The 56859-nt window shown below is 49.2% G+C and carries 60 protein-coding genes, 1 tRNA gene and 2 pseudogenes (2 of these 63 running past the window's edge); 22 read left to right on the forward strand and 41 right to left on the reverse strand.

From position 1 onward, the window contains the following. The 3 genes and pseudogenes from RS889_RS05525 to gloB all read right to left on the reverse strand — a co-directional run. Positions 1–77 (reverse strand): annotated as a pseudogene (locus tag RS889_RS05525) (transposase domain-containing protein); its annotated part reaches 373 nt to the left of the window's first position; the annotation flags it as partial. A gap of 97 nt (positions 78–174) precedes the next feature. After that, positions 175–1542, reverse strand: a complete 1368-nt coding sequence (mltD, locus tag RS889_RS05530; protein ID WP_315709717.1) for a murein transglycosylase D — start codon at positions 1540–1542, stop codon at positions 175–177. Between the two features lie 70 nt (positions 1543–1612). Beyond that, a complete protein-coding gene (gloB, locus tag RS889_RS05535; protein WP_315709718.1) occupies positions 1613–2368 on the reverse strand; it encodes a hydroxyacylglutathione hydrolase in 756 nt (251 codons plus the stop codon). A 43-nt stretch (positions 2369–2411) separates the two neighbouring features. On the opposite strand from gloB, the gene RS889_RS05540 reads away from it, so the two are divergent. Next, complete coding sequence (locus RS889_RS05540; RefSeq protein ID WP_315709719.1) at positions 2412–3125, forward strand: methyltransferase domain-containing protein; 714 nt, start codon at positions 2412–2414, stop codon at positions 3123–3125. Between the two features lie 7 nt (positions 3126–3132). Here RS889_RS05540 and rnhA read toward each other — a convergent pair. Continuing rightward, positions 3133–3706 (reverse strand): annotated as a pseudogene (gene rnhA, locus RS889_RS05545) (ribonuclease HI). On the opposite strand from rnhA, the gene dnaQ reads away from it, so the two are divergent. Next, positions 3660–4394, forward strand: coding sequence for a DNA polymerase III subunit epsilon (gene dnaQ / locus RS889_RS05550; RefSeq protein WP_290180194.1), 735 nt, complete (start codon positions 3660–3662; stop codon positions 4392–4394). The pseudogene rnhA and the gene dnaQ sit on opposite strands and share 47 nt — an antisense overlap. A 128-nt stretch (positions 4395–4522) precedes the next feature. Beyond that, positions 4523–4599, forward strand: a tRNA-Asp gene (locus tag RS889_RS05555). 169 nt (positions 4600–4768) lie between these two features. On the opposite strand, the gene RS889_RS05560 is transcribed toward RS889_RS05555, so the two are convergent. The 13 genes from RS889_RS05560 to RS889_RS05615 form a co-directional block, all read right to left on the reverse strand. Further along, on the reverse strand, positions 4769–4969 hold the full coding sequence (locus tag RS889_RS05560) for a hypothetical protein (RefSeq protein WP_315709720.1): 201 nt from the start codon (positions 4967–4969) through the stop codon (positions 4769–4771). Next, positions 4938–5099: a hypothetical protein gene (locus tag RS889_RS23755; RefSeq protein WP_425475136.1), complete on the reverse strand. Its 162-nt coding sequence runs from the start codon at positions 5097–5099 to the stop codon at positions 4938–4940. Before RS889_RS23755 ends, RS889_RS05560 begins: the two co-directional genes overlap by 32 nt. Positions 5100–5271: 172 nt before the next feature. Next, a complete protein-coding gene (locus RS889_RS05565; RefSeq protein ID WP_315709722.1) occupies positions 5272–6012 on the reverse strand; it encodes a sulfite exporter TauE/SafE family protein in 741 nt (246 codons plus the stop codon). A 9-nt stretch (positions 6013–6021) separates the two neighbouring features. Further along, the gene (locus tag RS889_RS05570; RefSeq protein WP_315709723.1) at positions 6022–6645 is read right to left on the reverse strand and encodes an FmdE family protein; all 624 of its coding nucleotides are present in this window, start codon (positions 6643–6645) and stop codon (positions 6022–6024) included. A gap of 237 nt (positions 6646–6882) precedes the next feature. Next, positions 6883–7092: a protein-tyrosine phosphatase family protein gene (locus RS889_RS05575; protein ID WP_425475137.1), complete on the reverse strand. Its 210-nt coding sequence runs from the start codon at positions 7090–7092 to the stop codon at positions 6883–6885. Between the two features lie 69 nt (positions 7093–7161). Further along, complete coding sequence (locus tag RS889_RS05580) at positions 7162–7317, reverse strand: protein-tyrosine phosphatase family protein (RefSeq protein ID WP_315709725.1); 156 nt, start codon at positions 7315–7317, stop codon at positions 7162–7164. A 213-nt stretch (positions 7318–7530) separates the two neighbouring features. Further along, positions 7531–8040, reverse strand: a complete 510-nt coding sequence (locus tag RS889_RS05585) for an arsenate reductase ArsC (protein ID WP_315709726.1) — start codon at positions 8038–8040, stop codon at positions 7531–7533. Positions 8041–8113: 73 nt separating this feature from the next. After that, positions 8114–8542 carry a glutaredoxin-dependent arsenate reductase gene (arsC, locus tag RS889_RS05590; protein ID WP_315709728.1) on the reverse strand — a complete coding sequence of 143 codons (429 nt, stop codon included), beginning with the start codon at positions 8540–8542 and terminating at the stop codon, positions 8114–8116. 57 nt (positions 8543–8599) lie between these two features. Continuing rightward, positions 8600–9889, reverse strand: a complete 1290-nt coding sequence (locus tag RS889_RS05595; protein WP_315709730.1) for an arsenic transporter — start codon at positions 9887–9889, stop codon at positions 8600–8602. Positions 9890–9929: 40 nt separating this feature from the next. Continuing rightward, positions 9930–11696, reverse strand: coding sequence for an arsenical pump-driving ATPase (arsA, locus tag RS889_RS05600; protein ID WP_315710926.1), 1767 nt, complete (start codon positions 11694–11696; stop codon positions 9930–9932). 23 nt (positions 11697–11719) lie between these two features. After that, positions 11720–12085 (reverse strand): arsenite efflux transporter metallochaperone ArsD, encoded by a 366-nt coding sequence (arsD, locus tag RS889_RS05605; RefSeq protein WP_315709732.1) that lies wholly within the window; start codon positions 12083–12085, stop codon positions 11720–11722. Between the two features lie 22 nt (positions 12086–12107). Next, positions 12108–12587, reverse strand: a complete 480-nt coding sequence (locus tag RS889_RS05610) for an arsenate reductase ArsC (RefSeq protein ID WP_315709733.1) — start codon at positions 12585–12587, stop codon at positions 12108–12110. 57 nt (positions 12588–12644) lie between these two features. Continuing rightward, positions 12645–12998 carry a metalloregulator ArsR/SmtB family transcription factor gene (locus RS889_RS05615; protein ID WP_315709734.1) on the reverse strand — a complete coding sequence of 118 codons (354 nt, stop codon included), beginning with the start codon at positions 12996–12998 and terminating at the stop codon, positions 12645–12647. A gap of 118 nt (positions 12999–13116) precedes the next feature. Between RS889_RS05615 and RS889_RS05620 the strand changes: the two genes are divergently transcribed. Next, on the forward strand, positions 13117–13299 hold the full coding sequence (locus tag RS889_RS05620; protein WP_315709735.1) for a hypothetical protein: 183 nt from the start codon (positions 13117–13119) through the stop codon (positions 13297–13299). 298 nt (positions 13300–13597) lie between these two features. On the opposite strand, the gene speD is transcribed toward RS889_RS05620, so the two are convergent. The 6 genes from speD to RS889_RS05650 form a co-directional block, all read right to left on the reverse strand. Then, positions 13598–14392, reverse strand: a complete 795-nt coding sequence (speD, locus tag RS889_RS05625) for an adenosylmethionine decarboxylase (protein WP_021017004.1) — start codon at positions 14390–14392, stop codon at positions 13598–13600. A gap of 30 nt (positions 14393–14422) precedes the next feature. Continuing rightward, positions 14423–15286: a polyamine aminopropyltransferase gene (gene speE / locus RS889_RS05630; protein WP_315709737.1), complete on the reverse strand. Its 864-nt coding sequence runs from the start codon at positions 15284–15286 to the stop codon at positions 14423–14425. 109 nt (positions 15287–15395) lie between these two features. Continuing rightward, positions 15396–15743 carry a YacC family pilotin-like protein gene (locus tag RS889_RS05635; RefSeq protein ID WP_021017002.1) on the reverse strand — a complete coding sequence of 116 codons (348 nt, stop codon included), beginning with the start codon at positions 15741–15743 and terminating at the stop codon, positions 15396–15398. A gap of 156 nt (positions 15744–15899) precedes the next feature. Beyond that, entirely contained in the window at positions 15900–16292 is a 393-nt protein-coding gene (locus tag RS889_RS05640) for a DUF6515 family protein (protein ID WP_315709738.1), read from the reverse strand. A 51-nt stretch (positions 16293–16343) separates the two neighbouring features. Then, positions 16344–16673 carry a hypothetical protein gene (locus RS889_RS05645; RefSeq protein WP_315709739.1) on the reverse strand — a complete coding sequence of 110 codons (330 nt, stop codon included), beginning with the start codon at positions 16671–16673 and terminating at the stop codon, positions 16344–16346. A gap of 166 nt (positions 16674–16839) precedes the next feature. Next, the gene (locus tag RS889_RS05650) at positions 16840–17268 is read right to left on the reverse strand and encodes a GNAT family N-acetyltransferase (RefSeq protein ID WP_315709740.1); all 429 of its coding nucleotides are present in this window, start codon (positions 17266–17268) and stop codon (positions 16840–16842) included. Positions 17269–17418: 150 nt separating this feature from the next. On the opposite strand from RS889_RS05650, the gene hpt reads away from it, so the two are divergent. Further along, entirely contained in the window at positions 17419–17946 is a 528-nt protein-coding gene (gene hpt / locus RS889_RS05655) for a hypoxanthine phosphoribosyltransferase (protein ID WP_037382262.1), read from the forward strand. 91 nt (positions 17947–18037) lie between these two features. Here the strand turns inward: hpt and can are convergent, their stop codons facing one another. After that, on the reverse strand, positions 18038–18679 hold the full coding sequence (can, locus tag RS889_RS05660; RefSeq protein ID WP_021016997.1) for a carbonate dehydratase: 642 nt from the start codon (positions 18677–18679) through the stop codon (positions 18038–18040). 113 nt (positions 18680–18792) lie between these two features. On the opposite strand from can, the gene RS889_RS05665 reads away from it, so the two are divergent. Both RS889_RS05665 and RS889_RS05670 read left to right on the forward strand, forming a co-directional pair. Beyond that, entirely contained in the window at positions 18793–19716 is a 924-nt protein-coding gene (locus RS889_RS05665; protein ID WP_021016996.1) for an ABC transporter ATP-binding protein, read from the forward strand. Beyond that, a complete protein-coding gene (locus RS889_RS05670; RefSeq protein ID WP_021016995.1) occupies positions 19713–20483 on the forward strand; it encodes an ABC transporter permease in 771 nt (256 codons plus the stop codon). Before RS889_RS05665 ends, RS889_RS05670 begins: the two co-directional genes overlap by 4 nt. 48 nt (positions 20484–20531) lie before the next feature. Here the strand turns inward: RS889_RS05670 and panD are convergent, their stop codons facing one another. From panD to thpR, 9 genes are all read right to left on the reverse strand, one after another. Further along, the gene (panD, locus tag RS889_RS05675) at positions 20532–20912 is read right to left on the reverse strand and encodes an aspartate 1-decarboxylase (protein WP_315709741.1); all 381 of its coding nucleotides are present in this window, start codon (positions 20910–20912) and stop codon (positions 20532–20534) included. A 25-nt stretch (positions 20913–20937) separates the two neighbouring features. Next, positions 20938–21792: a pantoate--beta-alanine ligase gene (gene panC, locus RS889_RS05680; protein ID WP_315709743.1), complete on the reverse strand. Its 855-nt coding sequence runs from the start codon at positions 21790–21792 to the stop codon at positions 20938–20940. 15 nt (positions 21793–21807) lie between these two features. Then, positions 21808–22602: a 3-methyl-2-oxobutanoate hydroxymethyltransferase gene (gene panB / locus RS889_RS05685; RefSeq protein ID WP_315709744.1), complete on the reverse strand. Its 795-nt coding sequence runs from the start codon at positions 22600–22602 to the stop codon at positions 21808–21810. Between the two features lie 105 nt (positions 22603–22707). Then, positions 22708–23205 carry a 2-amino-4-hydroxy-6-hydroxymethyldihydropteridine diphosphokinase gene (gene folK, locus RS889_RS05690; RefSeq protein WP_021016991.1) on the reverse strand — a complete coding sequence of 166 codons (498 nt, stop codon included), beginning with the start codon at positions 23203–23205 and terminating at the stop codon, positions 22708–22710. Next, positions 23205–24605 carry a polynucleotide adenylyltransferase PcnB gene (pcnB, locus tag RS889_RS05695; RefSeq protein WP_315710928.1) on the reverse strand — a complete coding sequence of 467 codons (1401 nt, stop codon included), beginning with the start codon at positions 24603–24605 and terminating at the stop codon, positions 23205–23207. The genes folK and pcnB overlap by 1 nt, the downstream gene beginning before the upstream one ends. Positions 24606–24671: 66 nt before the next feature. Beyond that, a complete protein-coding gene (gene gluQRS / locus RS889_RS05700) occupies positions 24672–25580 on the reverse strand; it encodes a tRNA glutamyl-Q(34) synthetase GluQRS (protein WP_315709745.1) in 909 nt (302 codons plus the stop codon). A gap of 66 nt (positions 25581–25646) precedes the next feature. Continuing rightward, complete coding sequence (dksA, locus tag RS889_RS05705; protein WP_021016988.1) at positions 25647–26102, reverse strand: RNA polymerase-binding protein DksA; 456 nt, start codon at positions 26100–26102, stop codon at positions 25647–25649. Positions 26103–26273: 171 nt separating this feature from the next. Next, positions 26274–26996, reverse strand: a complete 723-nt coding sequence (gene sfsA, locus RS889_RS05710) for a DNA/RNA nuclease SfsA (protein WP_315709746.1) — start codon at positions 26994–26996, stop codon at positions 26274–26276. A gap of 13 nt (positions 26997–27009) precedes the next feature. Continuing rightward, positions 27010–27540, reverse strand: coding sequence for an RNA 2',3'-cyclic phosphodiesterase (gene thpR, locus RS889_RS05715; protein ID WP_021016986.1), 531 nt, complete (start codon positions 27538–27540; stop codon positions 27010–27012). A gap of 73 nt (positions 27541–27613) precedes the next feature. Between thpR and hrpB the strand changes: the two genes are divergently transcribed. Together hrpB and mrcB are read left to right on the forward strand one after the other, a co-directional pair. Further along, positions 27614–30058, forward strand: coding sequence for an ATP-dependent helicase HrpB (hrpB, locus tag RS889_RS05720; protein ID WP_315709748.1), 2445 nt, complete (start codon positions 27614–27616; stop codon positions 30056–30058). Between the two features lie 103 nt (positions 30059–30161). Further along, positions 30162–32666: a bifunctional glycosyl transferase/transpeptidase gene (gene mrcB, locus RS889_RS05725; protein ID WP_315709749.1), complete on the forward strand. Its 2505-nt coding sequence runs from the start codon at positions 30162–30164 to the stop codon at positions 32664–32666. A gap of 119 nt (positions 32667–32785) precedes the next feature. On the opposite strand, the gene hemL is transcribed toward mrcB, so the two are convergent. Further along, positions 32786–34066: a glutamate-1-semialdehyde 2,1-aminomutase gene (hemL, locus tag RS889_RS05730; protein WP_290180177.1), complete on the reverse strand. Its 1281-nt coding sequence runs from the start codon at positions 34064–34066 to the stop codon at positions 32786–32788. 199 nt (positions 34067–34265) lie between these two features. Between hemL and clcA the strand changes: the two genes are divergently transcribed. The 3 genes from clcA (at position 34266) to ltrA (ending at position 38010) form a co-directional block, all read left to right on the forward strand. Then, positions 34266–35678, forward strand: a complete 1413-nt coding sequence (gene clcA, locus RS889_RS05735; protein WP_021016982.1) for a H(+)/Cl(-) exchange transporter ClcA — start codon at positions 34266–34268, stop codon at positions 35676–35678. Between the two features lie 79 nt (positions 35679–35757). Beyond that, positions 35758–36108 (forward strand): iron-sulfur cluster insertion protein ErpA, encoded by a 351-nt coding sequence (gene erpA / locus RS889_RS05740; RefSeq protein WP_021016981.1) that lies wholly within the window; start codon positions 35758–35760, stop codon positions 36106–36108. 591 nt (positions 36109–36699) lie between these two features. After that, entirely contained in the window at positions 36700–38010 is a 1311-nt protein-coding gene (gene ltrA, locus RS889_RS05745; RefSeq protein ID WP_315709035.1) for a group II intron reverse transcriptase/maturase, read from the forward strand. A 68-nt stretch (positions 38011–38078) separates the two neighbouring features. Here the strand turns inward: ltrA and btuF are convergent, their stop codons facing one another. Together btuF and mtnN are read right to left on the reverse strand one after the other, a co-directional pair. Continuing rightward, positions 38079–38885 (reverse strand): vitamin B12 ABC transporter substrate-binding protein BtuF, encoded by an 807-nt coding sequence (gene btuF, locus RS889_RS05750; RefSeq protein ID WP_315710929.1) that lies wholly within the window; start codon positions 38883–38885, stop codon positions 38079–38081. Between the two features lie 122 nt (positions 38886–39007). Then, complete coding sequence (gene mtnN, locus RS889_RS05755) at positions 39008–39709, reverse strand: 5'-methylthioadenosine/S-adenosylhomocysteine nucleosidase (RefSeq protein WP_021016979.1); 702 nt, start codon at positions 39707–39709, stop codon at positions 39008–39010. A gap of 147 nt (positions 39710–39856) precedes the next feature. On the opposite strand from mtnN, the gene dgt reads away from it, so the two are divergent. The 7 genes from dgt to RS889_RS05790 all read left to right on the forward strand — a co-directional run bounded on the left by dgt (position 39857) and on the right by RS889_RS05790 (position 48381). Next, positions 39857–41353, forward strand: coding sequence for a dGTPase (gene dgt / locus RS889_RS05760; RefSeq protein ID WP_315709751.1), 1497 nt, complete (start codon positions 39857–39859; stop codon positions 41351–41353). Between the two features lie 168 nt (positions 41354–41521). After that, positions 41522–42955: a serine endoprotease DegP gene (degP, locus tag RS889_RS05765; RefSeq protein ID WP_021016977.1), complete on the forward strand. Its 1434-nt coding sequence runs from the start codon at positions 41522–41524 to the stop codon at positions 42953–42955. 169 nt (positions 42956–43124) lie between these two features. Beyond that, positions 43125–44282 (forward strand): CdaR family transcriptional regulator, encoded by a 1158-nt coding sequence (locus tag RS889_RS05770; protein ID WP_315709754.1) that lies wholly within the window; start codon positions 43125–43127, stop codon positions 44280–44282. A gap of 305 nt (positions 44283–44587) precedes the next feature. After that, the gene (locus RS889_RS05775; protein ID WP_021016975.1) at positions 44588–45598 is read left to right on the forward strand and encodes a sulfate ABC transporter substrate-binding protein; all 1011 of its coding nucleotides are present in this window, start codon (positions 44588–44590) and stop codon (positions 45596–45598) included. 96 nt (positions 45599–45694) lie between these two features. Further along, a complete protein-coding gene (gene cysT, locus RS889_RS05780; RefSeq protein WP_021016974.1) occupies positions 45695–46507 on the forward strand; it encodes a sulfate ABC transporter permease subunit CysT in 813 nt (270 codons plus the stop codon). Between the two features lie 10 nt (positions 46508–46517). Then, on the forward strand, positions 46518–47399 hold the full coding sequence (cysW, locus tag RS889_RS05785; RefSeq protein WP_290180169.1) for a sulfate ABC transporter permease subunit CysW: 882 nt from the start codon (positions 46518–46520) through the stop codon (positions 47397–47399). Next, the gene (locus RS889_RS05790) at positions 47389–48381 is read left to right on the forward strand and encodes a sulfate/molybdate ABC transporter ATP-binding protein (RefSeq protein WP_315709755.1); all 993 of its coding nucleotides are present in this window, start codon (positions 47389–47391) and stop codon (positions 48379–48381) included. The genes cysW and RS889_RS05790 overlap by 11 nt, the downstream gene beginning before the upstream one ends. 180 nt (positions 48382–48561) lie before the next feature. On the opposite strand, the gene RS889_RS05795 is transcribed toward RS889_RS05790, so the two are convergent. Further along, a complete protein-coding gene (locus RS889_RS05795; protein WP_021016971.1) occupies positions 48562–48741 on the reverse strand; it encodes a hypothetical protein in 180 nt (59 codons plus the stop codon). A gap of 372 nt (positions 48742–49113) precedes the next feature. On the opposite strand from RS889_RS05795, the gene RS889_RS05800 reads away from it, so the two are divergent. Beyond that, the gene (locus RS889_RS05800; protein ID WP_290180164.1) at positions 49114–50211 is read left to right on the forward strand and encodes a glycerol dehydrogenase; all 1098 of its coding nucleotides are present in this window, start codon (positions 49114–49116) and stop codon (positions 50209–50211) included. 79 nt (positions 50212–50290) lie between these two features. Here RS889_RS05800 and RS889_RS05805 read toward each other — a convergent pair whose 3' ends face one another. From RS889_RS05805 to RS889_RS05820, 4 genes are all read right to left on the reverse strand, one after another. Beyond that, the gene (locus RS889_RS05805) at positions 50291–51568 is read right to left on the reverse strand and encodes a DUF445 domain-containing protein (RefSeq protein WP_315709756.1); all 1278 of its coding nucleotides are present in this window, start codon (positions 51566–51568) and stop codon (positions 50291–50293) included. A 182-nt stretch (positions 51569–51750) separates the two neighbouring features. Continuing rightward, the gene (locus RS889_RS05810; protein WP_315709757.1) at positions 51751–52566 is read right to left on the reverse strand and encodes a carbohydrate ABC transporter permease; all 816 of its coding nucleotides are present in this window, start codon (positions 52564–52566) and stop codon (positions 51751–51753) included. Further along, positions 52566–53438 carry a carbohydrate ABC transporter permease gene (locus RS889_RS05815; RefSeq protein ID WP_021016967.1) on the reverse strand — a complete coding sequence of 291 codons (873 nt, stop codon included), beginning with the start codon at positions 53436–53438 and terminating at the stop codon, positions 52566–52568. Before RS889_RS05815 ends, RS889_RS05810 begins: the two co-directional genes overlap by 1 nt. 107 nt (positions 53439–53545) lie before the next feature. Beyond that, a complete protein-coding gene (locus tag RS889_RS05820) occupies positions 53546–54874 on the reverse strand; it encodes an extracellular solute-binding protein (protein ID WP_425475138.1) in 1329 nt (442 codons plus the stop codon). A 598-nt stretch (positions 54875–55472) separates the two neighbouring features. On the opposite strand from RS889_RS05820, the gene RS889_RS05825 reads away from it, so the two are divergent. Then, complete coding sequence (locus RS889_RS05825) at positions 55473–56075, forward strand: GNAT family N-acetyltransferase (protein WP_315709761.1); 603 nt, start codon at positions 55473–55475, stop codon at positions 56073–56075. Positions 56076–56086: 11 nt separating this feature from the next. Further along, positions 56087–56859 carry the 5' portion of an ABC transporter ATP-binding protein gene (locus tag RS889_RS05830; RefSeq protein ID WP_021016964.1) on the forward strand. 313 nt of this gene lie beyond the right edge of the window, so 773 of the gene's 1086 nt are visible here — the first part of the coding sequence; its start codon is at positions 56087–56089; its stop codon lies off the right edge, out of view.

Consider the following 56859-nt stretch of genomic DNA (forward strand, 5'->3'; position numbering starts at 1 on the left):
CAGAGGGGACGGGTAGCGTCGTAGCAGGAAACAAGGTCGAGAGCCTGAGCAATGCGCATAAAAAAATCCGAAAACAAGGAACGTTTCCGGATTCTCACACAGCCATTGGATCGTTCAACTTATCCTTAATTGATCGTCGTTACACCAAAGATGGTCTTTTGTGGCAACCAAGTATCAGGAGTCTGGTGATGATTTGTTGCTGACATAAAGTGTCAGTCGATCACCGGGTTGAAGATTGGTGTTTTTATTAATGACTGTGTTCCAGCGCATAACATCTGCAATATCTACGCCATGGCGTTTAGCAATACTGGTAAGCGAGTCACCTTTGCGAACACGATAGACGATAGAACGATTTTTACTTGCCTCAGAAACTTTGGCAATCTGCAACGTTTGGCCTGCCTTTAGCATACTTCCGCGTAAATCATTCCAGTTTCGCAGATCTTTCGTACTGACATTCAATCTTTTAGCGATGGTGGATAAGGTATCGCCTGAGCGAACTTTATACTCTACATCGCGGATTGCCTGAGCGACCTGTGCCGGTTGCATTGCCGAAATATCATTTTCAGCCAGTGAGTCTTTCAACTGCTCGGCATGAGACTTTGGTACCATAATGTAATGCGGACCGTTAGGTGCAGTGACATTTTTCCTGTACCCCGCATTATAAGTTTTCAGCTTGCTTACGGACAGCCCTGCCAATTCGGCAGCTTGTGTCAGTTCCATCTGTTGGCCCAAATCCACCCGTGCTAATGCTCGGTTTTCATTGGCTTTAGGCAGAGTAACACCATACTTTTTACTGTGTTTAAATATGTCGCTCAAGGCCAACATCTTTGGAATATATATGGACGTTTCACGAGGTAACGCTAACGCCCAGTAGTCTGTTGGAAGACCTTTCGCTTTATTTCTCTTTATCGCCTGCATAACACGGCCTTCGCCACTGTTATAAGCGGCGATGGTTAACAACCAATCACCGTCAAACATGCGGTTCAGGCGCTGCATCATGTCTAAGGCAGCGGTTGTGGATGCGACAACATCACGACGTCCGTCATACCACTGGTTTTGTTTCAAACCATAATTACGTCCCGTGCCAGGAATAATCTGCCATAGTCCTACAGCATTGGCAGAAGATCTGGCATTTGGGTTAAAAGCGCTCTCCACTATGGGTAGTAGTACCAGTTCCATCGGCATATTACGTTCTTTAATCTGCCCGACTATCCAGTACATGTACGGCTCTGCCCGTAATGTTACATCGTGGAGATAGCTCTTATTCTTTAAGTAACGCCTTTTTTGCTCGCGGATCCGGGCATTATCCGGAACCTTCATCTTCAGCTCGGTACTAATGAAGTTCCACAAATCTTTTTGCGCCAAGGTGTTATCATCCAACCATAGCGCTTGGGTCTCTCGACCATCTGTGTATTGTCCTGCTTCATCTTGACTTGCTGAAGACAAACTCTGTCCATGCTGTTTGGGTTGCGATGTGTCATAAGACGTACCCTGGCAACCCGCCAACAAGACTGAGGCGATGATTATCGCTTTAGCCTTCATATGTGTGTCAATAGTTGTCTAAAAGATAGGCGATCATACTTTGATTGGTCGTCCAGCACAATAAAAACCTTCAATAGTGGTCTTTCAAGTCACGTAATTGCGCAAAAATCTGCCAATCCTCGGTGATATCTGTATTAATTGACAATTTTCTTTGTAAATCAATGTCATGATAACGTAAAAAAAGATTAATTGTGCGTTCTAACTTTAATGTAGTGGGGACAGTTGAGTGTCCTTTTCCCCTTGCTTGCCTGACTTTAACGAGATAATCCTTAATAGCGATGTCTTCAGGCCATAGCTGATGAGCAAACTCTAGATTTGACAAGGTATATTCATGAGCACAACAAATCAGAGTGTCATCGGGTAAAAGCATTATTTTATTAATAGATTCAAACATCTGCTTAGGCGTACCTTCAAATATACGTCCACATCCCGCTGAAAATAACGTATCACCACAGAACAGATATGGATGGGTGTAATACGCAACATGGCCCAATGTGTGACCTGGGACGGAAAAAACAGAAAAATTCGAACCTAACGCTGAAATTGTGTCGCCTGACTGAATTGTATGTGTTATCCCGCACTGCTCAGTTTCCTGAGGTCCATAAATAATTATTTCAGGATATCGCTTCGCCAACTGTTTTACCCCGCCTACATGGTCATTATGGTGGTGGGTCAATAGAATGGCTTTAGGAGATAACTGATATTTTGCAAGTGCCTCAATAACAGGGGAAGCTTCTCCTGGATCAACAATGGCGCACTGCTTTTCTTTGTTGCTTAATAACCAAATGTAGTTGTCCCTAAATGCAGGAACACTGATAAGATTCATGGCACATCCTCTTTTGCTGTTAGCCTGAGGAAGATACTAGAATATGAAGCCAGCACAAACATCTCATGCAATTATAGCTCCGGACTCATGGGACGCTATCCCATGGGGAGATTACTATCGTGAAGCGCTGGATATGGCGCTAGTGCCATGGTGGCCAAGGCTGTTCGGTTTTCATTTGCTGAAGATAGGTCAGCTTAGTACGGCGATAGAAAGCAACGACTGTACTATTCCTCATCAGGTCAATGTGACGATGAATAATACGTCGGCACATGTTATTGCCACGCCGAGTCAACTCCCGTTTGTCGAAAAGTCGGTAGATGCCTGTTTATTGGCGCATATCCTTGAATACTCTTCAGATCCGCACAGTGTTCTGCGAGAAGTCGATCGTATATTGATTAATGACGGTTGGATCATTATCAGCGGGTTTAATCCGGTGAGCTTGGTGGGATTGGGTAAAGTCGTGCCCGGGCTCCGTAAGCGGCAACCCTATTGCAGCAGAATGTTTAGCCAGATGCGTATTATGGACTGGCTGAGTCTATTGAATTATGAAATTGTCTATCGTGCCAGTCTGCATGTATTGCCATGGCGACAACAGGGGAAAGGACGATGGGATAATAACCTGCCGCTGCTGGGGTGTATTAACCTGATTGTGGCACGTAAGCGGACTATCCCGCTAACGCTGATGCCGACACGGACGCCTTTAAGAAAATCATCACTGAGCCGCCCGCTGGGGGTTACAAAAAGTTACCGCAGATAACCACAAATCAATCAGGTTGATAGCCAACATCATCTAGTGTCGGCATGTTGGCTGCCTGACGTGCAAGTTCATCACAACGTTCATTTTCAGGATGGCCTGCATGCCCTTTTACCCACTCCCATTGTAGTTTATGGTGTTGGATGGCCTCATCCAGCCGTTGCCAGAGATCGATGTTTTTCACCGGTTTTTTATCGGCGGTTTTCCATCCTCGTTTTTTCCAGTTGTGGATCCAGTTGGTAATGCCTTGTCTTACATATTGACTATCGGTGCTCAAAGTAACTTCACAAGGCGACGTTAGTGTTTCCAGCGCGGCAATGGCCGCCATCAATTCCATACGGTTGTTGGTGGTCATGCGGTATCCTGCACTTAGCGTTTTTTCATGGTGTTTATAACGCAGTAATGTGCCATAGCCGCCTGGGCCTGGATTTCCCAGGCAGGAACCATCTGTGAAAATTTCTACCTGTTTAAGCATCTCTTTTCTCTGGTAGACTCTTGTCCATGAACAAAAACATGAGTCTGACATAAACGAAAACAATGAGCACTGTAATTACGCGACAAATCGTTCTGGATACTGAAACCACGGGTATGAACAAACTGGGGGTTCACTATGAAGGACATCGTATTATCGAGATCGGGGCGGTAGAGGTGATTAACCGGCGTCTTACCGGGCGTCACTTTCATGTCTACACCCGGCCTGATCGTTTGGTCGATCCGGAAGCCTATAACATTCATGGCATTAGTGATGAGTTCCTGGCAAATAAACCCAGTTATGCCGATGTCACTGATGATTTTCTGGCGTTTATCCGCGGAGCTGAGCTGGTCATTCATAATGCGATGTTTGATATCGGTTTTATGGATTATGAATTCCGCATGTTGAACCGCAATATTCCCAAAACAGAAACGTTTTGTAAGATTACTGATAGCCTGTTGATGGCGCGCAAGCTATTCCCCGGCAAGCGCAATAATCTGGATGCCTTATGTGACCGTTATCTGATAGATAACAGTAAACGAACGCTGCATGGCGCATTACTCGATGCCGAAATTCTGGCTGAAGTTTATCTGGCCATGACGGGTGGACAAACGTCGTTGTCGTTTTCAATGGAAGGAGAAAGTCAACGACAAGGGGATGCAAGCGAAGCCATCCAGAGAATCGCAAGACCTACGTCGTCGTTAAGCGTGGTTTATGCCAATGCGGAAGAGCTACAGGCGCATGAAAAACGATTGGATTTGATTGTGAAAAAAGGTGGCAGCTGTTTGTGGCGGAATTAACAGCCAGCTCTGGAATAAAATCGTCACTCTGCTGGAATTCCAAGCAAATAGAACAGGTTGGTTATAAAAACCATTGACGTAATAGTATCATCATCATTAATATTCCACCCGCTCTGAGAGCATAGCGCGGTGCGGTAGTTCAGTCGGTTAGAATACCGGCCTGTCACGCCGGGGGTCGCGGGTTCGAATCCCGTCCGCACCGCCATTTCCGTCCCAAGCTGGGCATGCAGATTTCCGCTGAAAACGGCGAAAAGTGTGCGAAGCAGTCCCACCTTCAATTCCGTGATGTGAACTTCGGTTTCTGTGACCTCGACTCGCTGAGCGAAGACACATAGATGATCCTGCCGATAGCCGTCACCGCGGAGCCTGATGTGCTAGCGTACCACGTCGGTTAACAACTTATGATGTTTGTCCGCGATCATGTCCGGTTTGAACGTACGAAAGCGACACTGGACCATAAGATTGACCAGCAAACCGATTGCCGCGACGATACTGACCATTGTTCCCTGTATCGTCTGCGGTGCGTAGAAGCGCCGCCATGCTTCATAACCAATGCCGATGACTACGACCAGCATAGTGATCGCATTGATCAAGGCCGCCAGTATTCAACTCGTCCCACCCATACGAATGGCGGTGGCTAGGGGGACGCGCGGCGAGCCACGCAGAGAACGCGGCCAGACTCAATGCGGCACCGTCCGTCACCATGTGGCCGGCATCGGCCAGCAATGCCAAAGATCCTGATTACCAGCCGGCGAGAATCTCTACAACAGAGAATCCGAGCGTGAGAGCAAGTGCCCAATATAGATTTGCGCCGGTTGCGTTGCCATGATTGTGACCATCTTGTACATGTCCTGACATTACTTGTTTTCCATTCGTTCTACAAAAGTCCCCAGATAATTTTGATTGCCGTCCCTAACAAAACGATTCCAATGATGAATTTGAGCTGTTGCCCCTTGAGCTTTTCGCTCATTAGCCACGCACCGAGCGCTGCACCTCCCGCAGAGGCAATTCCGGTGACGCCAACCAGCGAATAGTCCATCCCAGAAAGTGTGGTGTGGGCAAAAAAACCTGTCAGAGAAGCGAACACGACCACAAAAGATGCGGTTGCTGACGCATGTTTGGGGTCAAGCCCGGACCCGACCAATGCAGGGACGATAATGCTGCCGCCACCCACGCCGAGTAGGCCACCAACAAAGCCTGCGACACCGCCGAGGGTCAAACCACTTAATATCTTGCTTCGGGGGCTGCGCTGAATTCCAGAAGGTTTTGGTGCATACAACAACATCATCAGACTGGCGAAAATCAGAAATCCGGAGAACAGCCACAGCAGGAGATGGCGATCGAGCCCCTGGCTCACGTGAACCCCAACGGGAGAGAGTACGACAGCCACAATCAGAATAGGAAAAGCCAGCCGCCATTCTACCAGATGCTTACGAATGAATGTTGCGGTCGATACACTTGTCGATATCGCATTCAGAAGCAAGGCTGTTGCCATCGCCGCGTGGATTTCAACCCCCAACGCAAGGAAGATCGGCACCAGGATAAAAGCGGCTCCGACACCAGCCATAGCCATAATGGTGGTAAGGAAGAACGTTGCTATGGCAGCGATGACGAGCATTGTACCTCCTTAACAACATGAATATGCGGAATGACCAGCCTGCTTTTCTTGGCAAGGAATACAAATTCGCCCGGATTCAGCGTCAATCAGTTTGTCGACAAAAACGCGTTCCCCGCACTGAGCACACAGGTCCGTGTCGAAACATCCCTTGCCGCGTGGAAATTCACAAGTTACCTTCGGCCCGATTTCCAGAAACATTTCTTCAGGCATCATCAGTACTTTATCAACCAAGGGGTCGGTAACTTCGGCCGGAATGTCTTGCGGCGCAATTCCCTGTTTGCGTTGGGTAACGAAAAGCGAGTTGAGCATGTTGCCGAAGAACTTATCCTTCAGTCGTACACGTACTGAACACCCAGCTTTCACGTCGATCAAAGTGAAAGCCATTTTGTTGTAATAACGCTTTTCGATGTTTGATTTGCCGTAGGTGCAACCCGTCGCTGACATCACACCATCCAGAAAACATCCTGCGGCATGTCCCTTGCCCGTTTCCGAGATAACGTGCAACTCCTTGTCTTTTGCTCGTTCTGCGCCAAGCGCTTGCATTGCTGCTTTCGCAGCACGAAAACCAAGCGGCATGGCGGGACATTTGTGACCATGAAAGGCCAAAGCCATTTCGAATTCTTCAACTGTCATTGCGTCTTCTCCTTTGCGTATCGAGGGGCTTCCCGATGAAGCCACTACTTGGGTAGACGAATGAGGTTGAAAAAGGATGCTAAGAACTGTAGAGAAATCGAACTTACGCACCGTCACGATGCAGAGAGTGACAGCACACGCGGCCACTGTCGTCAAAGTGCACCCGGCAATTGTGTATCAGTGCCTCGCGCAATCGCTGCCTGGCTCTCCGAAGCCGTGATTTCACGGCGGTCAGGCTTAATCCATTTTCTTTTTTTTCACCTGAGCCGGCGCATAACCTAAATCGAGCATCAGAATAGCGGCCATCATGCCTGTCCGGCCAGACCCACCGTGACAATGGATCACCATCGTCACGCCTGACTTGACTAAATCCAACAGACTCGTTTTCTGTCGGACAAATGCCTGTTCAAATGGCTCTTCAGGTGCACAGCTGTCTTCAACGGGCAGGTGAAATCAGTCCATACGGAGTTCAGCACAAAGGGACGGGAGTGCATCGGCTTGATTTTCAGTAAGTTTTCAGCCAGCGTCATCATGGTAGATAACTACCTGTGCACCGGCTTTTTTTAATGGTTTTAAGGCGTCAGCAAGGGGAACCCCTTTGGTTCCGGGACAAGGGGTAAAAATCAGCTTAGCGCCATTGTCCAAGGTAAGAATATCAAACGGATGAAACATCAATAAAGACTCCATGCTTATTTTTATTAACCTGGTTAACGTTACGTATTTAAATCACCCATGCGGTCTGTATCGACAGGGATAATAGCCTTACACCATCGTGAGCGCTTGTAATGAGTAGTGGTTGGACAGATCCCATTTTTCCGCCTCTGATAGCACGAGTTACGGCAAAAAAACGTAAATGCAGCAACCAGACCGCCGGTCGGTACCTGATTAATGATCGTCAGATCCAGCATTTCCCATTGCCTGCAACTGATTCTGTAATGAAAGTTGGTCGATTTTATCCAGGGGAAGGCTTAAAAAAAGCCGGATGCGTGTGGCTATCTGTTTTTCAACATCCACGAAGGCGTGGTATTTATCTCCATCACCTCCTTCTGCTAAAGCCGGATCCCGAAAGCCCCAGTGGGCCGTTATGGGGCCGCCAGAGAACACCGGACATCCTTCTCCTGCCATCCTGTCACACAGCGTAAATATGAAATCCATTCGCGGGGCATCAGGATGCTGAAAAGTTTGCAGGTGTTTACTTTTCAGCGTTTCAGTGCTGAATCCCTGATCTTTAAGCACGCTGAGCGTCAGCGGGTGAGGCGAACTGGCAGGTTGCGTACCGGCGCTGAATGCCCGGAATTTTCCGCCACCAAGCTGGTTCATCAGCACTTCTGCAAAGAGGCTTCGTGCCGAGTTCCCTGTACACAGGAACAGGACATTGTATGTTTTACTCATCATCGCGGCTTTCCATCTATCATGGACAGGCAGGTATGATCGGGCTGTTCAGGTGTTCACAGCCCGATCGCTGAGATTACTTCACGACACGCTGACCCTGTGCATCAATAACCTGTTCGCCGTCCTCTTTACTGAACGCTCCCTTTTGTGCGTCCGGCAGAATATCCAGCACAACTTCAGACGGGCGGCACAACCGGGAGCCCAGAGGCGTTACCACGATGGGGCGATTGATAAGGATTGGATGCTGCAGCATAAAATAAATCAGCTCTTCGTCACTCCATTTTTCCTCAGCCAGCCCCAGTTGCTCATAAGGCTCCACATTTTTACGCAGCAGCGCACGCACGCTGATACCCATATCAGAGATGAGTCTGACCAGTTCAGCACGGGCCGGCGGTGTTTCAAGGTATAAAATGACCGTTGGTTCCACGCCACTGTTGCGGATCAATTCGAGGGTATTGCGGGAAGTACCGCAGGCAGGGTTATGATAAATCGTAATCGCGCTCATAAATCACTCTCTTCAGGGGTGACAGGCCCTGGCCCGTTACGGCCAGAACCGGGTTAATCAGAATGAAACGGATAAACGTAATGCCAGGGTAACCAGCGTCACAAACAGCACTGGCAGGGTCATGACGATACCGACCCGGAAGTAATATCCCCAGGAAATTCGGATATTTTTCTGTGCCAGAACATGTAACCACAGCAGTGTGGCCAGACTGCCGATAGGGGTGATTTTTGGCCCCAGGTCACTGCCAATGACATTGGCATAGATCATTGCCTCTTTAATCACACCGGTCGCGGTACTGCCATCAATAGACAGCGCCCCGACCAGGACGGTTGGCATGTTGTTCATGATGGAGGAGAGGAAGGCTGTCAGGAAGCCCGTCCCCAGCGTGGCCACCCACAGCCCCTGTCCGGCGAACTGATTAAGAACAGAAGACAGATAGTCAGTCAGTCCGGCATTACGCAATCCGTAGACCACCAGGTACATGCCCAGTGAGAAAATCACAATCTGCCAGGGGGCCCCGCGAAGTACCTTTCCGGTATTAATCGCATGTCCTTTTTTGGCAACCAGAAACAGGATCAGTGCACCGGCGGCGGCAACCGCGCTGACGGGGATCCCCAGGGGTTCAAGACCAAAGAACCCTATCAGCAACAGAGCCAGTACGCCCCAGCCTGTCCGGAAGGTATTCAGATCGCGGATAGCATCTTCTGGCGCTTTCAGACGGGAGATTTCATAGGTTGCCGGAATATCCTTGCGGAAATACAGATGCAGCATCACCAGTGTGGCGATGATGGCAGCGATATCAACCGGCACCATAACTGACGCATATTCATTGAATCCAAGCTTAAAGAAATCCGCCGAGACGATGTTCACCAGGTTCGAGACGATGAGCGGCAGGCTGGCAGAGTCCGCGATAAACCCTGCAGCCATGACGAACGCCAGCGTTGTGCCTTTACTGAATCCCAGTGCGAGTAGCATGGCGATCACGATAGGTGTCAGGATCAGCGCCGCACCGTCGTTGGCAAACAGCGCCGCTACCGCAGCACCCAGTAAAATAATCCAGGTAAACAGCCAGCGCCCGCGCCCGTTTCCCCAGCGTGCGACGTGCAGAGCTGCCCATTCAAAGAAACCCGATTCGTCGAGTAACAGACTGATGATGATGACCGCAATGAACGTTGCCGTCGCATTCCAGACAATATGCCAGACGGTCGGAATATCACCGACGTGAACCACACCTGTAATCAGTGCGAGTAAGGCCCCGAGCATCGCACTCCAGCCTATTCCCAGTCCACGGGGTTGCCAGATGACTAGTATAATGGTCAGAATAAAAATAGCTGCAGCCAGCCACATAAAACCTCCTGTCGGACAGAACGATACCTGCCTTTATTTATTATTTTCCCGCCTGACGGGTGAGACGTTTCAGTTGCTCAATACCCGTTGGCTCTTCCTGCTGCAGAGGGATCAGCGCCATACGTGAGGCAAGCTCAGTCCTGACCTTATGGATCTGAGCAGCTTCGTGTGCAGCCCTTGTTAATAACAGCGGTGAAGTTGTTTCTGTTGCGACCAGACTGTTATTGATGAGCCATGCCCAGGGTTCAATACCGGCCCGGCGTAAATCCTCCTGTAAACCGGCTGCTTCCAGAACAGGGGTGGTTTCAGGCAGGGTAACGAGCATGATTTTGGTTCGCTCAGGATCCTGCAACTGCATCATTGGCGTCAGATAATGCCCCTTTTCTCCCATCCGTTTTGCCACTTCACGATGGTAGGCACCCGTCGCATCAAGCAGCAGCAGGGTGTGGCCCGTCGGGGCGGTATCCATGACCACAAAACGCGTCCCTGCTTCCCTGATCACACGGGAAAATGCCTGGAACACGGCGATTTCTTCCGTACAGGGAGAGCGTAAATCTTCTTCAAGCAGCGCCCGTCCCTGTGGATCCAGATCCTTTCCTTTGGTGGCAAGAACATGTTCCCGGTAGCGCTCTGTCTCGGTATGTGGATCGATACGGCTGACCTGGAGATTATGGCGTTGTCCGTTAAGTGTGCTTTCAAGGTGTGCTGCGGGATCAGAGGTGGTGAGGTGGACATCAAACCCTTTGTCAGCGAGCGCCACGGCGACAGCGGCGGCAAGCGTTGTCTTTCCCACTCCGCCTTTGCCCATCAACATCACCAGACCATGTCTGTCCCTGGCGATATCATCAACCAGCATTTCCAGGGTCGGTGCGGAGATGACCTCTGACCGTGGTATCACAGCGGGTAATGAATATGGGATGTTATCTCCGTCCAGCAGACGGCGAAGCGCCTTCACTCCAACCAGATTTTCCTGCTGCAGGCTTAACCTGTCAGTCGGAAGCGTGGTAAGTACCGGCGGCATTCCGGAAAGAATGCGTTGTTCACGCTGGTACAATGCACTGGCAAGGCTGTCCTGTGACGCTTCTTCGGCAGGCATCATCCCGTTTATCACCAGGTACTGGTGCTTCAGACCGACATGCAACAGTTCATCATGCGTGCGGGCGACTTCAGCCAGCGTTGACTGCTGAGCGCGGGCAACCAGGATTAACCGTGTTTTTTCCCCGTCTGCCAGCACCGATAAGGCATGCGAGTAACGTTCCCGCTGTTTTTCCAGCCCTGCCAGCGGCCCAAGGCAGGATGCACCGTCAGGATTCGTCTCGATAAAACTGCTCCAGGCACCTGGCAGCTGTAGCAGACGAATGGTATGCCCTGTCGGGGCGGTATCAAAAATCACATGGTCAAAATCATTCAGTAACGCGTCGTCGGTCAGCAGGCCGGTGAACTCATCAAAGGCTGCAATTTCTGTTGTGCAGGCACCGGATAACTGTTCTTCAATGCTGCGAACGACATCTTCGGGCAAAACCCCTTTAACCGGATCAACGATGCGGGCACGATATTGTTGCGCTGCCGCCTGTGGATCGATTTCCAGTGCGGTGAGTCCGGGTACGGCAGAGATGACCGTCAGGGTGTTACCAATTTGCTGCCCGAAAACCTGGCCTACATTTGACGCGGGGTCGGTACTGACCAGCAGGATACGTTTGCCATCATCAGCAAGATGAATAGCCGTTGCGCAGGAGAGCGAGGTTTTACCGACTCCCCCTTTCCCCGTAAAAAAGAGAAACTTCGGGATACTGTTAAGATAGTTCATCATGGGCTCCTGTCCGATTGGGTTCAGCAACATGAAGTTTTGCCACCACAGCAGCTTTTCTCCGGAGCCATACCAACTTTCTCCTGATTTATCCCAAACCAGCGAGCCAGATCCTGCCGCGTCGGATAGCGACCGGACAGGACGAAATCGCCATCCAGCAGAATTAATGGCAGGCTTTCAGCGCCCGAGCGCTCAAGAAAGGTTTTAACTGACGGGTTCTCAGCAAATGCCATAGGCTGCTGTGACAGATTAAAGCGTTCCACCGACACACCCTGCTGTTTCAGCCACGTTACGTCTGCGGAAAATGACACTAAAGCCTGATCAACTTCAGTACCGCACACGCCAGAACTGCAGCAAAGTGCTGGGTCATACACTGACAGTGTTTTCATTATTTATTCCTTCAGGTTTTAATTAAAAAATGGTTTCACCGATCCGGTTCAGCTCAGCCTGAAGGCGCTCTTCAGGGCCGGACAGGACTGATGGCGGGAGTGACAGGAAGGCTTCACTCCGGTGGTGAAGAATTTGCCAGGCCTTTTCGAAAGCGGCATCGATTTCCTGTTCACTCCCGGTAGCCTTATCAGGATCCTCCACTCCCCAGTGTGCCCTGACTGCCGGAGCCAGATAGGCAAGGCAGGTTTCATCAGCCGCATTTCCGCACACGGTGATCACTACATCCGGTGTCACAGGGAGGTTGTCCCACGATTTGCTGTAGTACCCTTCCATGGGTATCCCTTCTTTCCTGAGAAGAGCAAGAGAGTGGGGATAGACTTCACCTTTTGGCTGGCTGCCTGCGCTGAATGCATGATGCTCTTCCGGTGAAAGCGCGTTAAATGTCGCTTCGGCCAGAATGGAACGGCAGGAATTACCGGTACACAGGAAAAGAATATTCATAACATCACCGTATAAATTCGTTAAAACGCATATGTGTATCTAAAATTTTATAGTCAGTTAGAGACAAACCGCTCTGCCACCGGTTGTGGCACTGTTGCGGGCAATCCGTCCAGTCAGAAGCAAAATTTCTTCTTTCTGACTGAGATAAGCCTGTTCAATAACCGCTGCCGCCCAGGCGGGCATATGCGCTGAAAGGCGATAGTGGATCCATTTACCCTCACGGCGGTCAATAAGCAGCCCGCTTTCCCGTAGCATGGAAAGATGGCGGGATATCTTGGGCTGAGATTCCTCCAGCGTTCCGCAAAGCTCGCAAACACAGAGTTCTCCTGAAGCTCTCAGCAACAGCATGATTTTCAGGCGAGTTTCATCTGAGAGATTTTTGAAAAGCTGAAGAGCGGTAATCGGGTGCATAAATACTCCGTGGTTTCGTTCGACTTCATCTTAGTCTTCGCAGTATTTATGTCAATAATATATTCGATTAATCGAATATGACAGACTATAATCATGAGAATGAGTAAAGGAGGTAATAATGCGTATCGAAAAAGTCATTGGCTGGCTTATCAAGCAGATTCCGGACCGCTTTTTTGACGCTTTATCCGGGACCGAATGCGCGGAAATTGATGGTATTGCGCATGACTGTTTGCTGAATGATACTGAACAGAAGACCGCATGCCCTGTTGCAGGACAAGAGCCCCGAAAGAGGAATAACTAATCGGATGCTATCAGTCCATCACATCATAGCTGTCAACGCCAAGATTTATGACCAAATCGCGTTTATTACGGGCGAGAGAGAGGTTGCATCAGAAACTCTCCAGGGATTGTCAGGTTAGTCTGGATGAGTCTGTCGGCACTCACGCGGTTGCCGACATGCTGTCAGTGTGAGCTCAGATGGGAAAGTTTGGCTGTACCTCATTTAGTCGTTCACCGGCGACGCTAACTTCCCATCAAGAGCATTCGCTTCTCTGTGCCATTTATCGCTACAGAAGGAAGAGTCCTTGGGCTGGTGGCTGCTAAACGATTGGCAGATTCCTGCCGTAATAAATGTCCTGCATCTCTCGATACAGTAAATCGGTAATTCTTTTTCGCTCTGTGGATGTTAACGCATCTGGGCTGGCGTTAAACAAATAGTGTTTCAGATCGAAATCCTTTAGCAGCATCTTGGTATGAAAAATGTTTTCCTGATAAACATTAACATCCATCAAGTGATACAGCGATTTCATGTTTTCGGACATAAAATTCTGTATTGAATTAATTTTATGGTCAATGAAATGTTTAACGCCGTTGATGTCACGAGTGAATCCACGCACACGATAATCAATAGTGACAATATCGGATTCCAGTTGATGGATTAGATAGTTGAGCGCTTTGAGTGGAGAAATTATGCCACAGGTGGAAACTTCAATATCGGCACGGAAAGTACACAACCCACCTTCCGGATGGCTTTCTGGATAGGTGTGCACGCAGATATGACTCTTATCCAGATGAGCGACCACTGAATTGGGCAATGGACCTGGATGTTCGGAGGTATCTACATCCCGAGGGTCCATCGGTTCTTCGCTAACGAGAATGGTTACGCTAGCTCCCTGCGGTTCGTAGTCTTGTCGGGCGATATTCAGAATATTCGCGCCGATAATTGAACAGGTTTCGGTCAAGATTTCTGTCAGACGGTTTGCATTATATTGCTCATCAATGTAGGCAATATATCCATCACGGTCATCTGGCGTTTTGGCATAACAGATATCATAGATACAAAAACTCAGGCTTTTGGTCAGATTGTTAAAGCCGTGCAGTTTCAGCTTTTGCAATTTAAGTCACCCCCTTATGGATGCAGGACATCAGCGGGAAGCTGATAATGCATTCAGTAAATACTGTGGCAGAGCAAAACTGCCGATATGGATTGCCGGATTGTAATAACGGCATGCAATTTCTGCGCTAGCAAAACGATGCTGTAGTTTATCCAAGCTGATTTGTCGTAAGTCTGGATCATTACAGGCCCAGGCGAACGTCATGATTCCCCCGTAATAGGTTGGAACCGCGGCCTGATAAAAGCTGACATCACTGAAATAGTGACTCAGTTTTTTATGACTGTTTACTGCTTCTTCCTGTTGCAGGAAACAGACCCCATTCTGTGCTACAAAAATGCCGCCTTCATTCAGACAACGGGCGCAGCCCTGATAAAAATCCGAGGTAAACAGGCTTTCACCGGGACCAATCGGGTCGGTGCAGTCGGATATAATCACATCAAATTTTTCGTGACACTGTTTCACGAAATTCACGCCATCATCAATGATTAGCCGAAAACGGGGGTCATTGTACGCGCCAGCACTGTGTTGTGGCAGATACTGACGACAAAATGCTACAACGCTCGCATCAATTTCTACCATAGTGATCTGCTCGACGTTGCGATGACGGCATATTTCACGCAACATAGCGCCATCTCCTCCGCCAATAATCAGAACTCGTTTGGCGTTGCCGTGTGCAAGTAACGGGACATGGGTGAGCATTTCATGATAGATAAACTCATCACGCTCTGTGGTTTGTACCACGCCATCTAGTGCCATCATTCGGCCCAGCGCGGCATTTTCAAAGATGATCAAATCCTGATGGTCGGTTTTTTCATGATAAAGCACATGGTCGATAGAAAAATACTGACCGAAGTTGGCATGTAGTGTTTCATACCAAATTTCTTTCTGGGACATGTTAGGGCTTCCTCCGCGATAACAGCCATGAAAATTGGCGCGCTATAATAGCCAACTATCACGGTGCTTGCACGGTCGAATTTCATGCAATGTAAAGGCGGAGGCTCAATTACTGCGTACTGACGAGTAAACTGAGCGAATTTTGAGCAAGTGCCTGGCATTTTTGGGGCGTAGGAATAGCGATGCCACTGAGGTCGCGATAGCTCGCTTCTCCCAGTTCGATCATGTTGTACGTATTATAATTATCGAGATTCCAGCGATTTTGCTGGGCAAAAACCACCAGTGCCCGACGGATCTGATCGTTGGGTAAGTTATGATAACCACAGTTATTTTTCAGATATACAAAGATAGCCGTAAGATCAGCCAGATCCTCCGCTTCAAATTCGTTGAGTGCCTTACTGGCGGATGAAAAGCTAAAAAGACCGATCAGAAGTAGCACCAGTGCCGAATTTTTCATGTTTCAACCTGTTTCAGATACCGTCAGATGACGTTATCACAGTTATTCCGCATGGTTTCAAACTTATTCTGATATATAGCCGATAAAAAGCGGGTGAACATAGCAGTGAAGTATGGCAAATATCGAAACGACATATTTCGGCTGCTATGATGGAGATTAGAGCCCTGCTGGTTTGGGAACTTCGATATATTCACCATTAATGGTGCGTTTGTAGTAAGAACCATCTTTGACATAAAAACGTTCGCCATTGATGTCCAGTACCGTCAGACCACGGTGTGAAAGGGCATTGGCAGCGGGTGGTGGTGTTACGATTATATAGCGTCCATGCTCTTGCTGATAAAAAATGCCATTCAGAACATAATAAGTTAACCCGGCAATCAATACAGTTTCCACTCCTGGGGGCAAATGGTCAACATAAACACCCGGTTCATGACGGTGTGGCGGTATTGGTGCCTGGCCTGGTCCGCCAGGCCCAGGTGCCGCAATCACTACTGCGGGTGGTAACAGATTGAGCATGAATATGACGAGTAGTGCTGCTGACGTTTTCATAACAAGCATTCCATTTAACCGCGGCCAAGTTCAATTATCTTAGACCCTGAATTATTTTCCTGCTTTTTCTTCCTTAGGTTTCTGTGGTAACGGCGGAATTTCCCTTACGCTGATATTGACTTCATAGGTTTTCCCCTGGACCTGGGGAACATTTGTCATCAGTTTGTTCAATGCCTGTACGGGATCATTGGTTTGCAGTGAAGCTTGATATAGTGCTGGCATTGGTGGTTGAAATGGGGGAAAAGGTGGGTGTCCTTCACCGTTTTCAGTAGCAAATGGTGGCTGATGTTCCGGATGGGCCGCCGCCCCGGGTATTGCGGCAATCAGGGAAAAGCAGGTGATGAATATAGCCGTACCACAAATTTTGGATAATGTTTTCATAATGCACCTCTCATGTTGTATAGGCATATGAAAAACGTTGTACCGCCATGGTGCAATGTGCTTTACGCACTTTTATTCGGTGATAACGATATCCTGATTATCTTGTAAAAACGCTGTTATTTTCACCATTGTGCTTGCGTTATCCCTACATGGGTTATTAATTATCTCATTCCATGAATTGGTTTGCCGAGCTGACCCAGGCACTGGTATGTTTTTCAAAACCAATTTTGGGATAGTAACCGACGGCCTGTGGGGCGGCCAGCAGTACGATTTTGCACTGTGGACTTAATTGTCGGGCCGTTTCCTTGATCAGCCGTTTACCAATACCATGATGCTGAATGTTTTCATCGACGGCCAAATCGGAAAGGTAACAGCAGTAACAAAAGTCTGTCACGCTGCGAGCTATTCCAACCAGCTCATCGTTATGCCAAGCTGAAATCAATAAGTCTGCTTGAGCCAGCATTCCTTCCAGAACCGTTCGATTTGTCAGTGGCCGGCGTGGACCTAACGTTGTTTTCGCCAGAAGTGCAGTGAATTGGTCAATGGTGAGTGGTACATTGATTTTATAGGTAATTTCAATATGTGATTGGTTCATGAAAACGTCCTTGAGAGAATAGGGTGGTTTTAGCCTTTCTGTTATACTCCACGTCCAGACTTTTATGGTCCGCACTGGTTGCGTATCAACCTTGGCGTATCGCCCGGTGGGTGATGCTGAATATTTTTGACTCAATGAGTTGTTAGTATGATGAAACATACGGTGGAAGTCATGATTTCCGAACAGGAAATCAAAGCACGGGTTGCCGAGCTGGGCCGCCAAATTAGCGAGCACTACTGGAATAGCGGTAGTGCAATGGTTTTGGTCGGGTTACTGCGTGGTTCTTTCATTTTTATGGCGGATTTATGCCGGTCAATTGAGGTCTCTCATGAGGTGGATTTCATGACGGCATCCAGTTACGGTAATAGTATGAATTCCTCTCGCGATGTGAAAATCCTTAAAGATCTGGATGAGGATATTCGTGGTAAAGATGTATTGATCGTTGAAGATATTATCGATTCTGGCAATACTCTCAGCCGGGTTCGTGAAATTCTGCAATTACGTGAGCCTAAATCACTGGCGATTTGTACCCTGTTGGATAAACCTGAGCGCAGGGAAGTAAATGTACCGGTTGAGTGGGTGGGCTTCTCCATTCCTGATGAGTTCGTGGTTGGGTATGGTATTGATTTTGCTCAGCATTATCGTCATCTGCCTTTCATCGGTAAGATTGTGCCGTAATAGTCAGGTACAGATGACCTGGTGGAATATCCGGCACAAGTGATCAGGCGGCGTAAATAACGCCCATCAACAAAATGATGGGTGTGTTGTATTATACCAAGGAGGAAATTGCGCGACGATAACGCTGTTCCAGCGTTTCCCGGCTAGTGGCTGTTACTTCCAAATCGCGTAATCTGCCATCCTGAATGCCGTAAACCCAGCCATGAATCATGACTTTTTGGCTTCGTTTCCAGGCGGACTGCATAATAGTGGAGTGTCCGAGGTTATAAACTTGCTCAATCACATTGATTTCACACAATTTATCGAAGCGTTGCTCGGGAGGAAGTTCACCCAACAGTGAGCTATGCTTATACCATAGATCCCGAATATGCAGTAGCCAGTTATCGATTAAGCCCAACTCAGGGTTTTCTACCGCTGCTTCTACGCCTCCGCAACCGTAGTGACCACAAATGATGATGTGCTCGACTTCCAGTACTTCTACGGCATATTGCACGACGGAAAGACAGTTCAAGTCAGTATGAATAACCAGATTGGCTACATTGCGGTGAACAAACAGTTCTCCCGGTTCAAGCCTGGTCAGGCTTTCTGCCGGAACGCGACTGTCTGAACAACCAATCCATAAAAAGCGTGGACGTTGTGTTAACGCCAATCGTTCAAAGTAGCCAGGATCCTCTTCCACTATTTTTTCGGACCAGTGCTGGTTGTTGGCGATAATCGTTTCAATCGTTTTCATGAAAGTAAATGACCTGTAACAACAAAGGACTGAGCAAGGTAATATAGAGCAACCAATACTGTTTTAACATCGAAAATTGAAGCACTCACTGATAATAAGGTACGTTTTTTCTTATGACATATGCACTGGAATTGTCGGCGTTAACCAAGACCTATTCAGGTGGAGTCAAGGCACTGAGAGGGATTGATTTGTGCGTAGAAGCTGGGGATTTCTACGCCTTGCTGGGGCCGAATGGGGCCGGGAAATCTACTATCATCGGTATCATCAGTTCGTTGGTCAATAAAACCTCCGGCAAAGTTAAGGTATTTGGTTATGACCTTAATCAGGATATTGTGAATGCCAAACGGCAGTTGGGGCTGGTGCCGCAGGAATTTAACTTCAACCCGTTTGAAACGGTATTACAGATCGTCATTAATCAAGCCGGATACTATGGTGTCCCGCGCAAGACGGCTATGGAACGGTCAGAGAAATATCTCAACCAGCTTGACCTGTGGGGAAAGCGTAATGAGCGCGCTCGGATGCTCTCCGGTGGGATGAAACGCCGTCTGATGATTGCCCGTGCGCTGATGCATGAACCCAAGCTATTGATTCTGGATGAGCCCACCGCCGGGGTAGATATTGAGCTACGTCGCTCCATGTGGGGTTTTTTGAAAGAACTGAACGGGCAGGGCACTACCATCATTCTTACTACTCATTATCTGGAAGAAGCCGAAATGCTATGCCGTAATATCGGCATTATTCAGAATGGGCAATTGATCGAGAACACGTCAATGAAGCAATTGCTGGCGCAACTGAAGTCTGAAACCTTCATCTTTGATCTGGCAGCGAAAAGCGCGTTACCCCGGCTGGAAGGATATAAACATCAGTTGGTGGATACCTCCACACTTGAGGTGGATGTGATGCGTGAGCAAGGACTGAATGGTATTTTCAGTCAGCTTAGCGCACAGGGCATCCAGATTCTAAGTATGCGTAATAAAGCTAATCGGCTAGAAGAACTGTTTGTCGCCCTGGTAAATGATAACGGAGATCAAGCATGAATGGTTTGTATTGGGTGGCGTTGCAGAGTATCTGGATAAAAGAAGTGACTCGTTTTGCCCGTATTTGGGTACAAACGCTGGTACCGCCGGTTATCACCATGACGCTCTATTTCATTATTTTCGGTAATTTGATTGGTTCCCGTATCGGTGATATGGGTGGCTTTGGCTATATGCAATTTATTGTTCCCGGATTAATCATGATGTCGGTGATTACCAATGCTTACGCCAACGTTGCGTCTTCTTTTTTTAGCGCTAAATTTCAGCGCAATATTGAAGAGTTGCTGGTTGCACCGGTACCAACGCATATCATTATCATCGGTTACATTGGTGGTGGCATTGCCCGTGGTGTCTGTGTCGGGATGCTGGTAACCGTAGTTTCGCTGTTTTTTGTACCACTTCAGGTTCATGCCTGGTGGATGATTGTGGTCACCTTATTATTAACCGCTATGCTGTTTTCACTGGCTGGGTTGTTAAATGCGGTCTTCGCTAAAACCTTTGATGACATCAGCCTTATTCCAACGTTTGTGCTGACACCGCTGACTTACCTCGGTGGGGTGTTCTACTCACTGACATTATTATCTCCATTTTGGCAGGCTGTCTCAAAACTGAATCCGATTGTTTATATGATCAGCGGTTTCCGATATGGCTTTTTGGGTATTAATGATGTGCCACTGGTGCTGACCATGACAGTATTGGTCGCTTTTATTGCGATTTTTTATTTGTTGGTATGGTGGTTGATTGACCGCGGACGTGGTCTTCGCACCTGAAGAATCAATAGTCTCGAGAAGGCGGTGTTGCACCGCCTTTTTTACATATCAGGCGACTTGTACCGGAATGGATTTCGCTTTGCGTTGTAGCTCATTATTACCAGCGAAGTAGGCTACTTTCGGATGGTGTTCATGAGCTTGTTCATCGGGTATCTGAACGTAGGAGCAAATAATCAGCTTATCGCCAACGCAGGCGCAACGGGCGGCTGCCCCGTTCACAGAAATGATGTGTGATCCGCGTTCGGCAGCAATCGCATAGGTGGAGAAACGCTGACCGTTATCCACATTGTAAATATCAATCGCTTCATATTCGAGAATGCCCGCAGCATCCATAAAGTCCTGATCAATGGCACAGGAGCCTTCGTAGTGTAAATCTGCCTGAGTGACTTTCACCCGGTGCAGTTTGCCTTGCAGCATGGTACGTATCATCGGTTTATCATCCTGGTATATAAATTCATGCGGTTAAATCAACCTGCTGGTTATCAATCAGGCGCGCTTTACCGAGCCAGGCGGCCATTAGTACCACCGCTCGGGTGCTGTCGCTCGTTAACGGTTGCAACGTGTCAGCATCACGAACAAACAGCTCATCAGGTGTAAACCCTGCATCGCGCAGTGATGCCCCCGCCTGGGTGAGCATGTCGTCTATCCCCCGGTCGCCATTTGATAGTTGCTCCACAATGGAGAGCATGATCTGGTGGATTCTGGGGGCAACCTGGCGATCTTCTGCATTGAGATAACCATTACGTGAACTCAATGCCAGCCCGTCTTTGGCTCGAACTATAGGAACGCCGACGATGTTAATGTCGTAACCCATGTCTTCCACCATCCGACGGATAAGCGCTAACTGTTGATAATCTTTTTCCCCAAAGCAGGCAATATCGGGTTGAACCAGATTAAATAGCTTGCTGACCACGGTTGCCACGCCACGAAAATGCCCTGGCCGGCTGGCACCTTCAAGTATATGGGAAAGTGTTGGAACCTCAACAAAGGTTTGCTGTTCCAGCCCGTTGGGATAGATGATGTCTGGAGAGGGGGCAAAAACCAGGTCAACCCCGCGCTGAGTCAGCTTTTCGCAATCCTCTTGCAAGGTTCGCGGGTAATGGGATAAATCGTCAGGCCGTTCAAACTGTAGCGGGTTGACAAAAATGCTGGTCACAACGATGTCGGCTCGCGCTTTGGCTTCATCCACCAGTGCCATGTGACCATCATGCAGATTGCCCATGGTTGGCACCAGGGCAATACGTTTACCTTCTTGCCGCCAGCGACGAATTTCGCGGTGCAGCATGAGAGGTGTTTCAATAATCAGCACTCCAATTCTCCTGCGTTAATGGAAGGTATGTTGATCTTCGGGATAGATCCCTTGCTCAACTTCCTGCACATAAAGGCGTACGGCGGCGCGGATATCCCCACTCTGGGCGAGAAAGTTTTTGGCAAATTTGGGCGTTTGTTCACCCGTGATGCCAAGTGCATCGTGCATCACCAGAATCTGTCCGTCGGTAACGTTACCTGCTCCAATACCAATCACCGGGATAGACAACGCTTCGGTAACGCATTTTGCCAGTGATACTGGCACGCATTCGAGTACCAGCAGTTGTGCCCCAGCCTGTTCCAGATTCAGTGCATCTTCCAGCAGGCGATTTGCTGTCACCTCTTCGCGACCTTGAACCTTGTAGCCGCCAAAAACGTTTACTGACTGAGGCGTCAGGCCCAAATGTCCACAAACCGGTACAGCACGCTCAGTCAGCATACGCACTGTGGGCACCAGCCAACTACCGCCTTCCAGCTTGACCATATTGGCACCAGCGCGCATCAGTTCGGCGGCTTGCAGACAGGCCTGTTCCTGGGTGGCGCAGCTCATGAACGGCATATCGGATAATAGCAGGCAGTGTGGTGCTCCACGGCGTACACAGCGGGTATGGTAGACGATATCCTCTATTGTTACGGGGAGTGTAGAGTCGTGCCCCTGCAAGGTCATACCAAGAGAATCGCCAACCAACATAACCTGTACACCTTGTTCAAAGAAAAGCCGGGAAAAACTAGCGTCATAGGCTGTAATTGAAGCAAATTTTTTTTGTTCCAGCTTCCACTGGCGTAAATGGGATAGGGTAGTCGTTTTCATGACAACTTTCCTGAGTCAATGTAGATAACACTTAAAGGAGAAACATTCTAATGGAAGCTGACAATGAGCGGTAGCGTTGCGGTTTTACTTTGAAAACGAGAGTAATCAAGGCGTATTGGGGATGGGCCACAACATTAAACCATTGCGGGGAACTTGTTTTAGCTGTTCCGCCAGCGAGCTTCCATCCGGGAAAACAAGTTCTGGCGCGATTTCCGCTAGAGGATAGAGCATGAACTCACGGTTTTTCATATCGTAGTGCGGCACGGTCAGGCGTTCGGTATTGATGATTGCATCACCAAATAGCAGGATGTCGAGATCCAGTGTCCGTGGTCCCCAGCGTTGGGCCTTACGCACCCTCCCTTGTTCCTGTTCGATACGCTGGGTGTGATCCAACAGGCATTCAGCCGTAAGATGAGTGTCCAGTTCAGCCACCGCATTGAGGTAATCAGGCTGATCTTGTGGCCCCAGTGGACGAGAGCGATAAAAAGAAGAACAGCATACCAGTCTGGTTTGCGGAACGGCATCCAATGCCGCCAGCGCGGCACTGACTTGCTGCAAAGGGTGAGTCAGATTGCTGCCCAGCGCCAGGTAAACTCGTGGCATCAGGATTTTCCAGGAGCAGCGGGTCGTTTGCGTGGGCGGCGCGAACGACGGTGCGGCGTCGGGCCATCATCCAGTGAATTGAGCATCACTTGCTGACGCGGAGGTGGTGCTACCTGAAATTCTCCCCACCACTGCGTTAGACGTTGTAATTCCGGGTGATGCTCAATGTCAGCACGAAGAGCGAGCAGATCATAGGCAGCACGGAATTTGGGGTGCTCCATCAACTTGTAAGCCCGTTTCCCCTGACGACGCGACAGTCGTAACTGTAATTGCCAGATATCGCGGATTAACGACGTGATCCGTTTCGGGATTGACAATGAACGACACTGTTCATCCAGCACATCGTTCATTGCCAGTGCGAAAGCCTCAAAATAAGCCAAGCCACTTTCTTGTGTCAGTTTCTGCGCATGTTCAATCAACGGATACCACAACATGGCGGAAAACAGGAACGCAGGATTGACGCGCATATCGTTCTGAATGCGTTGGTCGGTATTTTTCAGTACCTGAACGATCATCCGTTCCAGATTAGTTTGACCTTCCTCGGTGAAATGGCTGCTGATGAGGGGAAATAGAGGCTGGAACAGTTGGTACTGACACAACATCACGTAAGTGGGGTAACCATAGCCAGCTTGCAATAGTTTCAGTGACTCTTCAAACATCCGTGCTGAGGGAATGTCATGCAGTAATGCTGCCAGCCGTGGAATCGGTTCTGCGGTTTCCGGGCTGAGCTTCATGTTCAGTTTGGCGGCAAAACGCACAGCACGTAGCATTCGCACTGGATCTTCACGGTAACGGGTTTCCGGTTCACCAATCATACGGATAATCCCCTGACGTAAATCACTCAGGCCATTGGTGTAGTCGCGTACCGTAAAATCAGAAATGCTGTAGTAGAGGCTATTGATGGAGAAATCACGCCGTTGAGCGTCTTCTTCAATGGTGCCGAAAATATTGTCACGCAGCAGCATTCCATTCTGGTCTCGCTGCGCGGCATTTTTTATCTGCGGTTCCCCGTTTTGTTCATGATGGCCGCGAAACGTAGCGACTTCAATCACTTCAGATCCAAACATCACATGAGCGAGACGAAAACGGCGGCCAACCAGCCGACAATTACGGAATAGTTTACGTACCTGTTCTGGTGTGGCATTGGTGGTGATATCAAAGTCTTTGGGTTTTTTACCCAGAAGCAGGTCACGTACACCACCACCGACCAGATAAGCCTCATAGCCCGCTTTGTTCAAGCGATAAAGTACCTTCAGTGCATTTTCACTAATGTCACGGCGTGAAATAGTGTGCTGGTCACGCGGGATTACCGTCAGCGGTTGGGGCTCTGTGCCTGACTCAGCCATTTCGTTTTCACGATTCAGTACTTTACGGCAAAAATTAGCTACTCGGGTAAAAATAATACACCTCGATAGTGATGAAGAATTAACAGTACAATAAAAATAGCGGCTAATCATAGCTCACCCTCAGCCCTTTGAGAATGCTGATGTGATTTTCGGCGCAGGAATGATCGCTTTTGAGGGTACTGAAGATAACGACCAGTGCGCAATAGCCCATGTTAGCAGCATGGTTAGACTGAGATCCCGCCAGCATTCAGGCAACGGCTGGCATAGAAATGCCAGCGCTTGTATCAAAATTTGACGGGGATCGCCGTCCGGGAGTGGAGGAGCGTGGTTCTGTTTGGATAATTTATCGCCAAATGTATTCAATACCAGTGGTAAATGCACATACGATGGCGGTGTATAACCGAATTGCCGATAGAGCGTTAGCTGGTGTACTGTCGGCTCAATCAAATCTGCACCACGTACAATCTCGGTGATACCCTGTTGGTGATCATCCACGACAACCGCTAGATTATAGGCAAACAGACCATCTCGCCGATGAATGATAAAGTCTTCACTGGCCAGTGCCGGGTCGGTATGGATTTCACCGCGCAACTGGTCGTAAAAACTGAATATAGGTGACGTTTGCCGTAGCCTCAGCGCGGCATTATCGGCGCCCCGGTTAAGTGTGCGGCAATAGCCATCGTAGTGACCGCCAATCTGTTGAATACGTTGACGGGGGCAGATGCAGTAATAACACAGACCTTGTTGCTTTAGTTGATGCAAGGCAGAAAGGTAAAGGTCATGACGTTGGGATTGGTAAACGACTGGACCATCCCACAGCAGACCATAATGCTCTAGTTGCTTAAGAATACGGTTGGCTGAGCCAGGTACTTCACGTGGGGGATCGATATCTTCAATTCGCACCAACCACTGGCCGTGGTTTGCACGCGCTTGTAGATAGCTGCCCAGAGCGGCAACCAAAGAGCCGAAATGTAAATCGCCAGACGGGGATGGAGCAAAACGTCCGATATAATACTGCCTTTCGGACATACTTATGTTGCATTGAGACATGTGTTGAAATGAAGCGGGAAAGCATTTGCTTTCCCGCTTGGCGAATTACCCTGCCATCTGTTTTTCGCGTATTTCTGCCAATGTTTTGCAGTCAATACACAGGTCGGCAGTAGGACGGGCCTCAAGACGGCGAATACCAATCTCTACACCACAGGACTCACAATAACCAAAGTCCTCGTCTTCAATTTTCTGCAATGTCTTAGCGATTTTTTTGATCAGTTTACGTTCACGATCACGGTTGCGCAGTTCAAGGCTGAATTCTTCTTCCTGAGCGGCACGATCCACCGGATCGGGAAAGTTGGCGGCCTCATCTTGCATGTGCGATACGGTTCGATCCACTTCATCCCTGAGTTGGTTGCGCCATGCTTCAAGAATACGCCTGAAATGAGACAGCTGAGCGTCGTTCATGTATTCTTCGCCCGGCTTCTCCTGGTACGGCTCCACTCCGGCAATTGCGAGAATGCTCAGAGAGGATGTCTTACGGTTTTGCCCTTCTTGCATGTTGCTTCTCCTACATAACACGACACGCACTATCGCTCCCCATGAGGGGAAAAAACAGGCCGCTATAAATAACAGATGGATGCTAGGTTGGCAATGATTCCTGACACTGGCCTGATAAAGTGTGAGGAATGACGTATTCTCGCTAGATGATACATAACGTACAACAGGGCGTCAGCTTGTGGTTGTCACGTTATTGAACAACGGTAGCCGATGTCCCCAGATAATGCCATTGGGAGATATATATGCACCGTAACACAAAATTTCAACCCCCTGACGCTGTGCCTGAACGAATAATTCGGCATATCGCTGGTCGATATGTCGAGCTGGGGAAACCTGAGTGATTGCTGAGTGCAGCACAGCAAAAAACAGAACTGCCCGTTGGCCGTTGGCCACTACGTATTGCAGTTCGCGCAGATGCTTTTGCCCACGCAGTGTTACCGTATCGGGAAAGTAACCACATCCTTGTTGCAATAACGTGACAGATTTAACTTCAATATAGCAGTTAATTTTTGCGGGTGCTTTTAATAACAGGTCGATCCGGCTGTTTTCCGAGCCATAACGAACTTCTCTTTTCATCGTGCTGTAACCACTAAGTTCGGGTATCTGATTAGCCAATAACGCCTCATGTACTAGCGTATTGGCACGTAATGTATTGATGCAGATCCAGTCTCCCTGTTGTGTTTCTGTCAATTCCCAGGTGTGGGGATATTTGCGCTTGTGATTATTGGAAGTGGAATACCAAACGGTATCACCAGGTGTGGCGCATCCGGTCATGGCGCCTGTATTGGGGCAATGCAGCGTCAATTCCTCACCATCGGCGGTGATCACATCGGCAAGAAAGCGTTTGTAACGTTTAATCAGTCTTGCTGGTTGCAGGCGGGGCGAGTAGTCCATTTATAGTGTGTTCTCAGGAGGTAAGTGACCAGCTTGATAATGACTGGTAGCGGGTATGCCCATTCTCATACAGCGATTCATAAAGAGAAAAGTGAGTCATCGGGATTGTCCAGGAAAAGGTCTCTGCTGGCAATGCCACTGGGCGTGTGGCACCTCGTAGCAGTGTAATATGCGGATGAAACGGTTGTCTGCTTTGATGGCAACCGCTGTGAGCCGCCTGTGAGCGCAATAACTCGGCTAACTGCAACAGTCCACGTGGTGCCTGACGACAGCCCAACCAGACGATACCCGAACGCGGCCACTGTCCAGTATCGTTGATTGTCACTGTAAATGCTGGCTGGCGGATACGACTGGCCAGGTCGCGTAGCGTCTGGCATTTTCGTTCACTGATTTCACCCAGAAACGCCAGTGTCAGGTGCAGGCTCGCAGCGGCGACGGGTCGTCCGGCCTCTGGCAAAAAATGCTCAGCACGCCAGCGGATCATCTGCTGACGGATGTCATCCGGTATGGATAGGGCAAAAAACAGACGGGAAGTAGGGTTCATGTCAAGCTCTCTGTTCTGGTTCTTTCCGATGCTACAATGTCAGCCGCTTAAAGTTAATTATTACGGAGTCCCTGTGAGTTTACCGCCTGTCAGTGCCGTGCTGGAGGATGTCATCAATGCGCTGCACACCTCGCCCCAGGTCATGTTGCATGCCCCCACGGGTGCAGGGAAATCTACCTGGTTGCCGTTGCAACTATTGCAACAGGGCGGTTTTTCCGGCCGAATCATCATGCTGGAGCCACGGCGTCTGGCAGCCAGAAGTGTGGCCTGGCGTCTGGCCGAAAGCCTGGGGGAAGAACCGGGACAAACGGTGGGATATCGCATGCGCTCGGAAACCTGTATCAGTAAGTTCACCCGGCTGGAAGTGGTGACCGAAGGTATTCTGACCCGGATGTTGCAGCAGGATGCCGAACTTCAGGGTGTTGCGCTGGTGATTCTGGATGAGTTTCATGAACGTAGCTTACAGGCCGATCTGGCGCTTGCCCTGTTGCTGGATATTCAGCGGGGGTTACGGGACGATCTTCGACTGCTGATTATGTCCGCTACACTGGATAATCAACGTCTTTCTCTTTTATTGCCGCAATCTGGCAATGTGATATCCGAAGGCCGCGCTTATCCGGTTGTTAGACATTATCGGCCGTTGGCGGCGCAAGAGCGGCTGGAAGAGGGAATGTCTCGCCTGATTTACCGTTTGTTGCAGGACGAAACCGGATCGTTACTGGTATTTTTACCCGGTGTAGCGGAAATTAGACGGGTTCATGCCATGTTGGTTGACAGGGTTGCGATGGATACTGATCTCTGCCCACTGTATGGTGCGTTAACCCTCGGCGATCAGCAAAAAGCGATTCGGGTCCCGGCGGAGGGGCGGCGTAAAGTGGTGCTGGCTACCAATATTGCAGAAACCAGTCTGACGATTGACGGTATCCGTGTCGTGGTAGACAGTGGTTTGGAACGAGTCGCTCAGTTTGACGTGAAAAGTGGGTTGACGTGCCTGGTGACCCAGCGTATCAGCCAGGCCTCCATGACTCAGCGTGCGGGTCGGGCGGGGCGTTTGTCTCCTGGCGTCTGCTGGCACCTGTTTTCCAAAGAGCAGGCTGAACGGGCTACCAGCCAAAGTGAAGCGGAAATTCTTAACAGTGATTTATCCGGTCTGTGGCTGGATTTGTTGCAATGGGGTTGCCATGATGTGAATCAGCTTGACTGGTTGGATACGCCGCCGGTACCCGCGCTGAATGCGGCCAGGCAACTGTTGCATCAGTTATCCATTACTGACCAACAAGGGAAACTGACCTTTACTGGACGTCAGATTGCGTCGCTAGGTTGTGATCCCCGCCTCGCCACCATGTTGTATACGGCTGCGGGGCAGAATAATGATGCGCTGGCAACCGCGGCGATGCTGGTGGCTATTATCGAAGAGCCGCCACGCAGTGGATCACTGAATCTGTCAGATTGGTTGCACCGGCCTGCCAGTCATTGGCAACACCGAGCCCGGCAGCTTATCCGACGTGTTAATGGTGGGCATGGTCATATTAATGAGGCGTTGGCTGCGGCATTGTTGGCGATTGGTTTCCCTGATCGTATTGCCCGGCGACGGGGTCAGGATGGGCGTTATTTGCTGGCTAATGGTATCGGTGCCCAGATACCGGCCGATGATGCCCTCTCGGCAACTGAGTGGTTGATCATCCCGTCACTCATGCAAAATCATAATAGCGCCGACGCGCGGGGTCTCTTGGCGCTACCGCTTGCGATAAATGCACTGACGCAGCAGTTACCGAGCTTGTTAAACGAACTCAATGTTGTGCACTGGGATGAAGAAAAGGGTACTCTGCGCGCTAGTCGACGCAGTCAGGTTGGGTGCCTGACGTTACGCACGCAGCCACTGGCTAAACCCTCTGATGACGAGTTCCGGCGGGCTATGCTGAACTGGCTGCGAGAGCAGGGATTATCAGTTCTGAACTGGGATGCTGCATCATTACAGTTGCGGGCGAGGATCCAGTGCGCCCGGCAGTGGTTACCGGAAGTGGCGTGGCCAGCAGTGGATGACGAAACGTTGTTGCTGACGCTGGAGCAGTGGTTGTTACCTTCACTGTCTGGTGTGCGCGATCTGCGAGCGCTTCGTCAAATTGATCTGAGCGACGCTTTGCTGCGGTTGCTTAACTGGTCGCAGCGGCAACGGCTGGATAACGCATTGCCTAGCTATTACACTGTGCCGGGTGGGAGCCGACTGCCTATTTGTTATTACGAGGACAAACTTCCCACTCTGGCTGTTCGGTTACAGGAAATGTTTGGTGAACAGCAAAGTCCGCAATTGGCGGACGGGCGGGTGTCACTGGTGTTGGAGCTGTTGTCTCCGGCGCAGCGACCATTGCAGATTACTCGTGATCTGGCTGCATTTTGGCAGGGGGCGTATCGGGAAGTGCAAAAAGAGATGAAAGGGCGCTATCCCAAACATGTCTGGCCCGATGATCCGGCCAATGCCGTACCGACCAGACGGACCAAAAAATATCAAAATCATTAATTTCAGATGTTTCCCCCTTTCTTGTGTGGTGGTGGGGATACAGAGTAGACGGCCAGGTTATAACACCCGTGGCTGTTAGTAATCGGATGGAGAAGTTACTGTAATGTCTCGGGATGATCGCGAACCTATCGGACGCAAAGGAAATACGTCACGACGAAAACCTACACGTAAGCAGACGGTACGACGTCACAGGGATGACGACTATGACGACTATGATGATGATTACGACGAGTACGATGATGATTACGATAATGACGACGATGGTGATGGTGATGATAACGGGAAAAACATGACACGCAAACCTCGTAAGAAGCGGCGTTGGCTGGGGCTTATGATCAAACTGTCTCTGATCTTTGCTGTAGTGATAGCCGTCTACGGTATTTATCTGGATAGCGAAATCCGCAGTCGTATTGATGGCAAAGTTTGGCAGTTGCCTGCCGCTGTTTATGGTCGCATGGTCAACCTTGAACCCGGTATGGCCTACAGCAAAAAAGAGATGGTCAATCTGCTGGAGGGTATGCAGTATCGAGATGTCAACCGGATTACTCGTCCTGGTGAGTTTACTGTTCAGGCAAACAGCATCGAGATGTTGCGTCGTCCTTTTGATTTCCCCGATGGCAAAGAAGGACAGATCCACGCCAAGCTGATATTCAGCAATGATCAGTTGTCGCAAATCCAGAATATGGATAATCAGCGTAATTTCGGGTTCTTCCGTCTCGATCCGAAGTTGATCACCATGTTGCAGTCGCCAAATGGGGAGCAACGCCTATTTGTGCCGCGAGCTGGTTTCCCTGATCTATTGGTGGATACGCTGATTGCCACCGAAGACCGGCATTTTTATGAGCATGATGGTATCAGCTTGTATTCCATCGGACGTGCGTTGGTGGCCAACCTAATCGCCGGCCATACAGTGCAGGGGGGAAGCACCCTGACCCAGCAGTTGGTGAAAAACCTGTTTCTGACCAACAAGCGTTCGCTGTGGCGTAAGGCAAATGAAGCCTATATGGCGTTGATTATGGATCACCGCTACAGCAAAGATCGTATTCTGGAGTTGTATCTTAACGAAGTTTATCTGGGACAAAGCGGTAACGATCAGATTCGAGGGTTCCCGCTGGCGAGCCTGTATTACTTTGGCCGTCCGGTGGATGAACTAAGCCTTGACCAGCAGGCCATGCTGGTGGGCATGGTGAAAGGGGCGTCATTGTATAACCCCTGGCGCAACCCAAAATTGACGCTTGAACGTCGTAATCTGGTACTACGTCTGTTGCAGGATCAGAAGATTATTGATGAGGAGCTCTACAATCTGCTGAGTGCTCGTCCGCTGGGTGTCCAGCCGAAAGGCGGCGTCATCAGCCCGCAACCGGCTTTTATGCAGTTGGTCCGCCAGGAGCTACAGCAGCGACTCGGGGATCGCGCTAATGATCTTTCTGGCGTGAAAATTTTTACTACGCTTGATCCCGTCGCTCAGGATGCGGCAGAGAAAGCGGTGGAAACGGGCATTCCGGCGCTGAGAGCGGCCCGTAATGTGAAAGATCTAGAAACGGCAATGGTGATTGTCGACCGCTTCAGCGGTGAGATTCGGGCGATGGTTGGGGGCGCTGACACCCAGTATGCCGGGTTTAACCGTGCCTTGCAGGCTAGGCGTCCGGTGGGGTCGTTGGCGAAACCGCCGACCTATCTGACGGCATTAAGCATGCCGGATAAATACCGACTCAATACTATTCTGGATGATGAACCGCTATCCATTAAGCTTTCGAATGGCACGGTATGGGAACCAAGAAATTACGATCGGGATTACGGTGGTCAGGTGATGTTGGTTGATGCTCTGGCACGCTCGCTCAATATACCGACGGTAAATCTTGGTATGGCGGTTGGTCTGGATAAGATAAGCGCTACCTTACAGCTTCTGGGGATTCCAAAAAGTGTGATTCAGCCTGTTCCGGCGATGTTACTGGGCTCTATCAGCCTGACACCAATGGAAGTTGCTCAGGAATATCAGACGATTGCCAGCGGTGGTAATCGTGCGCCATTGTCATCGTTGCGTTCAGTGATCGCAGAAGATGGTACCGTGCTTTATCAGAGCTTTCCACAGGCGGAAAGAGTGGTACCGGCACAAGCTGCATATCTGACGTTGTATGGTATGCAACAGGTTGTGGAACGCGGCACGGCTCGCTCGTTGATGGCGAAGTTCAGTAAATACCATCTGGCAGCCAAAACAGGGACAACTAATGATTTGCGTGACAGCTGGTTTGCCGGCATCGATGGTAAAGAGGTGGCAATTACCTGGGTTGGACGTGATAACAACGGTCCGGCCAAGTTGACGGGGGCTAACGGTGCGTTGACTATCTATCGCCGTTATCTGGAAAATGAGACGCCGTTGCCGCTGATGCTGACTCCGCCTGAAGGTATTAGCAGCATGACAGTGGACAGCAGCGGTAACTTCATTTGTAACGGCAGCAGTGCCGGGCAGGTAATACCGGTGTGGACGAGCAATCCGCAGGCGTTATGTCAGTCCAGCCAAACAACACACCCAGCACCCGTCAGTGCGCAACCAGACCAAGGCAGTGACAGTGTTCCTGGCTGGATAAAACAGATGTTTGGGAAGTAAAGCTTCAGGTGCAGTGGTAGGTAATTATCGCAGTCAGTAGCAGCCAGGCTCACTGGCTGTTACGTCATCAGTCTCATTGAACACAGACAAACAGGGCGCGTGGGCGCCCTGTAATCGTCTTACAATGTGGCAAAGCAGCGCTGTGCTGCCTGAAGGGTGTGTTCAATATCCTGTTGGCTGTGGGCCAGTGACATAAAGCCAGCCTCATAGGCTGAAGGTGCCAGATAAATGCCTTCATCCAGCATTAAATGGAAGAAACGCTTAAAGCGTTCAACATCACATTTCACCACGTCCTGATAACATGTGACCTGCTCTGCGTTGGTGAAGAATAATCCAAACATCCCTCCGACGTGATTTACCACCAGCGGAATACCTTCTTCTCTGGCGGCGACAAGTAATCCTTCGGCCAACTGGTTGGTCAGTGCGGTGAGTTTTTGATGCACACCTGGTTTGGCAACTTCAGTCAGGCAGGCAAAACCAGCCGCCATTGCGATAGGATTCCCCGACAGTGTACCGGCCTGATATACCGGACCGGTCGGCGCCAGCGCTTGCATAACGTCTCGGCGGCCGCCAAACGCGCCCACTGGCATCCCGCCACCGATGATTTTCCCCAGGCAGGTCAGATCAGGACGAACGCCATAGTGGGCTTGTGCCCCTGCCAGTGCAACGCGAAAGCCCGTCATCACTTCATCAATAATCAACAAGGCGCCAAATTCATCACACAACGCACGCAATCCAGGCAGGAATTCTGGCAACGGAGGCACACAATTCATGTTCCCGGCCACTGGTTCGACGATGATGGTGGCAATCTCAGTCGGATATTGTTCGAATGCCGCACGAACAGAGGCCAAATCATTATAGGTACAAGTGAGGGTGTGGCGAGCAAAATCGGCGGGGACTCCGGGTGAATTGGGCTGACCTAGCGTCAAAGCGCCAGAACCGGCTTTCACTAACAGGCAATCTGCATGGCCATGATAGCAACCTTCGAATTTGATGATCTTATCGCGCCCGGTAAAACCTCTAGCCAGGCGAATAGCGCTCATAGTGGCTTCAGTACCGGAGTTCACCATGCGTACCATATCCATACTGGTGACCAGCGAGGTGACCAGCCGGGCCATATTGACTTCCATTTCCGTAGGCGCTCCGAAACTCAATCCTCGTTCGGCAGCACTGATCACCGCCTGACGGATCGCCGGATGATTATGACCCAGAATCATGGGTCCCCAGGAACCGACATAATCGATATAGGCTTTTCCATCCGCATCATACAGATAGGCGCCATCCGCCCGCTCGATAAACAGCGGCACACCGCCGACACCGTTAAATGCGCGCACCGGGGAGTTTACGCCACCTGGAATTAGCTCCTGGGCTGCGGCATACAGACTTTCAGATTTATTCATTGCAGGTTCCTGACTTGATTTTTTGTCCATCGAGAATAGTGTCATTCTAATCAACACATTGCCATAGTGAAATTTTTGTCCAACCTTGACGTACATCTATGAAAGTGGAAGTGTTGAAAATCGGCGCTGGGCAGAAGGCGTCATTAGCAATTAGAATGGTCGACTTGTCTATCGTTGTGTATCAAGCCGAGTTTATTGCGTGTCTAAAGTCACTTCACCTTTATTATCTGCAGCTGCCCGTAATGCTGCGATCCGTCAGATTCTGCGACGTGATAAAACGCCGGTTATCATTCTGGTTCTGGCTGCGTTTGTAGGTACATTGGTAGGAATCGTCGGCGTTGTGTTTGATATGGCGGTTAACTGGGTACAACATCACCGAATGTCCGTATTAACACAACTGACAGATTCATGGTTGGTGTGGCCAGTAGCTTTTTTGTTTTCGGCGTTATTGGCGATGTTGGGGTACTACCTGGTGCGCACCTTTGCGCCGGAAGCCGGGGGCTCGGGTATTCCGGAAATTGAAGGCGCGCTGGAAGAACTGCGCCCGGTACGTTGGTGGCGAGTGTTGCCCGTGAAATTTTTTGGCGGTCTGTGCTCGCTGGGCGCGGGTATGGTTCTTGGTCGCGAAGGGCCGACAGTTCAATTGGGGGGGAATATCGGTGGGATGTTTGCTGAGTTGTTACCACTTCGACGGGCTGATGTAAGGCATTCTTTACTGGCGACAGGGGCTGCGGCAGGTCTGGCGGCAGCCTTTAATGCGCCATTGGCCGGGATTCTGTTTATCATCGAAGAGATGCGCCCGCAGTTTCGCTATAATCTTATCTCCATCAAAGCGGTATTTATTGGCGTCATCATGTCCAGTGTTGTTTTTCGCATGTTCAATGGTGAGGTAGCTGTCATTAATATCGGTCGCCTTTCCTCCGCCCCCGTTAATACCCTATGGCTTTATTTGTTGCTTGGCATTATTTTTGGTGCCGTCGGTGTTCTATTTAATGCCCTGGTGTTATGGTCGCAGGACCGTTTTATCCGGTTTCACGGTCGCAGCCTCAAACGATTCATGGTCGTTGGTTTACTGGTTGGCGGTCTATGCGGGATATTCTCGCTATTCTTTAGTGAGGTGACCGGTGGCGGTTTTGAATTGATCCCGATTGCGGCAGCGGAACATTATGGTGTGGGTATGCTGCTGGTGATATTTCTGGTTCGGGTCGTGATGACGTTGCTTTGCTTCTGTTCCGGTGCGCCGGGCGGGATTTTTGCCCCGATGTTATCACTAGGAACATTATTGGGTGCCGCGTTTGGCATGACTTGCGGTTTGCTGTTTCCCGCTTATGGTTTGGGGGCTGGGACGTTTGCCATTGCAGGAATGGGGGCATTGTTTGCCGCGTCAGTGCGCGCGCCATTAACTGGCATTGTACTGGTACTGGAAATGACGGATAACTATCAGCTCATTCTGCCAATGATTATTACCTGCCTGGGGGCCACGTTGATTGCCCAGTTTCTTGGCGGTAAACCGCTCTATTCTTCTATTCTTGCCCATACTATTCAACGTCAGGTTCAGACAGAAGCCAGCATGAAAGAAGATGCTTCTGCCATGAGCGAGATCAAATCTTGAACGTTTCGGGGGGCTATTAGATAATGAATCCAATTGGGTTTGGTATAAGCCACCTGATATTTGGTTGGGAGTAAGAAAAATGAGTGATGATGTAGCGGTAGCACTACCACTGCAATTTACTGATGCAGCGGCCAGGAAGGTGAAGCTTCTGGTTGCTGATGAAGAAAATCCAGATTTAAAACTTCGGGTTTACATTACCGGTGGTGGTTGTAGTGGTTTCCAGTACGGTTTCACTTTCGATGATAAGGTAAACGAAGGTGATATGACTATTGAGAAACAGGGCGTTGCGCTGGTTATTGATCCAATGAGCTTGCAATATCTTATCGGTGGGTCGGTAGATTATACCGAAGGGTTGGAAGGTTCCCGTTTTGTGGTGACGAACCCTAATGCCAAAACGACCTGTGGTTGTGGATCGTCTTTCAGCATTTAATCGCGTTGTATGCCGCAGTAAAACCCGTGTTACCTCGACAGGTGCACGGGTTTTTTATTGGTGCGCCGGGCACGGCGCGTTGCGCGTGAGCGCAACTGGTTTGGCTATGGTGGTCAAACCGGTGACTTGGAGGTGAAAGTCCTCTACATACCCGGCAAGGGGAAGTGTTAGCCGAACGGCAAGGGTGCTCATCGTGAGGTGGGATCTGAAGGAAGCTGAAGGCAAAATGCTGGCCTGACGAACAGGAAGCAGATTAGGCGGCACAGCGGGGTAAGACGGCCAATATCGTCAAAGCCCAATACTTGCACGGAACGCTGTGACGTAAATCTGACAGGCATAAGCAGGAAGGTCGCGCGAATTACCCCGGGAGATCTGTTGTTCTGCCATCGTGCTACCGATATCGTGAGGTGTTGGGAGGGAACAACAGAAGTCAGCCGAGGCCGTAGTAGTGATGCAAAACCGGCACCATGAAGGGCTGAACATTGATAACCGTGATTAGGACGCCTTATCTCGATGGACGTTGATGATGCACAAGTGCGGGCAACCGCAGCCCGGACAGAAGGAGGCGAGCGGAGCTCGTGCAGGTATGTTGTGGGTGCTGAAACGTACACGGCGAAAGGTGAGCAAACGAAAACGGAAGTGCCGCTGAGTATGGAAGCGGTGATAACCCGAAGCAACTTGATGCTGGCCTACCAGCGAGTCGTGGAGAACAAAGGCGCGGCAGGGGTAGATAACCTGAGCGTTGGTGAACTCAAAGGCTGGCTGAAGCAACATTGGGCAAGCGTCAGAGAGGCTTTATTGCAAGGGAACCATGTCCCGCAGGCGATACGCCAGGTAGAAATCCCCAAGCCAGATGGAGGGGTACGGATACTGGGTATTCCGACGGTAGTGGACAGACTGATCCAGCAAGCTATCCAACAACATCTCACGCCTTATTATGAGCCCGAGTTCTCAGACTCCAGCTACGGCTTCCGACCGGGCCGGAATGCGGGACAGGCAGTGGAACAAGCCCAATCCTATATGCAAGGTGGTCGACGGTGGGTGGTCGATCTGGATCTGGAAAAGTTCTTTGACAGGGTTAACCATGACATCCTGATGGCGCGGTTGAGCTGGAAAATCAAAGACACACGGTTGCTCAAGCTGATCAGGCGGTATCTGGAAGCGGACAGGGCCGCGGGGAGTGAAATAACGAGGCGACGGGAAGGCATGCCGCAAGGTAGCCCGCTCTCGCCGTTGTTATCGAACATTTTACTGACGGACCTTGATCGTGAACTGGAGCGGCGAGGCCACAAGTTTTGCCGGTATGCGGACGACGGTAATATCTATGTATGCAGTCGTCAGGCAGGCGAACACGCGATGAAAGAGATAAGCCACTATCTGGAAAATAAACTCAGGTTAAAGGTAAACGCTCATAAAAGCGCGGTGGACAGGCCGTGGAAAAGGAAGTTCCTGGGGTACAGTGTCACCCAGCACAAAATAACGAAGTTGAAGATCTCGAAGAGCAGTCTCTCGCGGTTGAAGGATAAAATCCGCAGGCTTACGACGGGGAACAGTTCTCAATCGGTAAAGACAGTGCTCAGAGAGCTTAACCCAGTGTTGCGGGGCTGGATGAACTACTTTGGACTAACGGAAGTAAAAGGATGCCTGGAAGAGCTGGATGGCTGGATACGACGGAAACTTCGCTGCCTGATATGGAGAAACAGTAAAAGGTCGTATGCCCGAGCAAGAATGCTAATGAGAAGAGGGTTAACAGAGGAGAAAGCGTGGATATCAGCGAGCAATCAACGGGGTCCGTGGTGGAACTCGGGTGCGAGCCACATGAACCATGCGTTCCCGAAGAAGTGGTTCTCAGAAGCGGGATTATTATCACTGCTGGAACTTCAGCGGCAGTTCCAGCGTTAACAATGAACCGCCGTATACGGAACCGTACGTACGGTGGTGTGAGAGGACGGCGGGAGCAATCCCGCCTCCTACTCGATTCTGGCGGATGGTGATGTTAGCTCGGATAGCTGTTCGCACAATTGACGGGCCGCGAGTAGCAAGCGTGGGCCACTGCGATTAAACCAATCTTCATTGACGGCAATGACGGGGATATTGAGTTGAGGTCGCCAGAATGTAACGGTACTGGCTACGGCAGACGGTGGTGCACTGATCACAATCGCCTGTGGTTGACGCATTATCACCTGTTCTCGGCTCACCTGCGGCCAGGGAATAGCGCTATCGGCAAATACGTTGTGTGCTCCACATAATGAGATAACCTGGCTCTGTAGCGTTTTCTTCGATGCGGTAAACAGTGGTTGACGGCCAAACTGCAGGAATACCCGAATAGGTGTGCGATGCGCATAGCGCCGCTGTATATCCGCTAGTTGCTGGCGGAAAGCCCGTGCCGATTGCCGTGCGATGTCAGGATGTTGGCTGTACGATGCAAGTTGTTCCAACTGACGGGGAATATCTTCCAGCGTAGCGGGGTCGAGATAGACAATCCTGATGCCAAAGGAAGCCAATTGGTCTAATGGTCGTTGTGGATTTCCTTCACGCCATGCCAGTATCACATCAGGTTTCAGGGACAGGATACGTTCGATGTTGATTCCCTGCCAACTGGCAACCTGCTCGTGCTTTCTTGCTTCTGGTGGGTAATCTGACCAAGCGCTGACGCCCACCAATTGTTCCCCCATCCCGGCAGCGTAGGCCATTTCCGTTGCATGCGGAGCCAGCGTAATCACTCGCAAGGCAGCAGCTTGCGCCAGAGAGAACCAGAAGACACTGATCAATAGCATCGTGGTTTTCAGGAAGGGAAAATTCAAACGAGTAAATCGCACTATTGCATTTCCATTACTGGTTGGCAGCCGCTATGTCCTGAGTTCGCCGTGGCTTGGCTCAGGGCATAGCCGGCTTGGGGTTACTGGCGTTGTGCCAGCATCTGCAACATGGTTTCCACCATGCGAGTAGACTGTTTGGCGGCTATGGACAGGAATTCATCGAAGCTGAGATGAGATTCCTGATCTGCTACGTCTGAAATGGCTCGGACGACGACAAAAGGTACGTCAAACTGGTGACAAACATGACCGATGGCGGTTGCTTCCATTTCAACGGCAATGGCCTGTGGAAAGAGATGACGGATGCGCGCCAGCGGTTCGGCACCATTAATGAAAGCATCGCCGCTAACCACCAGACCCCGTACGGCATTCAGCCGCAGTGTGGCAATTGCGTCCTGTGCCACTGCGATAAGCGATGTATCGGCCACAAACGCCGCCGGACAGCCTGCCATCTGGCCAGCTTCATAACCGAAAGCTGTCACATCGGCATCGTGATAGCGCACCTCGTCAGAGATTACAATGTCGCCTACGTTGAGCGCGGCAGCCAGCCCACCAGCAGAACCGGTGTTAATTACAACATCAGGCTGGCAGTGTTCCAGCAACAGAGTGGTGCCTAATGCGGCTGAGACTTTACCGATACCCGATTTCAGTAAGGCAACCTCGGTACCGTGTAATTGACCGCTATAAATTTCACAGCCAGCGCGTTGGAAAGTCTGACGATTCTGGATTTGGTCCCTTAACAGGGTAACTTCTTGTTCCATTGCGCCAATAATGCCCACTTTCATAGGATTCCCCACAGATTTGGTAGAAATAACAGGAGTGTCATAGTGCTTAGTTTATCATGGCTGAAGCGAATAGAGCGCACGTGATGCGGTTGTATCGTCCGGTCTGACGTGTTATCACCCTGACAGGGGTTTTACATGGAGAACAGCATGTCTGATATCGATTTCTCGCAAAAGATCAATTTTCAGCGGCCTTTTAGTAAACCAGTTGTGGCTGAGGATGATTATGCCATTATTCGTCAGTTTGAAAGTGATCGTGGACGGATTATCAACTCTGCTGCTATCCGGCGCTTACAGCAGAAAACACAAGTCTTTCCGTTGGAACGTAATGCGGCGGTTCGTTCCCGTTTGACGCATTCAATGGAAGTTCAGCAGGTCGGGCGTTACATCGCCAAAGAGATTGTGGAGAGAATGCGGCGGGGAAATCTGTTGGAATTAACCGGATTGGCTGCGTTGCAAACGCCATTTGAAAGCATTGTGGAAATGGCCTGCCTGATGCATGACATCGGTAATCCTCCGTTTGGGCATTTTGGTGAAGCTGCAATCAATGCGTGGTTTGGCAAACGACTGGATGTCGCCTATTTAGGCGCCGACAATCCTCGTGACGATCAATGTAGCGTTCATGGCCTGTTGCTTCAGCATGATGATTATGATCAGTTGCGTAGCCATATTCGCCAGGATTTGAGTAATTTTGAGGGGAATGCCCAGGCTATACGGTTGGTACATACCTTGCTGAGGCTGAATCTGACTTATGGGCAGGTAGGTGGCATCTTAAAATATACCCGCCCGGCATATTGGCTGGGCGAGATCCCGACAGAATACGACTACCTCATGAAAAAACCGGGCTATTATCTGGCGGAAGAGCCTTTCATCGTTGAGATGCGCCGAGAACTCTCTCTGGGCGAATATCACCGATTCCCTATGACTTATATTATGGAAGCCGCCGATGATATCTCTTACTGTGTGGCGGATCTGGAAGATGCTATAGAGAAAAACATTCTCACTGTTGAGCAGCTTTATACCTATTTGCGTGAAAGCTGGGGGGAAAGTCGGCCCGGAGATTTGTTTAGCGTTACAGTAGAACGAGCTTATAAAGAGAGAAAACGGCGAATTAACGATCAGTTCTTCATGTATCTGCGTGTTTATACCGTTGGAAAGATGGTGCCGCACGCCGCGATGCGTTTTATTGATAATATTTCCGATGTTTTTATTGGAAAATTCAATCACGCACTGCTGGAAGATGAGGGTCCGAATGCCCGTTTATTAAAGATGTTTAAAGATGTCGCTAGAAAGTTCGTTTTTAATAATCATGAAGTCGAGCAACTTGAGTTGCAAGGCTATCGCGTTATTCGTGGATTATTGGATATTTATAGTCCATTGCTTGATCTGTCTTACCGTGATTTTTGTCAGTTGGCAAAAGAGAATCGCCACTCATGTTTCCCCATTGAAACCCGGCTTTATCACAAACTTTCCCGTAAACATTGTCTGGCTTACCTGGATGCATTGAAGGGCCTGCAACGGCTGCCAGCGAAAGAGCGAGAAATGCGCGAGTACTATTATCGTGCCCGTTTGATTCAGGATTATATCAGTGGCATGACCGATTTATATGCCTATGATGAATATAGACGCCTGATGGCAGCCGATTGAAACGGAGTATTATCACGAAGATAAGTTTTGTAAATATGGACAATATTTCCTTACTCTTCACTATATTGCGTGAATGGACTTTGGTTGTGCATAGTTACCTCACATACAGTATGACCGCTGCAGAAGGCCATAGATCCCCTATATTGATTGACTATGAGATATATCCCTATGAAAAAAAAATCATTGATTCTGAGTGCATTAACCTTAAGTCTGGCGATGGCGATGGGAACCGTTCCTGCTCTGGCTGCGGGCTCAACTGCCTCTGCCAGTGAACAGCTCCCCAGTTTGGCACCCATGCTGGCAAAAGTGATGCCGTCTGTCGTCAATATTTATGTAAGTGGGCATACCAATGTCAGCCAAGGTAGCGTAACGCAGCAATTACAGCCGTTCTTTGGCGAAAACTCACCCTTCTGTCAGGATGGTTCGCCGTTTCAGTCGTCACCCATGTGTCAGGGGGGCGATGGGAATGGCAACTCTGCCGCACCTGAGCGGCAGGCTTTTGAAGCCCTGGGTGCAGGTGTGATTATCAACGCAGCGAAAGGCTATGTGGTGACCAACAACCACGTGGTGCAAAATGCTGACAAGATTCAGGTCCGTCTCAATGATGGCCGTAAGTTTGACGCTAAAGTTATCGGTAAAGATCCCCAGTCAGATGTCGCGTTAATTCAGCTTGAAGGTTTTAGTGACCTGACGGCTATCAAGATAGCGGATTCTGATAAATTACGTGTCGGGGATTATGCCGTAGCGATTGGTAATCCGTATGGCCTGGGTGAAACCGCGACTTCTGGGATTATTTCTGCGTTGGGGCGCAGCGGGTTGAATATTGAGAATTATGAAGATTTTATTCAGACCGATGCGGCAATCAATCGGGGAAATTCCGGCGGTGCGCTGGTCAATCTTAATGGTGAATTGATTGGTTTGAATACGGCTATTCTGGCTCCCAGTGGTGGTAATATTGGTATCGGTTTTGCCATTCCCAGCAACATAGTGAAAAACCTGACCAATCAGATGGTGGAGTTTGGTGAGGTGAAACGCGGTGAATTGGGTATCCTCGGTACCGAACTTAACTCTGATCTGGCCAAAGCGATGAAAGTCAATGCCCAGCGTGGGGCGTTTGTCAGCCAGGTGCAACCGAAATCAGCTGCCGCCAAAGCCGGAATTAAAGCCGGTGATGTGATTGTCTCCCTGAACGGTAAAACTATCAGTAGTTTCGCCGCGCTGCGGGCTCAGATTGGTTCTCTGCCGGTAGGGACTAAACTGACGCTGGGATTGATCCGCGACGGGAAAACACTTTCCGTGGATGCGACCCTACAGCAGAGTAGTCAGACGAAGGTGGCATCCGGGAACTTGAATTCTGCCATTGAAGGCGCGGAATTAAGTAATACCCAGGTAGATGGACACAAAGGCGTGAAGGTAGACAAGGTTAAACCTGGTTCTGCTGCCGCGCGTATCGGTCTACAAAAAGGTGATGTTATTTTGGGTGTCAACCAGCAGCCTGTCGGCAATATTGGTGAATTGCGCAAGATACTCGATAGTAAACCATCGGTCCTGGCGTTAAACATCCGCCGTGGTGACAGTGATCTCTATTTGTTAATTCAGTAATCAACCCTCCTGATTTCCGGGCACATCTGTGCCCGGTTCTTCATTGAACATATTTGTGATGTCTGTTGCAAATCTTACCTGATGTGACACTTTCTGTGTAATTGCACAATGTATGAGGCTATTGCTGTCATTATGATGGTGCAATTGTCAATCCCCTTCTGAGGTTGAAATGGCGACCTATCATCTTAATGCCAGTCTGGCACAGGATATCGTTGCACGTACTATGCAAATTATTGATAGTAATATCAATGTGATGGATGCGCGGGGTCGAATCATTGGCAGTGGTGACCAGGAGCGTGTCGGTGAGTTACATGAAGGCGCATTGTTGGTGCTTTCTCAAGGGCGGGTCGTCGACATTGATGAAGCAGTTGCCCGTCACCTGCATGGTGTACGGCCGGGCATCAATCTGCCACTGAGGATAGACGGAGAAATCGTGGGCGTTATCGGTCTGACCGGTAATCCCGGGCAGTTGCGCCAGTATGGCGAGCTGGTGTGCATGGCTGCCGAGATGATGCTGGAGCAGGCGCGTTTGCTGCATATCCTGGCACAGGATAGTCGTTTGCGCGAAGAGCTGGTCTTGAACCTGATCCGGACTGACGAGTTGTCACCGGCACTGATGGAGTGGGCGCAACGATTGGGGATCGATCTTAATCAGCCACGTGTTGTAGCGGTAGTGGAAGTCGATAGTGGACAATTGGGTGTGGATAGCGCCATGGATGAGCTTCAGCAGTTACAAACTCTACTGACGACGCCGGAGCGCAACAACCTGATTGCTATTGTTTCACTGACAGAAATGGTGGTGTTGAAACCTGCACTTAACAGTTATGGCCGTTGGGATGCGGAGGAACATCGTCGGCGCATTGATAATTTGCTTTCCCGCATGGCAGATGGCAGTCGCTTACGGGTCCGGTTGGCGCTAGGGAATTATTTTTCCGGTCCTGGCAGTATCGCGCGTTCTTACCGCACCGCACGGACTACGATGAGTGTTGGCAAGCAGCGTATGCCGGCTCAACGCAGTTACTTTTATCAGGATCTGATATTGCCCGTGTTGCTGGATAGTTTGCGTGGTGGCTGGCAGGCTAATGAGCTGGTTCGCCCGTTGACCAAGCTCAAAGCAATGGATGGAAATGGCCTATTACGCCGGACATTACATGCCTGGTTTCGTAATAATGTGCAGCCCGGAGTGACAGCCAAGGCGCTGTTTATTCATCGTAATACACTGGAATACCGTTTGAATCGTATCTCGGAACTGACTGGGCTGGATTTGACCAACTTTGATGATCGGCTGCTGTTATATATAGCGCTTCAATTGGATGAAGATGAATAGACCACTCAGAGTGGATGCTAATTATCTTAGACTCAAAACTATTAATATATGGCAAATAATATAACCCAATAGTATAAATTATCGCTAAACAGTATTTTTGCCACCTTCCTATATCCTCTATTGTCCCTTCCACACACCTATATAACCAACATACTGAAAAGAGTGCTGATGTAATTCTGTATAGATGTTGGACTAATTTTATCTAGGATCTACTCAGGAAAAACCAGTCATGCTCATGGCAATGGCCGATTAACCTGGATTTTCTACAGGTGGATAAAATACGTGTTTTTTGAGGAGCGATAGGCATGTCAATGCGCCGTCTGGTGTTTTCATTGGCCACAGCCACACTGTTGTTTTCCAGTGTGGTCTCTGCGGCAACAGAATTGTTGAACGTCTCTTATGATCCAACCCGTGAGCTTTATCAGCAATATAATGCTGCCTTTATCCGGCATTGGAAAGAAACCACCGGTGAGAGCATCACAATTAGAGACTCGCATGGCGGTTCGGGTAAACAGGCTCGAGCGGTTATTGATGGGTTGCAGGCGGATGTCGTGACGTTAGCGCTGGCGGGCGACATTGATGCATTGAATCTTAATCGGCCATTGATCGATCCTCAATGGCAATCGCGCTTACCGGATAACAGTACCCCTTATACCTCAACCATTGTGTTTTTGGTACGCAAAGGGAATCCCAAGCATATTAAAGACTGGAACGATTTGATTAAACCAGGCGTTGAGGTCATTACGCCGAATCCGAAAACCTCTGGTGGCGCACGGTGGAATTTTCTAGCCGCCTGGGCTTATGCCAAACATCTTCCTGGCGGAAATGACGAGAGCGCGCTGAAGTTTGTCACAGAATTGTACCGCCATGCACCGGTGCTGGATACCGGTGCCCGTGGGGCGACGGTCAGCTTCGTCCAGCGTCAGTTGGGCGACGTACTGATTGCCTGGGAAAATGAAGCGCATCTCGCTCTGAAAGAGCAGGGTGGAGATCAGTTGGAAATCATTACACCATCACTCTCTATTCTGGCAGAACCGCCAGTCGCGGTGGTGGATAAGGTTGTTGAACGTAAAGGTACCCAAAAGCTGGCGGAAGCGTATCTCCGCTATCTTTATAGTGATGAAGGGCAACGCATTATCGCCGAAAACTATTATCGACCGCGTAACGCCCAGATTGCTGAGGAGTTCAAAAACCAGTTTGCTCCAGTACAACTGGTTACCATTGATAAGGAATTCGGTGGCTGGAAAAAAGCACAGTCTCGGTTTTTTAACGATGGTGGTGTGTTCGATAGCATTTTCAAACAAATCAACAAATAAGTTGTTCAATGCATAAAACTGCTGCTGTTATGGACAGTTTTGTTATGCGGGTTATGGCTGAGATATCCTCCTGCGCATGATAATCAAAGGTTTTTTATGTCGAGACGCGCTTTACCGGTGATCCCCGGTTTTGGACTAACGTTAGGTTTTAGCATCAGCTATCTGGGACTGTTGGTTCTCATTCCATTGGCGACGATGTTTCTGTATGCCAGCCAACTGACATTGATTCAGTTCTGGGAATTAATCACCAGCCGTCAGGTGCTTTTTTCGTTACGGCTTTCGTTCGGCACGGCGCTGATGGCCGCCTTTATCAATGGCATTTTGGGCACGTTGCTGGCATGGGTATTAGTACGTTATACCTTCCCGGGGCGGAAGATCATTGATGCCATGGTCGATATGCCATTTGCCCTGCCGACAGCCGTCGCCGGAATTGCCTTAACCTCGCTGTATGCACCCACGGGACTGGTGGGGGCACTGTTTCCATTCAAGATCGCCTATACCAGCCTTGGTATTACGTTGGCGTTGATTTTTGTTACGTTACCTTTCGTCGTCCGGACCTTACAGCCCGTGCTGGCTGATATTCCCAAGGAAGTGGAAGAAGCCGCCTCTTGCCTGGGGGCGGGGCCGTTGCAAACCTTTCGTCATGTATTGATCCCTGCCATTTTACCGGCCTGGCTGACCGGCTTTGCGCTGGCGTTTGCCCGAGGCATAGGGGAGTACGGCTCGGTGGTGTTTATCGCGGGGAATATCCCTTTTAAAACAGAAATACTGCCATTGCTGATTGTATCCAAACTCGATCAGTACGATTACAAAGGTGCGACGGGGATCGGGGTTTTCATGCTGATGATTTCTTTCATTATGTTGTTGCTGATTAATATTTTGCAACGTCATATTCAACCCAAGTTGTAGGGATTTCATCGTGGATCAGATTATATCGACATCTGCCAGCGTGCAGATTTCCCCCAGACGCCCGGCGACGTTTTATGTTTTGATTGTGCTGGCCTGGATAGTTTTTTTCATGGTGCTGGTATTGCCGCTGTTGATGGTCGTCACCGAGGGATTGCATAACGGGCTGGGGGCCTTTTGGGATGCGATTTCCGAGCCGGATGCCGTTTCGGCACTGAAATTGACACTGCTGGCAACGGCTATTGCCGTTCCTCTCAATATGATTTTCGGGTTATGCCTTGCATGGTGTGTGACTAAATTTGAGTTCTGGGGAAAAACGCTGTTGCTGGCACTGATTGACCTGCCTTTTTCCGTGTCACCGGTGGTCACCGGGTTGATGTATGTACTGTTATTTGGTGCGCAAAGCAAACTCTATCCCTTTCTGGTTGAACATAATCTGGAAATTGTCTATGCCGTCCCGGGCATTGTGCTGGCCACCCTGTTTGTCACGCTGCCTTATATAGCACGGGAATTGATTCCGCTGATGGAACAGCAGGGCTCACAGGAAGAAGAAGCCGCACGTCTGTTGGGGGCCAATGGGTGGCGAATGTTCTGGCATATTACGCTACCCAATGTTAAGTGGGCGTTGATTTATGGCGTAGTGCTGTGTACAGCCCGCGCTATGGGGGAGTTCGGCGCGGTTTCGGTGGTTTCCGGACATATTCGCGGGTTAACTAACACATTACCGCTACATATCGAAATTCTTTATAACGAATACAACATCGTTGCTGCCTTCAGCGTCGCTATCCTGCTGCTGTTGATGTCATTGGTGGTACTGCTGCTGCGTCAGTGGAGTGAAAGTCGTTTAATCAAACAGGTAGAGCAACAACAGGAGCTGGCCAAAAATGAGCATTGAGGTTAACAATATTAATAAACAGTTTGGTCAGTTCCAGGTATTGAATCACATCAACCTGTCGATTGAGAGCGGTGAGCTGGTCGCATTACTGGGGCCGTCCGGCTGTGGTAAAACCACATTGTTGCGCATTATCGCCGGGCTGGAAAAACCAGATAGCGGCAGCATCCGGTTTCATGGTGAAGATGTCTCTGTGCATGATGTACGCGATCGTAATGTCGGCTTCGTTTTTCAGCATTATGCGTTGTTCCGGCATATGACGGTATTCGATAACATCGCGTTCGGCTTGCGTATGAAACCTAAACATATTCGGCCAACAAAGCGTGAAATAGACAAGAAAGTGCATGAACTGCTCAATATGATTCAACTGGATTGGCTGGCTGAACGTTATCCGGAACAGCTTTCCGGTGGACAGCGTCAGCGCGTTGCATTAGCCCGGGCATTAATTGTTGAACCCCGGATCTTGTTACTGGATGAGCCGTTTGGCGCACTGGATGCCAAAGTGCGTAAAGAGCTGCGTCGCTGGTTATCCCGGCTGCATGAAGAGATCAATTTAACCTCGGTTTTTGTGACGCATGATCAGGAAGAGGCGATGGAAGTGGCTGATCGTATCGTGCTGATGAACAAAGGAGTAATTGAGCAAATCGGTTCACCCGATGCGGTTTATAATCACCCGGCCAGTGAATTTGTCTATCACTTCCTGGGAGATAGCAACCGGCTAACATTGCGTGAGTCCGATAAATCTATCCTGTTTCGTCCGCATGAAGTTGTGTTGGCAAGACAACCGCATGTAGATTATCAACCCGTGGTAGTGAAGGATATTCGTCCATTGGGCGCATTGACCCGTCTGACCTTGAAAATTGACGACAATAGTGAGTTGATAGAAGCAGAGGTCGCTCATGATGACGCTACACTGAATGGATTACATCGGGGGGATATCATTCAGTTTAAACCCAAGCGCTATAATGACGACTGGGAAATTTAAGCAAAGAAAAACGCCCCTATGAATCCTTTAGGCTTTCACAATAATGAAGGCCTGATTGCCATCAACCCAGGTTGGTTCATTTTTTATTCTATCCCCCGCTATACTCCGAACCGCAAGTGTGTTGGCTTTCCTCACGTGATCACTTTCCTACCGTGGCATAAATGAGGCATACAGCCTGGATCAGAAGGCTTTAACCATCGTTAGGTTTGCATTTGACTGGCCGTTTTTCAGCAATGCCTGAAAAGACGTATCGACAGTTTTCAACTGTTGCAGAAATTCTTCTGGTGACAAGTCATGACGTTTTCCGCTCATATAAGCCAGCGCCAGCTCTTTGGATTGGTAACGTTGAAAGTTATACATGATGCTCTCCTGAATGATAATGATAACGTGATGGCTAACCGCGAGCTGACTACTTATTACTACTCTTTGTTGTGCGTCGCGTTCTTAATAGAGAGCATTCTACGGTAACCACAATGAAGAGATAGCCGATTTTATAGATGTATTTGATAGGTAATAGCGATGAATTTGGAGTATCACCTTTTTCTTTGTCAATCATGCAACTAATAAAAATAGAGAGTAATATTTCTATGTAGTGGCTACATCTTCGATCAGGATTTGTGCATCACCTCTCTTCTCAACATAACCGGCAAATAGTCCCTCTTATCTGTCTGGTGGTGCAAAAAATAATTACGCTTCATCGTTCTTCCATTAACCAATATCAAGGTGAACATCATGAGTAAATTTATCTTCTCTTCACCAAGAAAATACGTTCAGGGCAGTGGCGTCATTGATGAGCTTGGGAAATACCTCCAGACATTGGGGACAAACGCCTTACTGATTGCTGATGACATCGTATGGGGAATTATTGGCGATCGCGTTAAATTGTCACTTGATGTATCCAAGCTTCAATTTCACTATGAACGATTTAATGGTGAGGCCTCCAGCAACGAAATCACGCGCCTTGCCGCTATTGGTAGTAAGCAGGGAACCAATCTGGTGGTAGGGTTTGGTGGTGGTAAAACGTTGGATACCGCCAAGGCTATCGCAGATGAGTTAAAGCAAAGTGTTGCCATTGTTCCCACTGTTGCTTCAACGGATGCGCCTTGCAGTGCGTTGTCGGTTATTTACACCGATGCCGGGGTATTCGACAGTTATCGTTTCTATGATAAAAATCCTGATCTGGTTCTGGTCGATACGCATATTTGTGCACAAGCACCGGTCAGGTTATTTGCTTCGGGGATTGCTGATGGCCTGGCAACGTATGTTGAGGCATTGGCTGTTCAGCGTTCACACGCATTGTCTATGGTTGGTGGTGATCCTTCTATTGCTGGTATGGCTATCGCGAGAGCCTGTGAGGAGACGTTATTGACCTATGGCCTCAGTGCTTACAATGCCGTTGAGCAGCAGTTGGTGACACCGGCAGTGGAAGCTGTTGTGGAAGCGAATACTTTGCTGTCCGGTTTGGGTTTTGAGAATGCAGGTCTGGCAGGAGCACATGCTATCCATAATGGATTTACGGCAATTGATGGTGATATTCATCACCTGACACACGGTGAGAAAGTGGCTTACGGTACTCTGACACAAATGGTGCTTGAGCAGCGTCCGGATGAAAAAATTGCCCGCTATATTCGTTTCTATCGTGCTATCAAGATGCCAACGACGCTAAAAGAGATGCACCTTGAAAATGAGTCTTTCGAAAATCTGGTGAAAGTGGGGGCATTGGCGGGGGGCAAGGGTGACACCCTGGGTAACCTTAATCCGAAACTCTCTGCTGAAGACGTTGCCAATGCGATTCTGGCTGTGGATGCATTCAGTAAAATCGTTAAGTAAATTTGTCATTTCGTCTACCGCAGCCTGTTGGACTGCGGTTTTCTGTCAGGCGGGTGTGAAAAAACCGCATATCCATGGCTTATGAGAAATAGAGATGAACGACCCTCGGTAATTGGGAGAGTAGATAGAGACCCAGGCCTATGGTCGCGCCGACAATGGTCCCGTTGATGCGGATAAACTGTAGGTCTTTACCAATATTTAATTCAACTTGGTGCGACATCTCTTTTGCATCCCAACCCTTTACGGTATTACTGATGTGTAGCGTCAGGAACTCAGCAAAATCCGGTGCCATTTTGTTTGCCGCCTGTTCCAGGTGGTGATTCAATGAGGCGCGTAACGCCTCATCCTGAGACAGTGTTTTGCCCAACCAAAGAGCTGATTCATTCAACCGTTCACGCAGCAGAGAGTTGCCACCCGCTATGTCTTGTTTGAGCCAGTCGCGCAGGTCTGTCCATAGTTGCGCAATGTAGTTGTTCAGCGTCGGATCGCTCATCAGGTAATGTTTGATTTCCTCAGCTTTGGAGGCTGTCGCGGTATCGCTTTTGAGTCGAACGATAAATGTCTCAACCGCGCGGTCGAAACTTTTACGAAAAGCATGATCACGGTCTTCGCCAATATCATCCAGCACAGCGGCAACGGCATTCGATACCATCTCTGCGCCATTTTCACCTAACCATTCAGTCGGCAGAACTCGGGATTTAACCGGATGTTCTTTCCTTAACCAAATCACGATCTGTCGTGAGATAACGTCACGGGTGGCAGGTTGCTTCAATAATTTCATCAATTGCAAAACTGCCGCATCAAGCAATTCCTGATGGCGGCCATCTTTGGTCATATTCTCCAGCATGGCGGACATGGTTTTCGACAGATCCAGCTTATCCAGTAGGGTAGAAACTGCCTGCCGGATAAATGACTGAATACGCACATCATCGGTGATGTTGAGGAATGCACCCATCATACGCAGTAAATAGCGGCTGAGCCGTTTTGCATTCTTTGGCGAAAGCCAGTCGGCTATGACTTGTGCGGGATTATGCTGACGGATAAGTTCGGTAAGGGAGGCGGGGTCAAGGAATTTTTCCCGCACGAATGCGGCTAGATTATCAGCAATACGATCTTTATTTCTGGGAATAATCGCGGTATGTCTGCCAATAAAAGGCAGAGGAACACGACGAAAAAGGGCCACGACAGCAAACCAGTCAGCTAGTGCGCCGACCATAGCTGCCTCTGCAATGGCTTTCAATCCCAGAATCCAGACATCAGGCTGGAGAAACAATGTCGTAATGAATAGTGCCGCAGCGGTCAGTAAAAACAGCAGCGCGTTACGTTTGCTTTTGAGGAGATCTTTTTCTTTATCCATGAGAGCAGTTTAGCGATCACTAACGTGTTATGTCAGGTTTTTTAGCTTTCAGTCAAATGGTTAAGACAATTTTGCTCAACCCAACAACATGATGAAAATGATGCTTGAAATGCGTTATCGCTGTTGGCGGCATCATGGTAGTGGTGTTTGTTGAGTTTGCTCCCCTGGTCTGCCACTCCGTCCTATTTCACCGCACCTTCCGTTACACCACTGATAAACTTACGCTGAAAAACAAGGAAGATGGCGACGATGGGCAGAATCGCGATCATTGCACCCGCCATCAGTTCCGGAATGTTTAAGGTATTTTTGTTCTGGAAAAACATCATACCGATGGGCAACGTTCGTAATTCTTCTTCGTTAACCAGAATCAGTGGGATCAAGAATTCATTCCATGTCCAGATAAAGAGCAGCAGAGAAAGAGTGGAAAGCGTCGGCCAAATGGCGGGGACCAGAATCCCCCACAATATTTTTTGTCGTTTGGCGCCATCCATCACCGCCGCCTCAATCAGTTCTTTAGGTACTTGCTGAAAGGCGGTTGCTACCATCAATGTGCTGAAAGGAATAGACAGCGCCACCTGTGGCAGGATTAACGCCAGATAAGTGTTGGTTAGTCCCATCCAGTGCAGTTCATGGTAGAGCGGAATAATAAAGGCTTCAGTGGGCAGTACCATGCCAAGTGATAGCAGGAACCCTAGCAATTTTTTACCCGGCAGACGTAAGAATGCAAAAGCAAAACCTGACAAGATGCCTGCCAGCACGCTGATGATAATCACGGGGAAGACCACCAGAACCGAGTTAAGGAAATACACTTCAAAATGGCCCTCACGCCAGGCGGAGAGATAATTGGCAATGTGAAAACTGCCTGGCAGCGTAAATACACCCTGAAACAGCTCGCTTTGGGTTTTGAATGAGGTAATCAAGGCCAGCAAAAACGGCAGGATGGTCATTATCGCAACAATCCAAATCACTACACGTGAAAAACGTGATGTCTTATGCATCAGTGACGCTCCCTGAGAACCAAATGAATCAATCCATTAAGAATAAACACCATCACCATACCGATGATGGCCACAGCGGAAGCGTAACCAAAATGATGCAGGTCGAAGCCTTGCTGATACATGTATATATTGGTCACCAGCGTTGATGTGCCCGGGCCGCCATGGGTCATTACATACACCAGATCAAAGGCTTTGATTCCTGCAATCACCGTAAGAAGAGTAGCGACACGAATTTCTGGACGAAGCGCTGGCAACGTGATGCGCATGAACTTCTGGCGTCTGCTGGAACCATCCAACTCAGCCGCTTCCAGCAAAGAAGGATCCATGCGTTGCAGACCAGCCATAAAGAGCACCAAACAAAAGCCGAAGAAATACCAGGTGGCAACCAGTCCTACCGCAGGGAGTGCCCAGTCAAAATCACCTAACCAGGATAAGGCCAGCCAGGATTGACCCATGGCCCGCAAGATCTGATCGATAGGGCCGAAGGCGGGATTATAGAGCCAACGCCACACGACACCGAGCACGGCCATGGGCATGATGTATGGCAGGAAGAAAAGAATACGTAGCAGACTGCGTTCCACGCCACTACGCGTATCGTTGAGAAAACTACAGAGTATCAGACCAACGATGATCGGAAACAAAGTGTAAAACAGGAGCAACAGGGCGTTATTGCTGATGGATATCCAGAAGGTAGCGTCTGCAAACATATGCGCAAAATTCTGTAGCCCGACAAATATTGGCCATGAGGTTCCATCCCATGCTGTAAAGCTTGCCCATAACGAGAAAACCAGCGGCAGTAAAAGAAACACGGTATAGAGCGTCATTGAGGGCAAAATGAACAGCAGATTTCGCATCCTGGACTTATTAAGCATTAAAAAAACCGCCTCATTTCAGCATTCACTCTGAGTGCGCACGATGGCGCACTATTTCAATGAAAAAGGTGAAATCTATTCGGTGCAGCAGGTTATCTGGCACGTTATTAATGTTTGACTGACTTGAGATACTGCTGGTAATTACTGTCAAGTTTTTCGGTCAGCTGTTTCGGTGTCAGGCGATTGGCCAGCAAGAGCTGCACATCAGCCTTGAGCGCATCACCCATTGTTGGTGTAGCCCAGTCGACGTAATGGCCTAAACCATTATTGGCATTGACGTTGACCCACACGTGATAGACATCTGCCAATAGCGGATTATTGGTAGGTATTTTTGCATCCTTGTTTGTCGATGCAGGAAGGAACCCGGCTTTTAACCAGGCGTTGGCGACCGTATCTGACACAATATAGTTAATGTATTTTGCGGCGATATCTCTCTGCGCCTTGGTTTTTGCAGTGACGGTAATGGAAAATGGGAGATCCGTTCCGCCTACCATCAACGGTGCTTTCACCCCATCGAAAGGCGGTAACGCCGCGAAGTGAATATCTTTATTGGTTTTAAATTGCCCCATATACCAGGTGCCACTGATGAAAAATGCCGCCTGGTTGTTACGAAACAACGATGCAGCATCATCGCTCGCTATACCCTCATAGCCGGGAAAGAAATAACCTTTTTTGTTCCAGTCCTGCATCATCTGTGCAGCTCTTTCGAGTTTTGCATCTTTAAATGTGCCGCCTACGTCATAGATCAAATTGTCCAGTGTCTTACGATCCGAGCTCTCAATCTGGTCTTCCCAGAGCGTAGACAGCAATTGTGGACCCACTGATCCAGCCAGTAGACCAAGCATCATGGGAACCGTGCCTTGTGCCTTGAGTTTGGCCATGGCAGCTTCCAGCTCTGTCATATCTTTGGGCACCGGTATGCCGGCTTTGTCCAGCAGCGCTTTGTTATAATAAAGACCGACCATTTCTCCCAGACTGGCGACGCCATAAAGTTTACCGCTGCCAAAATCCTGTGTGTCAGACCAGCGGTTGCGTTTGAGAATGGCACTTGGGAAGCGTGTGTCCCACCCATACTGTTTGGCATATCCATCCATTGGGAACAGCAATTTTTCTTTGACCAGCGCACCCATATCGCCGCCGCCCTGGTTGACCTGTGCGACCTGAGGGCCATCTCCTGAGGAGAGCGCCAGTTTCAATGGAATGCGTGTATCTTCAAAAGCATGCACAGATCGGGTGATTTTCGCTCCGGGGTTTTGTGCCTCAAAGTTTTTAATGGCTTGATCAATAACCGCCGTTTGTGCCGGATAGTTGTAGATGTCCCAAACGGCGATGTTTTCTGCTTGTGCGCTGCCGATAGTGATTGCACTGGATAAGCTGACAGCCAGTAACGAGAAAACCAGGTGTAGCAGATGTTTGTTCCGTGGCGGGCGTGACATGTTCAAAACGAGCGTGGTTGTAGACATGGTGTATCTTTCCTCCAACACAGGGTTAGTATCCCTTTTTCTGATGGCAAAAGCGTATCCTTTGCTTTGCAAAGAGGTGAATGTTTGAACACTACCCATCCACCATTCAATACTTACTTTATATACAAAATAAAGTCAAATAGCTTATTTGCTATACTGATAATGTTAATTTTTGCATCGAATCGCTGTTTTTAACTTAATTCTCAGTGTTAAATACCAGTTTGGTGAGCTATGTCATCAGGATGTGGTCTATCGGCCCTTGTAACCAGATAACTATTCTCTTTAATAACCTTATTTTAATCAACTGTATGTTTTTAAATATGAAAATCTTATTCCTGAAAAGGATGTTAAATCTGACGCATCAATGGTTCAAGGAGGGGATAACGGGCCTGGCACGGTTTTTCTCATAAAGAGTGAGGAAAAATAATTCGTTTTTATTTTGTTCAGGAGTGTGATCTGATACCAAGTTAAAAAAATGTGAATTGTTGGAGTTATTATATATTGCAAACTAAGTCATCATTCTTTAGTTTAGAAATTCGTATTTTTTGCTCATATTGGACGGGAGTTTACGATGGTCTCATCTTCTCTAGTGATACGGCACGCCAAGGAAAATGATTGGGATGCACTCTATGACATTTGTCTCAAAACAGCAGATGCCGGACAGGATGCCACTGCGTTTTACAGTGATCCCCAATATCCAGGATTACGTTTCTCAGTGCCTTATGCCGTTTTTGAGCCTGAACTGGCTTTTGTACTCTGTGAGGATGCTCAACCGTTGGGCTATGTGGTCGCGGCGCGCCATACCGTTCATTTTGAGCAACGGCTTGAGGCCGAATGGTGGCCTCTGTTGCAGGAGAAATACCGTGACCGCCCGGCGACGAAACCTTTGGATGAAAATATTCTGGCGTTTATCCGCCAACCTGAACGCGCTTCGCCGCAACTCACTGACGCCTACCCCGCACATTTACACATCAATATCTTACCCTCTGCACAGAAAAGCGGGCAGGGGCGAAAAATGGTAGAAACTGAACTTGATGCATTGCGAGCCCAAGGGGTGACCGGTGTACATCTGGGCGTAAGCCTAAGAAATGAAAAGGTTAGTGCTTTTTACGAGAAGATGGGCTTTCGGATGCTGTTTCGCAGCAATGCCCTTTATATGGGACTCACCTTGTAAGCGGAAAGATTATGGCGAATGTAGCGCTCAACTCTATCAAAAAATCTTATGATAACGTCCATGTTATCCATGGTATCGATCTTGAAATTCAAAGTGGTGAGTTCATCGTTTTCGTCGGGCCTTCTGGCTGCGGCAAGTCCACTTTGTTACGTATGATTGCCGGTCTTGAAGAGATAACCGCCGGTAAACTCAGCGTTGATGGTGTCGATATGACCCATCAACCAGCAACGGAACGCGGCATCGCGATGGTATTCCAGTCTTACGCCTTGTACCCGAATATGACGGTGCGCGGTAACTTGAGCTATCCGCTGGAAGTCGCCGGTCGGCCCAAATCCGAGGTGAGACAACAAGTAGAAGCCACGGCGGAAAAATTGCATTTGACAGAGTTACTGGACAGGCTGCCAAGAGCCTTATCTGGCGGGCAACGCCAGCGAGTGGCCATTGGCAGGGCGATTATTCGTCAGCCGCGCATTTTTTTATTCGACGAACCTTTGTCGAATCTTGATGCTGAACTGCGTTTACAGATGCGTATTGAGATTGCCAAACTCCATGAGTCGTTGGGTAATACCATGATTTATGTTACGCACGATCAGTTGGAAGCGATGACGCTGGCTGACAGGATTGTGGTGTTGCGACTAGGAAAAATAGAGCAGGTAGGCTCACCGTTAACGCTCTATCACGATCCGGATAATATGTTTGTGGCGGGATTCATTGGCTCGCCAAAAATCAATTTCATCAAAGCGATTGTCGCCTCGAATCATGAGAGCCATGTCGGATTACGGTT

The sequence above is a fragment of the Brenneria uluponensis genome (assembly GCF_032395385.1).
Taxonomy (GTDB): Bacteria; Pseudomonadota; Gammaproteobacteria; order Enterobacterales; family Enterobacteriaceae; genus Prodigiosinella; species Prodigiosinella aquatilis.

Bases quoted from the DNA above. Each gene is read 5' to 3' on its own strand.
- mltD (WP_315709717.1), bottom strand. From the start codon at position 1,542: ATGAAGGCTAAAGCGATAATCATCGCCTCAGTCTTGTTGGCGGGTTGC.
- gloB (WP_315709718.1), bottom strand. From the start codon at position 2,368: ATGAATCTTATCAGTGTTCCTGCATTTAGGGACAACTACATTTGGTTA.
- RS889_RS05540 (WP_315709719.1), top strand. From the start codon at position 2,412: ATGAAGCCAGCACAAACATCTCATGCAATTATAGCTCCGGACTCATGG.
- dnaQ (WP_290180194.1), top strand. From the start codon at position 3,660: ATGAGCACTGTAATTACGCGACAAATCGTTCTGGATACTGAAACCACG.
- RS889_RS05560 (WP_315709720.1), bottom strand. From the start codon at position 4,969: ATGCTGGTCGTAGTCATCGGCATTGGTTATGAAGCATGGCGGCGCTTC.
- RS889_RS23755 (WP_425475136.1), bottom strand. From the start codon at position 5,099: ATGGTGACGGACGGTGCCGCATTGAGTCTGGCCGCGTTCTCTGCGTGG.
- RS889_RS05565 (WP_315709722.1), bottom strand. From the start codon at position 6,012: ATGCTCGTCATCGCTGCCATAGCAACGTTCTTCCTTACCACCATTATG.
- RS889_RS05570 (WP_315709723.1), bottom strand. From the start codon at position 6,645: ATGACAGTTGAAGAATTCGAAATGGCTTTGGCCTTTCATGGTCACAAA.
- RS889_RS05580 (WP_315709725.1), bottom strand. From the start codon at position 7,317: ATGTTTCATCCGTTTGATATTCTTACCTTGGACAATGGCGCTAAGCTG.
- RS889_RS05585 (WP_315709726.1), bottom strand. From the start codon at position 8,040: ATGATGAGTAAAACATACAATGTCCTGTTCCTGTGTACAGGGAACTCG.
- arsC (WP_315709728.1), bottom strand. From the start codon at position 8,542: ATGAGCGCGATTACGATTTATCATAACCCTGCCTGCGGTACTTCCCGC.
- RS889_RS05595 (WP_315709730.1), bottom strand. From the start codon at position 9,889: ATGTGGCTGGCTGCAGCTATTTTTATTCTGACCATTATACTAGTCATC.
- arsA (WP_315710926.1), bottom strand. From the start codon at position 11,696: ATGAACTATCTTAACAGTATCCCGAAGTTTCTCTTTTTTACGGGGAAA.
- arsD (WP_315709732.1), bottom strand. From the start codon at position 12,085: ATGAAAACACTGTCAGTGTATGACCCAGCACTTTGCTGCAGTTCTGGC.
- RS889_RS05610 (WP_315709733.1), bottom strand. From the start codon at position 12,587: ATGAATATTCTTTTCCTGTGTACCGGTAATTCCTGCCGTTCCATTCTG.
- RS889_RS05615 (WP_315709734.1), bottom strand. From the start codon at position 12,998: ATGCACCCGATTACCGCTCTTCAGCTTTTCAAAAATCTCTCAGATGAA.
- RS889_RS05620 (WP_315709735.1), top strand. From the start codon at position 13,117: ATGCGTATCGAAAAAGTCATTGGCTGGCTTATCAAGCAGATTCCGGAC.
- speE (WP_315709737.1), bottom strand. From the start codon at position 15,286: ATGTCCCAGAAAGAAATTTGGTATGAAACACTACATGCCAACTTCGGT.
- RS889_RS05635 (WP_021017002.1), bottom strand. From the start codon at position 15,743: ATGAAAAATTCGGCACTGGTGCTACTTCTGATCGGTCTTTTTAGCTTT.
- RS889_RS05640 (WP_315709738.1), bottom strand. From the start codon at position 16,292: ATGAAAACGTCAGCAGCACTACTCGTCATATTCATGCTCAATCTGTTA.
- RS889_RS05645 (WP_315709739.1), bottom strand. From the start codon at position 16,673: ATGAAAACATTATCCAAAATTTGTGGTACGGCTATATTCATCACCTGC.
- RS889_RS05650 (WP_315709740.1), bottom strand. From the start codon at position 17,268: ATGAACCAATCACATATTGAAATTACCTATAAAATCAATGTACCACTC.
- hpt (WP_037382262.1), top strand. From the start codon at position 17,419: ATGAAACATACGGTGGAAGTCATGATTTCCGAACAGGAAATCAAAGCA.
- can (WP_021016997.1), bottom strand. From the start codon at position 18,679: ATGAAAACGATTGAAACGATTATCGCCAACAACCAGCACTGGTCCGAA.
- RS889_RS05665 (WP_021016996.1), top strand. From the start codon at position 18,793: ATGACATATGCACTGGAATTGTCGGCGTTAACCAAGACCTATTCAGGT.
- RS889_RS05670 (WP_021016995.1), top strand. From the start codon at position 19,713: ATGAATGGTTTGTATTGGGTGGCGTTGCAGAGTATCTGGATAAAAGAA.
- panD (WP_315709741.1), bottom strand. From the start codon at position 20,912: ATGATACGTACCATGCTGCAAGGCAAACTGCACCGGGTGAAAGTCACT.
- panB (WP_315709744.1), bottom strand. From the start codon at position 22,602: ATGAAAACGACTACCCTATCCCATTTACGCCAGTGGAAGCTGGAACAA.
- folK (WP_021016991.1), bottom strand. From the start codon at position 23,205: ATGCCACGAGTTTACCTGGCGCTGGGCAGCAATCTGACTCACCCTTTG.
- gluQRS (WP_315709745.1), bottom strand. From the start codon at position 25,580: ATGTCCGAAAGGCAGTATTATATCGGACGTTTTGCTCCATCCCCGTCT.
- dksA (WP_021016988.1), bottom strand. From the start codon at position 26,102: ATGCAAGAAGGGCAAAACCGTAAGACATCCTCTCTGAGCATTCTCGCA.
- sfsA (WP_315709746.1), bottom strand. From the start codon at position 26,996: ATGGACTACTCGCCCCGCCTGCAACCAGCAAGACTGATTAAACGTTAC.
- thpR (WP_021016986.1), bottom strand. From the start codon at position 27,540: ATGAACCCTACTTCCCGTCTGTTTTTTGCCCTATCCATACCGGATGAC.
- mrcB (WP_315709749.1), top strand. From the start codon at position 30,162: ATGTCTCGGGATGATCGCGAACCTATCGGACGCAAAGGAAATACGTCA.
- hemL (WP_290180177.1), bottom strand. From the start codon at position 34,066: ATGAATAAATCTGAAAGTCTGTATGCCGCAGCCCAGGAGCTAATTCCA.
- erpA (WP_021016981.1), top strand. From the start codon at position 35,758: ATGAGTGATGATGTAGCGGTAGCACTACCACTGCAATTTACTGATGCA.
- btuF (WP_315710929.1), bottom strand. From the start codon at position 38,885: ATGCTATTGATCAGTGTCTTCTGGTTCTCTCTGGCGCAAGCTGCTGCC.
- mtnN (WP_021016979.1), bottom strand. From the start codon at position 39,709: ATGAAAGTGGGCATTATTGGCGCAATGGAACAAGAAGTTACCCTGTTA.
- dgt (WP_315709751.1), top strand. From the start codon at position 39,857: ATGTCTGATATCGATTTCTCGCAAAAGATCAATTTTCAGCGGCCTTTT.
- degP (WP_021016977.1), top strand. From the start codon at position 41,522: ATGAAAAAAAAATCATTGATTCTGAGTGCATTAACCTTAAGTCTGGCG.
- RS889_RS05770 (WP_315709754.1), top strand. From the start codon at position 43,125: ATGGCGACCTATCATCTTAATGCCAGTCTGGCACAGGATATCGTTGCA.
- RS889_RS05775 (WP_021016975.1), top strand. From the start codon at position 44,588: ATGTCAATGCGCCGTCTGGTGTTTTCATTGGCCACAGCCACACTGTTG.
- cysT (WP_021016974.1), top strand. From the start codon at position 45,695: ATGTCGAGACGCGCTTTACCGGTGATCCCCGGTTTTGGACTAACGTTA.
- RS889_RS05790 (WP_315709755.1), top strand. From the start codon at position 47,389: ATGAGCATTGAGGTTAACAATATTAATAAACAGTTTGGTCAGTTCCAG.
- RS889_RS05795 (WP_021016971.1), bottom strand. From the start codon at position 48,741: ATGTATAACTTTCAACGTTACCAATCCAAAGAGCTGGCGCTGGCTTAT.
- RS889_RS05800 (WP_290180164.1), top strand. From the start codon at position 49,114: ATGAGTAAATTTATCTTCTCTTCACCAAGAAAATACGTTCAGGGCAGT.
- RS889_RS05805 (WP_315709756.1), bottom strand. From the start codon at position 51,568: ATGGATAAAGAAAAAGATCTCCTCAAAAGCAAACGTAACGCGCTGCTG.
- RS889_RS05810 (WP_315709757.1), bottom strand. From the start codon at position 52,566: ATGCATAAGACATCACGTTTTTCACGTGTAGTGATTTGGATTGTTGCG.
- RS889_RS05815 (WP_021016967.1), bottom strand. From the start codon at position 53,438: ATGCTTAATAAGTCCAGGATGCGAAATCTGCTGTTCATTTTGCCCTCA.
- RS889_RS05820 (WP_425475138.1), bottom strand. From the start codon at position 54,874: ATGTCACGCCCGCCACGGAACAAACATCTGCTACACCTGGTTTTCTCG.
- RS889_RS05825 (WP_315709761.1), top strand. From the start codon at position 55,473: ATGGTCTCATCTTCTCTAGTGATACGGCACGCCAAGGAAAATGATTGG.